52 protein-coding genes (2 of these 52 cut by a window edge) are annotated in these 56,968 nt (G+C 66.3%); 17 read left to right on the top strand and 35 right to left on the bottom strand.

Features of this window, described 5'->3' with window-relative positions:
* The 6 genes from ACVWWN_RS40115 to ACVWWN_RS40090 form a co-directional block, all read right to left on the bottom strand.
* Window positions 1-50: the 5' end (the start) of a GreA/GreB family elongation factor gene (locus tag ACVWWN_RS40115; protein WP_457148848.1), read on the bottom strand. The gene continues 514 nt to the left of window position 1, outside the view; the window shows 50 of its 564 coding nt (coding positions 1-50); its start codon is at window positions 48-50; its stop codon lies beyond the left edge, outside the window.
* A 129-nt stretch (window positions 51-179) separates the two neighbouring features.
* On the bottom strand, window positions 180-1,445 hold the full coding sequence (locus tag ACVWWN_RS40110; RefSeq protein ID WP_457148847.1) for an NAD(P)/FAD-dependent oxidoreductase: 1,266 nt from the start codon (window positions 1,443-1,445) through the stop codon (window positions 180-182).
* A gap of 347 nt (window positions 1,446-1,792) precedes the next feature.
* Window positions 1,793-2,269: a DUF5994 family protein gene (locus ACVWWN_RS40105; protein WP_457148846.1), complete on the bottom strand. Its 477-nt coding sequence runs from the start codon at window positions 2,267-2,269 to the stop codon at window positions 1,793-1,795.
* A 53-nt stretch (window positions 2,270-2,322) separates the two neighbouring features.
* Window positions 2,323-2,973, bottom strand: coding sequence for an Rv1733c family protein (locus ACVWWN_RS40100; RefSeq protein ID WP_457148845.1), 651 nt, complete (start codon window positions 2,971-2,973; stop codon window positions 2,323-2,325).
* A 778-nt stretch (window positions 2,974-3,751) separates the two neighbouring features.
* Entirely contained in the window at window positions 3,752-5,281 is a 1,530-nt protein-coding gene (locus ACVWWN_RS40095) for a PucR family transcriptional regulator (RefSeq protein WP_457148844.1), read from the bottom strand.
* A gap of 410 nt (window positions 5,282-5,691) precedes the next feature.
* Window positions 5,692-6,549, bottom strand: coding sequence for a DeoR/GlpR family DNA-binding transcription regulator (locus ACVWWN_RS40090; RefSeq protein WP_457148843.1), 858 nt, complete (start codon window positions 6,547-6,549; stop codon window positions 5,692-5,694).
* A 212-nt stretch (window positions 6,550-6,761) separates the two neighbouring features.
* On the opposite strand from ACVWWN_RS40090, the gene ACVWWN_RS40085 reads away from it, so the two are divergent.
* Genes ACVWWN_RS40085 through ACVWWN_RS40060 form a run of 6 tightly spaced genes read left to right on the top strand, consistent with a single transcriptional unit; the run spans window position 6,762 to window position 13,073 of the window.
* Complete coding sequence (locus ACVWWN_RS40085; RefSeq protein ID WP_457148842.1) at window positions 6,762-7,811, top strand: substrate-binding domain-containing protein; 1,050 nt, start codon at window positions 6,762-6,764, stop codon at window positions 7,809-7,811.
* Window positions 7,812-7,816: 5 nt separating this feature from the next.
* Entirely contained in the window at window positions 7,817-9,331 is a 1,515-nt protein-coding gene (locus ACVWWN_RS40080; protein WP_457148841.1) for a sugar ABC transporter ATP-binding protein, read from the top strand.
* Complete coding sequence (locus ACVWWN_RS40075) at window positions 9,328-10,398, top strand: ABC transporter permease (protein ID WP_457148840.1); 1,071 nt, start codon at window positions 9,328-9,330, stop codon at window positions 10,396-10,398. The genes ACVWWN_RS40080 and ACVWWN_RS40075 overlap by 4 nt, the downstream gene beginning before the upstream one ends.
* Window positions 10,395-11,459: an ABC transporter permease gene (locus tag ACVWWN_RS40070; RefSeq protein WP_457148839.1), complete on the top strand. Its 1,065-nt coding sequence runs from the start codon at window positions 10,395-10,397 to the stop codon at window positions 11,457-11,459. The genes ACVWWN_RS40075 and ACVWWN_RS40070 overlap by 4 nt, the downstream gene beginning before the upstream one ends.
* Window positions 11,456-12,457: a dihydroxyacetone kinase subunit DhaK gene (locus ACVWWN_RS40065; protein WP_457148838.1), complete on the top strand. Its 1,002-nt coding sequence runs from the start codon at window positions 11,456-11,458 to the stop codon at window positions 12,455-12,457. The genes ACVWWN_RS40070 and ACVWWN_RS40065 overlap by 4 nt, the downstream gene beginning before the upstream one ends.
* A gap of 4 nt (window positions 12,458-12,461) precedes the next feature.
* Window positions 12,462-13,073 carry a dihydroxyacetone kinase subunit L gene (locus tag ACVWWN_RS40060; RefSeq protein ID WP_457148837.1) on the top strand — a complete coding sequence of 204 codons (612 nt, stop codon included), beginning with the start codon at window positions 12,462-12,464 and terminating at the stop codon, window positions 13,071-13,073.
* Here ACVWWN_RS40060 and ACVWWN_RS40055 read toward each other — a convergent pair whose 3' ends face one another.
* Window positions 13,074-14,042 (bottom strand): acyl-CoA thioesterase, encoded by a 969-nt coding sequence (locus tag ACVWWN_RS40055; protein WP_457148836.1) that lies wholly within the window; start codon window positions 14,040-14,042, stop codon window positions 13,074-13,076.
* Between the two features lie 456 nt (window positions 14,043-14,498).
* Here ACVWWN_RS40055 and ACVWWN_RS40050 point away from each other — a divergent pair, with 456 nt between their 5' ends.
* The 3 genes from ACVWWN_RS40050 to ACVWWN_RS40040 all read left to right on the top strand — a co-directional run bounded on the left by ACVWWN_RS40050 (window position 14,499) and on the right by ACVWWN_RS40040 (window position 16,349).
* Window positions 14,499-15,020, top strand: a complete 522-nt coding sequence (locus tag ACVWWN_RS40050; protein ID WP_457148835.1) for a hypothetical protein — start codon at window positions 14,499-14,501, stop codon at window positions 15,018-15,020.
* Window positions 15,021-15,196: 176 nt separating this feature from the next.
* Window positions 15,197-15,496 carry a DUF1097 domain-containing protein gene (locus ACVWWN_RS40045; RefSeq protein WP_457148834.1) on the top strand — a complete coding sequence of 100 codons (300 nt, stop codon included), beginning with the start codon at window positions 15,197-15,199 and terminating at the stop codon, window positions 15,494-15,496.
* Between the two features lie 64 nt (window positions 15,497-15,560).
* Entirely contained in the window at window positions 15,561-16,349 is a 789-nt protein-coding gene (locus tag ACVWWN_RS40040) for a methyltransferase domain-containing protein (RefSeq protein WP_457148833.1), read from the top strand.
* Window positions 16,350-16,360: 11 nt separating this feature from the next.
* On the opposite strand, the gene ACVWWN_RS40035 is transcribed toward ACVWWN_RS40040, so the two are convergent.
* The 6 genes from ACVWWN_RS40035 to ACVWWN_RS40010 all read right to left on the bottom strand — a co-directional run bounded on the left by ACVWWN_RS40035 (window position 16,361) and on the right by ACVWWN_RS40010 (window position 23,630).
* Complete coding sequence (locus ACVWWN_RS40035; protein ID WP_457148832.1) at window positions 16,361-18,040, bottom strand: L-lactate permease; 1,680 nt, start codon at window positions 18,038-18,040, stop codon at window positions 16,361-16,363.
* Between the two features lie 167 nt (window positions 18,041-18,207).
* Window positions 18,208-18,954, bottom strand: a complete 747-nt coding sequence (locus ACVWWN_RS40030; protein ID WP_457148831.1) for a FadR/GntR family transcriptional regulator — start codon at window positions 18,952-18,954, stop codon at window positions 18,208-18,210.
* Between the two features lie 95 nt (window positions 18,955-19,049).
* On the bottom strand, window positions 19,050-20,768 hold the full coding sequence (locus ACVWWN_RS40025; protein WP_457148830.1) for a methylmalonyl-CoA mutase family protein: 1,719 nt from the start codon (window positions 20,766-20,768) through the stop codon (window positions 19,050-19,052).
* Window positions 20,765-21,760, bottom strand: a complete 996-nt coding sequence (gene meaB / locus ACVWWN_RS40020) for a methylmalonyl Co-A mutase-associated GTPase MeaB (protein ID WP_457148829.1) — start codon at window positions 21,758-21,760, stop codon at window positions 20,765-20,767. Before meaB ends, ACVWWN_RS40025 begins: the two co-directional genes overlap by 4 nt.
* Window positions 21,757-23,208 carry a phenylacetate--CoA ligase family protein gene (locus ACVWWN_RS40015; RefSeq protein ID WP_457148828.1) on the bottom strand — a complete coding sequence of 484 codons (1,452 nt, stop codon included), beginning with the start codon at window positions 23,206-23,208 and terminating at the stop codon, window positions 21,757-21,759. Before ACVWWN_RS40015 ends, meaB begins: the two co-directional genes overlap by 4 nt.
* The gene (locus ACVWWN_RS40010; RefSeq protein WP_457148827.1) at window positions 23,208-23,630 is read right to left on the bottom strand and encodes a cobalamin B12-binding domain-containing protein; all 423 of its coding nucleotides are present in this window, start codon (window positions 23,628-23,630) and stop codon (window positions 23,208-23,210) included. The genes ACVWWN_RS40015 and ACVWWN_RS40010 overlap by 1 nt, the downstream gene beginning before the upstream one ends.
* Before the next feature lie 210 nt (window positions 23,631-23,840).
* On the opposite strand from ACVWWN_RS40010, the gene nicT reads away from it, so the two are divergent.
* On the top strand, window positions 23,841-24,968 hold the full coding sequence (gene nicT, locus ACVWWN_RS40005) for a Nickel transporter NicT (RefSeq protein ID WP_457148826.1): 1,128 nt from the start codon (window positions 23,841-23,843) through the stop codon (window positions 24,966-24,968).
* Window positions 24,969-24,989: 21 nt separating this feature from the next.
* Window positions 24,990-25,874: a LysR family transcriptional regulator ArgP gene (locus ACVWWN_RS40000; RefSeq protein WP_457149460.1), complete on the top strand. Its 885-nt coding sequence runs from the start codon at window positions 24,990-24,992 to the stop codon at window positions 25,872-25,874.
* A gap of 3 nt (window positions 25,875-25,877) precedes the next feature.
* Here ACVWWN_RS40000 and ACVWWN_RS39995 read toward each other — a convergent pair whose 3' ends face one another.
* On the bottom strand, window positions 25,878-27,251 hold the full coding sequence (locus ACVWWN_RS39995; protein ID WP_457148825.1) for an MFS transporter: 1,374 nt from the start codon (window positions 27,249-27,251) through the stop codon (window positions 25,878-25,880).
* A 132-nt stretch (window positions 27,252-27,383) separates the two neighbouring features.
* On the opposite strand from ACVWWN_RS39995, the gene ACVWWN_RS39990 reads away from it, so the two are divergent.
* On the top strand, window positions 27,384-27,785 hold the full coding sequence (locus tag ACVWWN_RS39990; RefSeq protein WP_457148824.1) for a hypothetical protein: 402 nt from the start codon (window positions 27,384-27,386) through the stop codon (window positions 27,783-27,785).
* A gap of 11 nt (window positions 27,786-27,796) precedes the next feature.
* Here the strand turns inward: ACVWWN_RS39990 and ACVWWN_RS39985 are convergent, their stop codons facing one another.
* From ACVWWN_RS39985 to ACVWWN_RS39935, 11 genes are all read right to left on the bottom strand, one after another.
* Window positions 27,797-28,954 (bottom strand): hypothetical protein, encoded by a 1,158-nt coding sequence (locus ACVWWN_RS39985; protein ID WP_457148823.1) that lies wholly within the window; start codon window positions 28,952-28,954, stop codon window positions 27,797-27,799.
* The gene (locus tag ACVWWN_RS39980) at window positions 28,951-29,877 is read right to left on the bottom strand and encodes a hypothetical protein (protein WP_457148822.1); all 927 of its coding nucleotides are present in this window, start codon (window positions 29,875-29,877) and stop codon (window positions 28,951-28,953) included. The genes ACVWWN_RS39985 and ACVWWN_RS39980 overlap by 4 nt, the downstream gene beginning before the upstream one ends.
* Window positions 29,877-31,814: a hypothetical protein gene (locus tag ACVWWN_RS39975; RefSeq protein WP_457148821.1), complete on the bottom strand. Its 1,938-nt coding sequence runs from the start codon at window positions 31,812-31,814 to the stop codon at window positions 29,877-29,879. The genes ACVWWN_RS39980 and ACVWWN_RS39975 overlap by 1 nt, the downstream gene beginning before the upstream one ends.
* Before the next feature lie 2 nt (window positions 31,815-31,816).
* Window positions 31,817-34,456 (bottom strand): hypothetical protein, encoded by a 2,640-nt coding sequence (locus tag ACVWWN_RS39970; protein WP_457148820.1) that lies wholly within the window; start codon window positions 34,454-34,456, stop codon window positions 31,817-31,819.
* Window positions 34,457-34,458: 2 nt separating this feature from the next.
* Entirely contained in the window at window positions 34,459-37,989 is a 3,531-nt protein-coding gene (locus ACVWWN_RS39965) for a tubulin-like doman-containing protein (protein ID WP_457148819.1), read from the bottom strand.
* On the bottom strand, window positions 37,989-40,703 hold the full coding sequence (locus ACVWWN_RS39960; protein WP_457148818.1) for a vWA domain-containing protein: 2,715 nt from the start codon (window positions 40,701-40,703) through the stop codon (window positions 37,989-37,991). Before ACVWWN_RS39960 ends, ACVWWN_RS39965 begins: the two co-directional genes overlap by 1 nt.
* A complete protein-coding gene (locus ACVWWN_RS39955) occupies window positions 40,670-41,185 on the bottom strand; it encodes a hypothetical protein (protein WP_457148817.1) in 516 nt (171 codons plus the stop codon). Before ACVWWN_RS39955 ends, ACVWWN_RS39960 begins: the two co-directional genes overlap by 34 nt.
* Before the next feature lies 1 nt (window position 41,186).
* Complete coding sequence (locus ACVWWN_RS39950) at window positions 41,187-41,873, bottom strand: DUF4190 domain-containing protein (RefSeq protein WP_457148816.1); 687 nt, start codon at window positions 41,871-41,873, stop codon at window positions 41,187-41,189.
* Window positions 41,874-41,912: 39 nt separating this feature from the next.
* On the bottom strand, window positions 41,913-42,578 hold the full coding sequence (locus tag ACVWWN_RS39945) for a DUF4190 domain-containing protein (RefSeq protein ID WP_457148815.1): 666 nt from the start codon (window positions 42,576-42,578) through the stop codon (window positions 41,913-41,915).
* 483 nt (window positions 42,579-43,061) lie between these two features.
* Window positions 43,062-44,186, bottom strand: coding sequence for a HAMP domain-containing sensor histidine kinase (locus tag ACVWWN_RS39940; RefSeq protein ID WP_457148814.1), 1,125 nt, complete (start codon window positions 44,184-44,186; stop codon window positions 43,062-43,064).
* On the bottom strand, window positions 44,183-44,920 hold the full coding sequence (locus ACVWWN_RS39935) for a response regulator transcription factor (RefSeq protein WP_457148813.1): 738 nt from the start codon (window positions 44,918-44,920) through the stop codon (window positions 44,183-44,185). Before ACVWWN_RS39935 ends, ACVWWN_RS39940 begins: the two co-directional genes overlap by 4 nt.
* A 227-nt stretch (window positions 44,921-45,147) precedes the next feature.
* On the opposite strand from ACVWWN_RS39935, the gene ACVWWN_RS39930 reads away from it, so the two are divergent.
* Entirely contained in the window at window positions 45,148-45,576 is a 429-nt protein-coding gene (locus ACVWWN_RS39930) for a DUF417 family protein (protein WP_457149459.1), read from the top strand.
* Between the two features lie 21 nt (window positions 45,577-45,597).
* On the opposite strand, the gene ACVWWN_RS39925 is transcribed toward ACVWWN_RS39930, so the two are convergent.
* From ACVWWN_RS39925 to ACVWWN_RS39915, 3 genes are all read right to left on the bottom strand, one after another.
* Complete coding sequence (locus tag ACVWWN_RS39925; RefSeq protein ID WP_457148812.1) at window positions 45,598-46,806, bottom strand: branched-chain amino acid ABC transporter substrate-binding protein; 1,209 nt, start codon at window positions 46,804-46,806, stop codon at window positions 45,598-45,600.
* Between the two features lie 617 nt (window positions 46,807-47,423).
* Window positions 47,424-48,146 carry a hypothetical protein gene (locus ACVWWN_RS39920; protein WP_457148811.1) on the bottom strand — a complete coding sequence of 241 codons (723 nt, stop codon included), beginning with the start codon at window positions 48,144-48,146 and terminating at the stop codon, window positions 47,424-47,426.
* 62 nt (window positions 48,147-48,208) lie between these two features.
* Complete coding sequence (locus tag ACVWWN_RS39915) at window positions 48,209-48,436, bottom strand: hypothetical protein (protein ID WP_457148810.1); 228 nt, start codon at window positions 48,434-48,436, stop codon at window positions 48,209-48,211.
* Window positions 48,437-48,521: 85 nt separating this feature from the next.
* On the opposite strand from ACVWWN_RS39915, the gene ACVWWN_RS39910 reads away from it, so the two are divergent.
* Window positions 48,522-49,040 carry a hypothetical protein gene (locus ACVWWN_RS39910; RefSeq protein ID WP_457148809.1) on the top strand — a complete coding sequence of 173 codons (519 nt, stop codon included), beginning with the start codon at window positions 48,522-48,524 and terminating at the stop codon, window positions 49,038-49,040.
* A gap of 5 nt (window positions 49,041-49,045) precedes the next feature.
* Here ACVWWN_RS39910 and ACVWWN_RS39905 read toward each other — a convergent pair whose 3' ends face one another.
* The gene (locus ACVWWN_RS39905; RefSeq protein WP_457148808.1) at window positions 49,046-50,461 is read right to left on the bottom strand and encodes an NCS2 family permease; all 1,416 of its coding nucleotides are present in this window, start codon (window positions 50,459-50,461) and stop codon (window positions 49,046-49,048) included.
* 70 nt (window positions 50,462-50,531) lie between these two features.
* On the opposite strand from ACVWWN_RS39905, the gene ACVWWN_RS39900 reads away from it, so the two are divergent.
* Window positions 50,532-50,885 carry a hypothetical protein gene (locus ACVWWN_RS39900; RefSeq protein WP_457148807.1) on the top strand — a complete coding sequence of 118 codons (354 nt, stop codon included), beginning with the start codon at window positions 50,532-50,534 and terminating at the stop codon, window positions 50,883-50,885.
* 51 nt (window positions 50,886-50,936) lie between these two features.
* On the opposite strand, the gene ACVWWN_RS39895 is transcribed toward ACVWWN_RS39900, so the two are convergent.
* From ACVWWN_RS39895 to ACVWWN_RS39885, 3 genes are all read right to left on the bottom strand, one after another.
* On the bottom strand, window positions 50,937-51,605 hold the full coding sequence (locus tag ACVWWN_RS39895) for a GAP family protein (RefSeq protein WP_457148806.1): 669 nt from the start codon (window positions 51,603-51,605) through the stop codon (window positions 50,937-50,939).
* Window positions 51,606-51,752: 147 nt separating this feature from the next.
* Window positions 51,753-52,166, bottom strand: coding sequence for an STAS domain-containing protein (locus ACVWWN_RS39890; protein WP_457148805.1), 414 nt, complete (start codon window positions 52,164-52,166; stop codon window positions 51,753-51,755).
* Between the two features lie 124 nt (window positions 52,167-52,290).
* Window positions 52,291-53,526: a DNA polymerase domain-containing protein gene (locus ACVWWN_RS39885; RefSeq protein WP_457148804.1), complete on the bottom strand. Its 1,236-nt coding sequence runs from the start codon at window positions 53,524-53,526 to the stop codon at window positions 52,291-52,293.
* Window positions 53,527-53,581: 55 nt separating this feature from the next.
* On the opposite strand from ACVWWN_RS39885, the gene fadD2 reads away from it, so the two are divergent.
* A complete protein-coding gene (gene fadD2 / locus ACVWWN_RS39880) occupies window positions 53,582-55,270 on the top strand; it encodes a long-chain-fatty-acid--CoA ligase FadD2 (RefSeq protein ID WP_457148803.1) in 1,689 nt (562 codons plus the stop codon).
* A gap of 115 nt (window positions 55,271-55,385) precedes the next feature.
* Window positions 55,386-56,165 (top strand): SDR family NAD(P)-dependent oxidoreductase, encoded by a 780-nt coding sequence (locus tag ACVWWN_RS39875; RefSeq protein ID WP_457148802.1) that lies wholly within the window; start codon window positions 55,386-55,388, stop codon window positions 56,163-56,165.
* On the opposite strand, the gene ACVWWN_RS39870 is transcribed toward ACVWWN_RS39875, so the two are convergent.
* The 3 genes from ACVWWN_RS39870 to ACVWWN_RS39860 form a co-directional block, all read right to left on the bottom strand.
* The gene (locus tag ACVWWN_RS39870; RefSeq protein ID WP_457148801.1) at window positions 56,162-56,482 is read right to left on the bottom strand and encodes a hypothetical protein; all 321 of its coding nucleotides are present in this window, start codon (window positions 56,480-56,482) and stop codon (window positions 56,162-56,164) included. The two genes, ACVWWN_RS39875 and ACVWWN_RS39870, sit on opposite strands and share 4 nt — an antisense overlap.
* A 9-nt stretch (window positions 56,483-56,491) precedes the next feature.
* Complete coding sequence (locus tag ACVWWN_RS39865; protein ID WP_457148800.1) at window positions 56,492-56,773, bottom strand: hypothetical protein; 282 nt, start codon at window positions 56,771-56,773, stop codon at window positions 56,492-56,494.
* A 68-nt stretch (window positions 56,774-56,841) separates the two neighbouring features.
* Window positions 56,842-56,968: the 3' portion of an acyl-CoA dehydrogenase gene (locus ACVWWN_RS39860; protein ID WP_457148799.1), read on the bottom strand. 2,066 nt of this gene lie beyond the right edge of the window; only the last 127 of its 2,193 coding nucleotides appear in the window; the start codon falls outside the window, past its right edge; its stop codon occupies window positions 56,842-56,844.

Genomic DNA, 56,968 nt, shown 5'->3' with positions numbered 1-56,968 from the left:
AGCCGACTGTGGGCCTTCCGGGTCATCCAAAGGCCTACGGTGGTAGTCATGTCGGTGCTGTCCTTTCCGTTGAGGTAGGGGTTGTCGTCAGGGGCGGGCCGAGACAAGCGCCGCCCCTGACGACTCGGGGGCCCATGATGGGCGTGGTTGGTGGCGGTGTGGGCCGCCGGGGGGCGGCTCTAGCGGCCGGTTCGGCGTAGCGGGTCGAATTCGCGTAGGGCTTCGGGTTGCTTGCCGGTGGTGATCTGTTCGGAAAGCAGCCGGCCGGTCACCGGGCCGTGCGCCAGTCCCCACATGCCGTGGCCGCCGGCGAGGTAGACGCCGCGCGACATCTCCCCGATGAGGGCCCGCCCGTCGGGGGTGACCGGGCGCGGGCCCACCCAGATGTCGCTGCGTTGGGCCCAATGCACTCCGTCCAGCAGGGGGGTGGCCGAGGCGATGATGGCGCCCACCCGTTCTGGTACCGCCGGTTCGTCGGGGTCGCGGAACTCCATGGTGCCCGACACCCGCAATCCTGCCGGGTGGGGCGTGCACGCCACCCGCGCGTCGGGCAGGTAGATCGGGCCGGGTATCGGGCGGTCCACGGGCACGGTGAACGAGTAGCCGCGGCCGGCCCGCACCGGCACCCGGACCCGCCCGCCGGCCAGTCGGGATAACCATGCGCCGGTGGCGATCACCGCGGCGTCGGTGGTCAACGGCCTGCCGCTGCGCAGATGCACCGTGACTGCGCTGCCGGAGCTGACCACGCGGCGAACTTCCACCGTGCGGATCGTGGCTCCGCGGTCGGCGACCGCACGGCCCAGGGCGTGGACGAATCGGTCCGGGTCGACGAAGCGCTGACCGTTGATGTTGAGCGCGGCGGTGATCACCGGTGATGCCAGGGGTACGTGTTCACGTAGCGCCGCCCCGGCCAGTGCAGTGACAGACATTGTCTGTCCGGCGGTTTCGAGCGCGCGAAGCTCACGCATCATCTGTTCGGCTTCTTCAGTGGTGCGAAACACCGCAGTGATCGGGGCGTCGGTCACCGGCGCGTCGACTCCATTGGCGACGAGCACGTCGTAGGCCTCGATCGCTTCCGCGTTGAGCGGCACATTGGCCCGTACCGCCCGCCGCCACGAAGAACGCCGGCAGTTGGCGGCGAACTGGAGCAAGAAGCCGGCCAGCCCGGAGTCGGCCTTCAACGGAATATGTAGGGGTGCGGCCGGATCCAGGAGTGAGCGCAGCCCGTAGCGCAGCACGCCCGGCGAGTTCAGCGGAATGGTCAGCGCCGGTGAGATCCATCCGGCGTTGCCCCACGAGGCGCCGGCGGCGACGCCGGTGCGGTCGACCACGGTGACATCGACTCCGCGTTCCTGCAGGAACCACGCCGTGGACAACCCGACGATGCCGGCACCGACCACGATCACCGACCGGGGTCCGCCGTCAATGCGCTCGACGCCACCCATCACAAACCCTCCACATCTGAACTTTCTTCTCGTCTCCCACGCGCGGATCCTTTGCCGAAATTCGACAAGCAGTAGAGGCCAGGTTGTGCCGATCCGACAATGCTGTAGGCCCGCCATTTTCTTGACGCGTCGGCTACCAGGTGCGAAGCAAGCGGGCTGTCTCGCTGCGCGCGAATGTGCAAACCGAGTCGGATGTACGTGGCTATGACTACATCCACCGCGCGTTGTTCCTCGGTCGCACCGGCACACCGGGCTGCACGTTGCCAGGCGAACGGAAATGCCGCGCGTTCGCGGCGTTGATGCCCTGCGGCGTGCCGTCTCGGCGTCGGGCCCACCGCGGTAGGCCGTCACGATGCAGGACGGTCCGGCTGCGCCGGCCGCATCGCGATCGCCAGCAGTTCTTCGGCGGTCGACACGTCGTCGGGGTCGGCTGCCGCCATCACCGCGGCGTGCGCGGCGGCCGAATCGGTGTCGGGGGGGACCACCAGCAGCACGAGCGTTCCGAACTTCTTGCCGCTGACGGTCAGTGTGCTGGGCGAGGTATTGCTGGGCTCAAGGATCACGCTGTGGCCGCGAAACTCCATCCGCGATGACGCTGAGCCCCAGCTGTTCTCGTCGTAGATGACCCGCTCGACGGTCCCCGACCGCGACGACAAAGCCGCCAGCAGCAGCCGAAGTTCGATGTACAGCTGGTCGGATAGCGGCCACCAGCCGCCCTGCACAAAGCCTGCAGAACGGTGCGCGGGCTTCAACCGCAATCGGGGATGTGCGATCGTCCACCGACGAGCCTGGGTGGTCTCGAAGGACACCGGTGGTGCGGACATGAGGGGACTCCCGTAGTGGTGAATGAGTTGGCTGGTTGAGGATGGGCGGCGGTTTAGGCCTGGCTGGGTTTGTGCCCGTCGCGGCCGACCAGGGTGTCGAGGGCGTGTTGCCATCCAATGGCGCGGATACGGTCACACACTGTCCGGGTACCAGCCAACAGGATGGTCACAGCAGCTGTGACGCCTGCCCACATGAAGAGCGCGGCCGTCACCGCATCCACCCCGGCCCGGGTGGTCGAAGTCGGTTCGTCGGTCGCCGCGCCGTTGTCGTCGACCCAGATGGCGAGCTCGTCGCCGGCCTTGGTCGTCGATTGCGCCGTGACCGCGCCGGTGTGTTCTTCTCCGGCAGCTGACCATCGGGCCGCCATTGTGACAGTGGTTTGTGAGATGTCCTGCGCCGCAGTGCCGTCGGTGACTGTTGCGGTGACGAGCTGACGAGTGTGATGCTGCTCGGCGTAGACGTCGCGTCGTGAATCGTGAACGGCGGTGCCGACCGCGGCGGCGACTGGGACGGCCAGCAGCAGCACCATAACGGCCACCGCCATTGCCAGCGCCTCGATCCGATCGGGGCCACGTAGCAGAGGATTACGGCGAAACAGCCCGAAGATGGGCCAAGGTGGTAGGCGCACCGTAAAGGTTTCCGGTAGTTCGTCAGCCGTCGCGTGGGTGCCGATCGGCCGATCGTGCGGCCGCGGAGCCTTCATTGAGATCCCTTCAATCAAGTCGCTTTGCAAACTGACGGGTGAGCAGTCGGCGCGGAGGACGGGCTGACCGCCGACACACCGCGTGGACTCCCGGCTTCGGCTGGGCGGCGACGGCCCAGCAAGGCTGGCGCGGGCTGCGACGATTGATCGCGGTAGCGCTGTCCGTCGTCCATCAAGGCCTCCACCTCTCACACCATCTGGGTTCAACTTCCAGGGTGGGGGAGATTGCGTGTCCGGGCTTGCTCACGGCGAACAACGACGCCGCTTCACTTTGTCGCGTCTCGACAGCACACGACTGTTCGTCGGTGTTGGTGGCCGCGGGCCTGGTCATCACTGCCAGTGGATGAAGTGGTCGGATTTCGGTGGGTTGCGATGACGAAGACCGGTTGTTGTTGCCGATGATGTCGTAGTTGCCAACCGTGGAGCAGCGGATCGCCGTATGGGTTGTGTGTGGGGCTGGACCACCGCCGCCTATTCGGGATCTAGTGGACCGGTGGGTCCGGCAACTCATCTCCTTGCGCAGCGTGTTCGTCGATCCGCCGCGCTGCAAAGTGATCGGGGGCCGGGGTGCAAATGCGGTCGTGCTGCCATCGTGTGAAGCGGATACGGTCACAAACTGCCCAGGTGACAGTGAACAAGGTCGCAGCGATGAGATCATCACCCCCTCCACAGCCCGACCATCGGTTAGCTCCATCGTGGCGCGCATGGCTGCTGCAGGGCTTGCCCCAGTTAGACAACGGCGCGCTGGTGCCTTGTCGGGTTGCCACAGCGCGCATCGTTAGTCGGGTTCGGTGGAGGCGAGTTCGATCATCATGGCTAGCCGCTTTTTGGCATCGTCGAGTTGCAGGCTGGTGATCTCGGCCATCTTGCGAAGTCGGTAGCGCACGGTGTTTTCGTGGACTCCCAGACGGGTGCCCGCTTCGGCGGCGTCGCCCTGGGCCTCTAGCCAAGCGCGGAGCGTCGGCACGTAGTCGGTTGTGTGGTCGCGGTCATGGCGGCGCAGCTCGGCCACCGGTCCCCGGTTCGGAGATCGACCTGAGCGCGCCGCGGTGCGCAGTCGCTGCAGCAGGATCTCATCCCAGGACTTGTCGTAAGCCGGAGGCATGGCGCCGCGGGGCCACATCTCGTGGAGCGCCAGACATTCGTCGGCCTCGTGGCGGGCCGCGCCGAGGTCGGCCACCTCGGCGGGCCCGCTGACGCCGGCCAATACCGTCATTCGTTCGGGAAGTGCTGCCTGCAGAGCGGTAACCCACTTCCTCGCCGTCGCGGATTGCTCGCCGGGCAGCAAGGTGTAGACGGTGTTGCCGGCCAGCGCGCTGCGCCCGGGCCGTGACCAGCCGAAACCGGTGGTGGCACGCTCGAACGCCAACAGCAGGGCGGCGTCTCGTTCGGCGCCGATGAACGCCTGCACCGCGATCACCCGCAACAGGGTGTGGGGCAGGCCGAGCCGGCTGGCCGCAGTGGCGGCATCGGCCGTGCCCTCCAGCAACCTGATCACGAGTTCGGATTCGACCTGGCGCTCGAGGTCCGCGCTCGCGCGGGAACGCAACAGGTGCAGCGCGACCGTGCGGGCCCCGTCGGCCAACGCGGTGAGCGCGGACCCATCCAACGGCGCCGTACACTCCACCCACACCGATCCCATGAGTTCTCGTCCCGAGCGCACCGCCACCACCATGCGTCCGGTCATCCCCTGATCAGAGTCCCGGGTGACGAACATGGGCTCATCGGAGGCCGCTATATGCGTGTACACCCCACGGTCGTCGAAGAATGCACGCAATTGCTCGGGTGCCTGTCGCTCGACAATGGTCGCCACCCGTGCCGGATCGGCGTCCTGCTGTCGACGGGAATACGCCAGCACCCGCGAAAGGCGGTCCTCGATGATGACCGCTCCGCCGGTGGCCTCCGCCAAACTGTCGGCCAAGGCGAACATATCCGTTGGGCCGCGCCCAGAATCGGTTTCACGGCCTTCCAAGACCAATCCGTAGGCGACCGCGGCCAACTCGCTCCATGTCATCGCCGGGTCGACCACCATCACCGCGACACCCGCGGCCGCACCAGAGAACATGGTGTCGTCATCGTCGCCACCCCGGATCATCACCACGACTGCGCGGGCCGACGCCGCCCAGCGCACCGCCTCTTCGACCGAGCGCGCACCGATGCCCAACAACACGTCTCCGACGACGGTGCGACCCTCGGTGAGCTCATGCATGACGACGCTGCGCAACTCGGTGGACCGCGGAATCGGGCAGAACCGCAACCGCACGCCGTAGCTTCCCAACACATTGACCAGGCGGTCTATCGTGACCACGAGCCGCTCCCGATGCCGAACCGATCAACCAGCCTATCCAGCAGCCCACCGAACGGTCGTCGAATCACAAGCCCGTCGAATTGCCGTGGTCGCGGGGATCTCCGTCGTCGTTCCGGTGGGCTTTCCCGGTGGCGGCGTGCAGCAGACCGGGCCCGCGACGGTGGCCGCTGTGTCGAGGTAGACCGTGGCCATTAGGGGATTGCCTAACGATGAACAGGTTTGGCGACGGTGAGCAGCACGACGCAGTCGTCGACGGCGTGTAGTCGTGATCGCCCCGCGCCGCAAGGACCGGCTGATGAATGCTCATGGGACTTTTCCTTGATTTCGTCGGGATCGTCATCCCGACAGCAAAGCGGCGCCAAGGACGATCAGACCAGCGGGGTCTCGAACAGCGCGACGAACCAAACGTGTCAGCTTCGGGCTACGACGGAACCGTTTGCATCGGAAGGTGATTGATTGCGACGCCCACCCCGCTGCGGACGCACCGATTTGCGATGACTCGCGAGGCCGCCGTTGCGCCCCGATTGCGCCGCGCCCACCGCTACCCGGATGACCGGCACCGGAAGCGCGGCGGCGCGGATGGGATCCAGCATCGAGTCGGTGATGCCGGCCGTGAAGTCTTCGAAGCCGAAGACTTTGAAGAGCGCCTCACGACCGAACTTGGAGCTGTCCGCGACGAAGAACGCCTCGTTGGCGATGGACCGCATCTTGCGTTTGAGCTCGATCTCATAGCTGGACGCCGAGTAGATCCCGTCGTCCATGACGGTGCCCGCACCGAAAATGGCGACATTGACGCGGAGATTCTCCACCTGTTGCACGGAGGTGGGCCCCCACATGCCAAAGCCGGACGGCAGCAACTCGCCGCCGACGAACACCAGGTTGATGGACGGCTTGGTCGCGATTTCCAGCCCGACGCGAAGATCGTGGGTCACGACCGTCAACCGTGAATGGCGGAGGTGGCGGGCGACCTCCAGAGTCGTCTCGCCGGTGTCGAGCATGATCGTCTGCCCTTCATGCACCCGTTCGGCCATCGCGGCACCGATCGCCGCCTTTTCGGCCTGATGCCGGGCGCCGCCACCCGCCGATGAGTGACGGGGATCAACAGGCACCGCCCCACCGTGCGTGCGCTCGACGATGCCTTCGGCCTCGAGCTTGTCCAGATCGCGCCGAATCGTCGAGGCATCGACACCGAACGCCTGTGCCAGGGCGCTCACACTCTGAAATCCGCGGTCCTGCAGATGATTGACGATGTCTGTACGACGTGACATGGACCGAGCCTTCTCCCGACTAGCCGACCTTCGGCGCAGGCCGGAAATTATGATAGCAAACTCGCATGCGCGTTTACACGCATATTTCGCACACTAATGCATGGTTTCGTGCAGGAGAATGCTTGACTGTGGGGTGGGTCACGTCTACTGTCACGCAAGTCGGGCTGGCGCGTAGGCCCACAAACACGCAGGGCCTCACAAGGGAGTGATGAATGCAGTTCAGGCGGGCGGCGCTTTTTGGCGCGGTGGGGTTGAGCATGACGCTGATCGCGGCCTGCGGCTCGGTCGGCGGAGGAGCCGGCGGCAGCAGCAACGCCCCTGCGGGCGGAACCACCCAGGATCCCAAGGACATGACGATGGTCAACGTCGTCAAGATCAAGGGCATCGCCTGGTTCGACCGGATGGCTATCGGCGATGAGAACTTCGCGAAGCGCACCGGCGTCGACACCCGCCAGGAAGGCGCCGACGACACCAGCCCAGAAAAGCAGATCCAGATCATCCAGGATCTGATTCCTCAGCACCCCACCGCCATCACCGTGGTGCCGAACTCGCCGGAGGCACTCCAGAACGTTCTCGGCCAGGCGCGCGCCCAGGGCATCAAGGTCGTTTCCCACGAGGCCACCGGTATCCAGAACGCCGACATCGACATCGAGGCCTTCGACAACGCCGCCTACGGCAAGCAGATCATGCAGAATCTCGCGCAATGCATGGGTCAGCAGGGCAAATACGTTCAGTTCGTCGGGGGCCTGACCGCCAAGACCCACATGCAGTGGGTCGGCGCCGCCCACGACATGCAGGTCGCCCAGTTCCCGGGCATGACCCGCGTCGAGGATCCGATCGAGAGCACCGACAACGAGCAGGCCGCCTACGAGAAGGCCAAGGAAGTGCTGGCGAAGTACCCGGACATCAAGGGCTTCCAGGGGTCGGCGGGCAACGACGTGCCGGGCATCGCGCGTGCCGTGCAGGAGGCCGGCCTGCAGGACAAGATCTGCGTGATGGGCACGTCGATCCCGTCGGCGGCGTCGAAGTATCTCGCCGACGGCTCGATCGACAAGATCTTCTTCTGGGACCCGGCGCTGGCCGGCGAGGCCCAATTGCAGATCGCCATGATGCTCGCGCAGGGCAAGACCATCGAGGCCGGCACCAATCTGAACATCCCCGGCTATGAGAAGCTGACCAAGCTCGACGGCTACGACAACGTCTACGTCGGCGATGCGGCACTGGAAGCCGACGCCAAGACCATGTCCCAGTACAACTTCTGAGTTCTATGACGGCGCCCAGCGCACCGGACACAGACACGCCGGTGCTCCAGGTACGTGACATCGTGAAGACGTACGGCGGCGTCACCGCCCTGGACGGCGTCTCCTTCGAGCTCTATCCGGGCGAAGTGCACTGCCTCGCAGGCGAAAACGGGTGCGGCAAGTCCACCCTCATCAAAATCATCTCCGGCGCTGAGCGGCCGGACTCGGGTGAGATCATCGTCGACGACGTCGCACATCGTGCGATGAACGCCACGGCAGCGATCACCAGCGGCATACAGGTGATCTACCAGGACTTCTCGCTGTTCGGAAACCTCACCGTCGCCGAGAACATCGCCCTCACCAGCGCCGTCGCCGAACGCCGCAGGCTCTATTCGCCTGCAGGCGCGCAGAAAACGGCGCGGCGGATCGTCGACGAACTGCGCCTGAACCTCGACCTCGACGCCGACGTCGCGGCGCTTCCCGTCGCCGACCGGCAGCTCACCGCCATCTGCCGTGCCGTCGTACATGAAGCCCGCGTCATCATCATGGACGAGCCCACCACCGCACTCACCCACAGCGAGGTCGACCGCCTCTTCGCCCTCGTCGAGACGCTGCGGTCCCGCGGCGTCGGGCTGGTCTTCGTCTCCCACAAGCTCGACGAGGTGCTGCGTGTCGCGCAACGGGTCACGATCCTGCGATCCGGTCGCAAGGTGGTCACCGGGCCTACGTCCGACTTCACCCGGCAGTCGATCAGTGAATCCATGACCGGTCGCGAGATCAGTGAAGACCGTGTCGTCAGCGACCTTCCGGCGGACGCGCCCGTGGTACTCGACGTCGCGGGGCTGACCCGCCCGGGCGCCTTCGACGACGTCAGCTTCTCCGTTCGCCAGGGCGAAATTCTCGGCGTGACAGGCCTACTCGGCTCGGGCCGCACCGAAATCGCCGAGGCCCTGTTCGGCGTCCGTCCCGCGCAGAGCGGCACGGTCACACTGGACGGAAAGCCGGTGAAACTGCAGTCCATCCAGGACGCGATCTCCGCCGGCATCGGCTACGTTCCCGAGGACCGCCTGACGCAGGGCCTGTTCATGGACCGCGCCATCGGCGACAACATCATCGCCGGATCACTCGACCGGTACCGGACACGCTGGGGCACCCTGGACAACGGCAAGACGCGCAAGACCATTCGCACGTTGTTCGACCGCCTGCGCATCAAGGCGCCCCGCGTCGCGGCCCCGGTCCGCTCCCTCTCGGGTGGCAACGCACAACGCGTCGTGCTGGCCAAATGGCTCGCCATCCGGCCCCGGGTACTCATCCTCAACGGACCCACGGTCGGAGTCGACGTCGGCTCGAAGGAAGACATCCTCGAGATCCTGCGCGACGAGGCCGCCGACGGCCGTTCCATCATCATCATCTCCGATGACGTCCCCGAACTGGTCGCGGCCTGCCACCGGGTGCTCGTGGTCCGGCAGGGCCGGATCAGCCACACGCTGGAGAGCGACGACATCAACGTCGACCTCATCCTGGAGAGGATGGCGGCGTGAACAGCCCAGTGAAAGGTAATGAGCCACATCACTTTTCGCTACCCAGTCTCCGGGGCCCGAACAACGAGGGCATCCTCGCGCTGATCCTGCTGGGTCTGATCGTCGTGATGTCGCTGCTCAACCCGGTCTTCTTCTCGGTCTCGACGCTGTTCGCGATCGTTCGCAGCTCGATCGTGCCGCTGATCTTCGCGCTCGGCGTGCTGCTGGTCATCATCTCCGGCGGCATCGACGTCTCTTTCGCCGCGATCGCCATCTTCGCCGGCTACACGACGGTGACGGCATTCTCGTCGGGCGCCTTCGGCACCGGACTGGTCGGGGCGGTGTTGCTCGCCCTGGCGATCGGTGCGGTGCTTGGCCTCATCAACGGCGTCGTCATCGCGCGGTTCCGGCTGCCGACGTTGATCGTGACACTCGGAACGCAGGGGATTTTCAAGGGCGCCCTGCTCACCTTCGTCGGCTCGCGCTTCATCGCCGATCTGCCGAACGCCATCGCCGGTTTGTCGACCACCAACCTGATCTCGGTGGCAACGGCGAGTGGCCGCGCCTACCTGCACGTGATGGTCATTCCGGCCGTCCTGTTGTGCTGCGCGACGGCGTGGATGTTGCACCGCACCATGTTCGGGCGATCGATCTACGCGATCGGCGGCGACGCCGAGGCGGCGCGCCGCGCCGGCTTCCACGTGGTCCGGACACAGATCCTGCTCTACGTCCTGGTCGGCATGACCGCCGCGCTCGGCGGACTGATCTACATCGTCATGGGCCGCAGCGCCAGCCCGCAGGACCTCGTCGGCACCGAACTGGACATCATCGCCGCGGTGGTGCTGGGCGGCGCGTCGATCTTCGGCGGGCGTGGTTCGGTCCTCGGCACGATCCTGGGTGTGCTGCTCGTCCAGGTCATCGGGAACAGCCTGATCCTGGCCGGCGTCCCGAGCGCGTGGCAGCGCGCCGCCGTCGGGACCCTGCTCATCATCGGTGTCGGGGTGCAGGCGGTATCGGCCAAGCGGCGGCGCAAACGCCAGCCGAGCGCCGACGGCCCGGACCTGACGCAGGAGGCCATGACCGTATGACCGGTCTCCGGCAGCTCAACGACGACTTGGGCGCGCGCACATCCGAAATCATCGAACGGCTGCACGTCAGCCGCGGCACCGGCCGCATGCTGGTACTGCTGGTGGTGGCATTTGTGTTCTTCGCGGCGCTGCGGCCCAACATCTTTCTCAGCACGCTGAATTTGCAGAACCTCGCGCTCGCCGCCCCGGAGGTCGGCGTCCTCGCCATCGCGATGATGCTCGCGATGCTGACCGGCGGCATCGACCTGTCGCTGGTCAACATCGCCAACCTGTCGGCGATCACCATGTCGACGTTGTACACGGCGATCCACGGCTCGAACCCCGCGCTCGCCGAACAACTGGTACCCGTCCTCGTGCTCGCCGGGCTGGCCATGGGGCTGGTCGGCGGGGCGATCAACGCCGTGCTCGTCGCCTACGTCGGAATCACCCCGATCCTGGCGACCTTGGGCACCATGCAGATCTACAACGGGATCGCGGTCGTGTGGACCGGGGGACGCACGCTCTACGGCTCGCCCGCCACGCTCACCGGCCTCGGCCAGGCCACGGTGGCCGGAATCCCCATCCTCTTCCTGGTATTCATCCTGGCGGCTGTACTCGTCGCGCTGCTGATCAACCGCACCCCGATCGGCCTGAAGATCCAGCTTGAGGGCTCCAACCCGACGGCGGCCGTGTACTCGGGCATCCGCAGCCGCTCGGTCTTGACCAGCACCTACCTCGTCACCGGACTGCTCGGCGGGCTGGCCGGCGTGCTGTTCATCGCCCGCAATCCCTCCGCGTCGGCCGACTACGGAGCGTCCTATGTGCTGCTCGTCATCGTCATCGCCGTGCTCGGCGGAACAAACCCCACCGGTGGATTCGCGACGGTGCTGGGCGTCGTATTGGCCACTCTCACACTGCAGATCGTTGCCAGCGGCTTCACTGCGCTGCGGCTCTCCGCCTACCAGTACGCCATCGCCCAAGGGGTGATCCTGATCCTGGTCATGATCGCCGACCAGGTCACCTGGCGCCGTCGACGGCAACGAAAACCCAATCGCGTACCAGCATCAGAGGGAAAGACATGAAGAAGATCCTGAACAAGCCGGACAACTTCGTCGACGAGATGGTCGAGGGCATCCTGCTCGCGCACCCGGACCAGCTCAAGACGCCTGGTGAGGACCTGCGCATCATGGTGCGCGCCGACGCGCCCGTCTCCGGGAAGGTCGGAATCATCACCGGTGGCGGTTCCGGACACCTTCCGCTCTTCAAAGGCTACGTGGGCAAAGGGTTGTGCGACGGCGTGGCAATCGGCAATGTGTTCAGCTCGCCGAGCTCGCAGCAGTGTTTCGAGGCGACCGTCGCGGTGAACGGTGGCGCCGGAGTGCTCTACCTGTACGGCAACTACGGGGGTGACGTCTTCAACTTCGATCTCGCCGCCGACCTGGCCGAGCTCGAGGACATTCCGACCCGCACCGTGCTGGGCCGCGACGACGTCGCCAGCCAGCCCAAGGACCGCAAGACCGACCGCCGCGGAGTGGCGGGAATCTTCTTCGCGTACAAGGCCGCCGGGGCCGCGGCCGAGCGGGGCGACGACCTGGAGCGGGTCGCGGCGGTGGCCGAGGACGTGGTAGAGCACACCGCGACGATGGGCATCGGGCTGTCCCCGACCATCCTGCCGACCACCGGAGCCGCGAGCTTCGAACTGGCAGACGGCGAGATGGAGATCGGTATCGGAATCCACGGCGAGCCGGGAATCCACCGCGGTGAACTGGATTCCGCAGACGCCATCGCCGACCGGATCGTCACCGCGTTGGTCGATGACCTCGAACTGGAGTCCGGGGACCGGGTGGCCGCGCTTGTCAACGGGCTGGGAGCCACCCCCCCGGAGGAGCTCTACATCGTTTACCGGCGCGTCCACCAGGTGCTCACCGGCCGCGGTGTCGAGATCGCCAGGAGCTATGTCGGCGAGTACGCCACCAGTCTCGAAATGGCCGGTGCGTCAATCTCTTTGCTTGCACTCAACGACGAGCGACTGGCCCTGCTGAACGCGCCCGCGTCGTCTCCGTTCTTCCGGGAGGTCTGAGCCGGTGAACGCCGAGGAACTGAAGGAACGCATCCGGGGCAGCCTCACCGAATTGGTCAAATTCGCCGACGAGCTTCGTGACCTCGACCAAGCCCTGGGGGACGGGGACCTCGGAATCACCGTCACTCTCGGCGCGGAGGCGGTCATCGACGCAGTGTCGGCGCTGCCCGACTCCGCCACTCCCGCGCAGATTGCGCGCGAATGCGCCAAGGCGTTCGCGAACGCCAACCCGTCGACGATGGCCGCCCTGGTCGCCGGTGGCCTGCTCGCCGGCTCGAAGACCTGGACCGACGTCACCGACATCACCGTCACCGATGCGGCGAGCTTCATCCGCGCCGCCGGTGACAACATCGCACAACGCGGCAAGACCCAACTCGGAGACAAGACGATCCTCGATGCGATCATGCCCGCCGCCGACGCTCTCGACGCCGCGTCGGACGGCACCTCGGGATTGGAGACCGCGATCACCGGGGCCGAACGGGCCGTCATCGACACCACCGGATTACAGTCCCGTCGCGGCCGGGCGTCCTGGCTGCAGGAGCGCAGCATCGGACTGCAGGACCCCGGCGCCACGGCGTTTCTGCGCTTCCTCGAGTCGTGGCGTGCTGCGACCTGATCAGTTGGGTTCCATGAACTGTCGTAATTGAAGCAACTGCCGGGCGCTCTGATCGAGTCGATGGTCTTCGTCCGAATGGGGTTTCCAGAGGGGAACAGCCCTGGCGGCGCCTCGCGCATCGAGCGAAACGACGACCGCCACCGCACATGCCGCAACCTGGGGTTCGCCGACGCCGATGTCGTCGGCGGTGATGTGGATTCGGCAGTGAACGCTGCGCGGTCCGGTGTGCATGATCCGGGCGGTGACCCCGATGACGTCGCCGACACCGACGGGACGGTAGAAGCGAACCCCGGCGAGGTAGGACGCGATGGTGGGTACGGAGGTCCAGTCGGCTCCACATTCGTACGCGGATTCGTCGATCCACCGCATGACCCGGCCGCCGTGAACTCTGCCGCGAGAATCAGCGTCGCCGGACCCGGCGATGAAGCGCACCGTGGCGGGCGTTGGCGGGTGGCTTTCTGCGGCCATCACCCGTTCGATGCGTTTGCACACCGGTATCCGGAGCCGCGCATGGTGATGTCGTTGCATTTGCAGCATGGTGACCGGAGCCCATCGCGGGACATCGACGGGCCGTCCGATGTCGTCTATTGCGACAAAGATGATGGGGCACTGCGCGGTTTGGCCGTTGTCTCCTGCCGGGCCGCTGCTGTCGACGGTGACCAGAAGGTGAATGCTGGTGTGTCCGGTGTGGACCACACTGGCGGTCAGCTGGACGAAATCGCCGACCCCGATGGGCCGGTGCAGATGCAGGTTGCCGACGTAGGTGGTGACGCAGTCGCAACCGCTCCACTGTGCGGCGGCGGCGTGGGCGGCATCGTCGATCCATTCGAGTAGTCGGCCACCGCCGACGTAGCCGACGGTGCCGACGTCGGCAGGTGCGACGTGGAAGCGGCGGATCAGCTGGTTTCGGCCGATGGTCGATGAATCTCGGCGAGATCCTTCGTAGGTTGCCGATTGTGTCGACTGCATCTGAAGGACCTCCTCTCCTGTGTAGGTCACCTCATGGTGGAGAGCACCCTCGGCCAACGGAAGAGAAGCGGTTCGATCGCGGCATTTCCTTGCACGATCCGCAGACTTGCGTAACTGCGCGCGGGCGAAACTGCGGGTTGTGTAAGGAAACGGCCCGGCCACCCGAGTCTCCTTGTCTGCCCCGCGGCGCCCTCGCAGGATGAACGGCATCGACCGGGGAGGTTGTCATGCAGATGACGTGGCGCGACTTTCTGTTCGTGCAGCCCAAAAAGTTCGGAGCACTGAACGCGATTCCGATGACGTCTGGGCGGCCGGTGCACCGGAGTCCGGGGACTCAGGAGATCACCACACCGTCGCATGGATTGTCATCGCGTCAGCGGACGAAAGCTACGGCGGATGCGGAGCTTGCGGCGGCCGCGGCGGTTAGCGAAACCCGTCGCCGGGAGGAGGCCGAAAATGATCGCAATGCATTGCCGACGTGGCACCGGCTTCGAACGGTCAAGCGCGGTGGCAGAACTCGAACTCCCGCCGGCCGTTTTCAAGACGTGTCCGTGGCAGCCTCGTGAACTCATCGAGATGGGGCTGCGGCAGTGGCTCCGCTGCTGTGCCGCGGCGCTACGGGACGACCGGATGATCGGGATGCCGTCACATGCGGTGGACGAGTCGTGGCACGGCCTGATCCTTTGCACCGCGCGGTATCAGACATTTTGCGCCAGGGCCTATGGAAAGTTCATGCACCACCACCCTGTCGGAGGTGCACCCGCCGGCAGCCCGGCGGCCACCGAGCCGATGGAAGAACAGCTCCGCAGAACCGTTGTCGCGTGGTCGCTGGTCGCGATGCCGGGCGAACAGTGCGTGCTGTGGGATCTCGACCGTCGCGCCGGGGTGGACGAGCCATGGGGCGTCGGCCAGGCCCGGATCGAGGCCATCCAGGCTGATATCACCGGATTGCTCTCGAACGCGGGAGTCCCGCGCTGAGCGGATGTCCTGTTTTGCGCACAATTTGTCCTGGTCTGCTGCCAGCCGCAAGTGTGGTGTTACTCCGGGGAAACACGCAAGGCCGATCGTGGGACGCAGGTGGCGACATGTGATATCGCCTGCGCGGCAATCCGTTTCGTCGGAGCAAGAGCGGGGAGGTGTGAAGGTGTGATCGGTTGGATGCAAGATCGGCCCCGACGATCAGTATCGGGGTACTTGGTGGGGTCGCGGTCGCGTTCACCGCGGCCGTGGTGACTGTTCCGATCTGGGTGGTGTTCCTGGCGTGGGCGTCGTTCTTCTTTGTCGGTGGTGGGCCGATGGGTTGGGTCCGGTCGGTGGCATCCAATCTGGTCGGCGTGGTCATCGCCTCGGCGAGTTTGGGTGCCTCCTTCGGACTGGTATCGGAGTACCTGGCGGAGTTCTTCACCCGCGGCGCGGGGGTCGAACCCGATACGAAAGGGACAGCGCCAGTGTGAGACTGCAGAAGCTGGCGATTTCACAGACGCGAATGAATATCGCTGTGTCATGGTTGTAGGTGTTATGGCAATCTTGGAATTTGACGAGGCAGGGGCTGCCCGGATCGACAAGTCGTATGCGAAGCGAGACGTCGTGGCGCAGCGGGCGTTCGTGATGGAGTTGTTGGCGCTGCAGCCGGGCGAGCGTGTGCTCGACATCGGATCCGGACCCGGTTACCTGATTTCCGAGATGGGTGCGGCCGTCGGACCTGGCGGCGCGGTGCACGGCCTGGATGCCAGTGCGGCCATGAACTCGATCGCCGGCCGACGCTGCGCCGACAAAGCCTGGGTGCAGATTGACGAGGGCGATGCGCTCGAACTGCCCTACGCCGACGGCACCTTCGATGTCGCCGTCTCGACCCAGGTCTACGAGTACGTGGCGGACATGCCGCGTGCACTGGGCGAAGTGCACCGTGTGTTGCGGCCGGGTGGACGGATCCTTGTCCTCGACACCGACTGGGACTCGTTGGTGTGGCACACCGCCGACCGGGACTTGCACCGACGTGTCGCCGCAGCCTGGGACGAACACCTCGTGCATCCGCACCTACCGAAAGTGCTTGCCGGACTGATGCGCAGCGCCGGATTCACCGTGACCGCTCAACGGGTGCACGTGCTCTTCAATACCGAACTGGACGACGATGCGTTCAGCGCCAACACGATGCATGGGATCGCCGAGTACGTGCCAGGACGCCACGGCCTGACCGAGGCTGACGCCGCAGCCTGGCTGGCGGACCTGAAAGCCCGCAGCGACGCTGGTGAGTACTTCTTCAGCCTGAACCGCTACGTGGTGATCGCCACCGCTCAGCCGGCGTAGCTCGGTTTCGCTTACGGCACCATCCAGTCCAGCACGGGCGTGGACTGCAGCCACGCGATGAGGCACATCATCGGCAGCAGGATGGCGGTGGCCCACAACACCTTTCGGAACAATTCGCCCTCGCGGCCGGACAAACCGACCGCGGCCGCACCCACCGCGAGGTTCTGGGGGCTGATCATCTTGCCCAGCACGCCACCGCTGGTGTTCGCGGAGGCGAGCAGCACGTCGCTCATGCCGGTTTGGTGCGCGGCGGTGACCTGCAACACGCCGAAGAGCGAATTGGACGACGTATCCGAACCTGTCACTGCCGTGCCGAACCAGCCCAAGATCGGCGACAGAACCGCAAACCAGGCACCGGCGCCGGCCAGGAAGACCCCCATCGTGACGGTCTGCCCGGAGGCGTTCATCACGTAGGCCATCGCCAGCACACTGGCGACGGTGACGGCGGCGAATCGCACTTGAACCAGCGTGGCTCCGTAGGTGCGTGCGGCGACGGGAAGTGAGAGGTTCAGGAGCAGGGCCGTCAGGATGCCGGCGATCAGCAGCACGGTCCCGCCGTTGATCAGCCAATCGAATTTGTACGTGGCGAGGGTCAGCGGCTTGCCGTCCGCACTCGTCACATGCAACCCGGGCCACTTGATCATCATCGTGGTCTTGTTGAGAACGTCCTTGACCGGCGGGATCGAGATGGTGCTGAAGAGCGCGATGATGATGATGTACGGGGAGAACGCACGCAGTCGTTGCGATGCGGTGTCCTGACGGGCATCGAGTTCCTGGGCCAGCATGGTCGACCCGGCCCTCGACGTGCCCGGCCCGGCCGGTGTCGCCGCCGAACCGCCACTGTCGTCAACGGTGTCGGCAGGTGCCTGCCCGCTCGTCCGCCATTTCGGTACGACGATCAGGAAACCCAGGATCGCGAGCGTGGCGACCAGTCCGGCCGCGATGTCGGCAAGCTCGACCGGGCCGAAGTTGGCCATCAGGAACTGGGTGCAGGCGAAGCTCAGGCCGCCGACCATGGCCACGGGCCAGACCTCACGCAATCCGCGGCGGCCGTCGAGGATGACGAGCAGAAGGAACGGCACGACGATCGCCAGCAACGGAACCTGTCGGCCGGTCATCTGGCTGAGGTCACGGATGGGCAATCCGCTGACGGCCGACAGGGTGATGATCGGAAGGGCGACGGCGCCGTAGGCGACCGGGGCGGTGTTCGCGACCAGGGCAGCGGTCGCGGCCTTGAGCGGGCTCAGGCCGATGGCAACGAGAAGCACGGAGCAGATGGCCACCGGCGCGCCGAATCCGGCCAGCGCCTCCAGGACGGCGCCGAAGCAGAACGCGATGATCAGTCCCTGGATCCGCTGGTCGGTGCTGACCGCCACGAACGACCGCTTGATCACGTCGAACGCGCCGGATTTCACCGTCATGTTGTGGATCCAGATCGCGTTCACGACGATCCACATCGCTGGGAACAGGCCGAACGCCGCGCCCTCCAGGGCCGAGAGTCCGGCTTGGTCGGCGGGCATCCGGTACACGACCAGGGCCACCGCCAAGGCCAGCGCCAATCCGATCACCGAGGCCATCCAGGCCTTCAGCTTCAGGCCGCCCAGCAGGACAAACAGCACCAGAAGCGGCAAGGCCGCGAGCAGAGCGGAGAGCCACACGCTGCCGACCGGCGCCACTTGCTGTTGGTACATAGCGGTCTCCATGACGGTCGGGTCGGACGGATCTTACTATGGTCCTACCACAACTGTGGTTAACGCCACAAGACGGACCGACAAGTTGGGTGCGCCACAGACGGCACGAGCGTCACGCCGCGTCGATGTCGACGCCGAGCGTCACGCTGGGTGACAGCAGGGAAGGGTCAGCCGGCCCATTTCAGGTCGCTGAACCCGAGCGCACGGTAGAAGCCGGTGATGTGTCTGGTCACCAGCTCGGCGGCTCGGTCACCGTCACCTGCGGCGATTGCGTCGACGATGGCGGCGTGCTCGTCGGTCAGCGTCCGCATCGTGCTGACGGGGTCCTCGAGGCTCTCGAACGCGGTCACCATGGCCTGGCGCAGCGCCTCCCGCAGAGCCGCCATCAGCACGGCCGCCAGGGCGTTGTCGGATGCTCGCACGATCCGGACGTGGAACGCGGCGTCGAGGTCGTTGTAGGCCGCGGTGGTGTGGACGCCGCGCATCCCGTCCACAAGTGAGCGCAGGTCGGCGATGTCTTCACTGCCGGCGGTGCCGGCCGCTTTGCGCGCCGCCAAGCGTTCGATCAACAGCCGGACCTCGACCAGATCGTCCTGGGTGAAGGACGCCAGCTGCAGGTGGATCCGCAGCACCATGGCCATCCCGGCGATGCTGTCCTTGACGATCATGGAGCCCGATGACGGCCCGGAGCCGGTGCCCGCCTCGACGACCCCGATCGCCTCGAGAATGCGTAGGGCTTCACGGACCGCGCCACGGCTGACCCCGAGCGCTTCGGCAAATTGCCGTTCGGGGGGCAGGCGATCGCCCGCCTTGAGGCTCCCCGCTATCAGGCGGCTCTCGATCTCTGCGACGACCTGCTCATGCGTGCGCATGCGCGGTAGTGGCTTCCACTCGGGCTGAGTTGGCTCCGACACGCTCGCACCTCTCTTCCCGCGAAGATCCTGAGGTCCTCGATGGTACTGACCACTGCCTGGTTTACCCGGCCAATGGTCGGTACAGCGACGCGGCGTCAGAACACCGGCGTCTCTTGATAGCTACCGAACACCTCCCGTAGAGCACCGGTGATCTCACCCATCGACAGATGCGCACGCACCGCCTCGATGGTCGCGGGCATCAGATTGGCGTTCTCGTCGCGGGCCACGGCCAGGAGTTTGTCGAGCGCGGCCTGTGCGCGCTGCGGATCCCGTCCCGAGCGCACCTGCTTGAGCCGTCGGATCTGGCGCGCCTCGGACTCCGGGTCGAGTTTGTGTACCTCGATCTTCTGATCCTCTTGAGCGTCGACGTACTTGTTGACGCCGATCACCGGCCGGTCCCCACTCGCCTTGCGCCTGGCGTACTCGTAGGCGGTATCCGAGATCTCCTTTTGGAAGAAGCCCTGCTCGATTGCCGCGACGACGCCACCCATCGCCTCGACCTTGTCGATGTAGGCCTGGATACCCTTCTCGATCTCGTCGGTCAGGGCCTCGACGTAGTAGGAACCGCCCAGCGGGTCGATCACGTTGGGGACGTTGGTCTCGTCGGCGATGACCTGCTGCGTGCGCAGCGCAAGCTTCATCGCCATCTCACTCGGGATGGTGTAGGCCTCATCGAGTCCGTTCGTATGGATCGACTGCGCACCACCCAGGACGGCCGAGAGCGCCTGCAGCGCAGTGCGGACGATGTTCACCATCGGCTGCGGCTTGGTGAGTGTCGCCGCTGCGGTCTGAGCGTGGAAGCGCAACCGCATGGAGTTCGCCTTCTTCGCCCCGAAGTGCTCCTTCATCATCTTGGCGTAGTAGCGCCGCACGGCCCGGAACTTGGCCACCTCCTCGAAGAGGTCCGCCTGGGAGACGAAGAAGAACGAAAGTCGCGAGGCGAACGTGTCGACATCGATGCCCGCCGCGACCACGTCCTCGACGTAGGCCTTGGTGATCGCCATCGTGAAGGCGACCTCCTGGACGGCGTTGGCGCCCGCCTCGCTGATGTGGTAGCCGCTGATGTTGACCGGGTTGTAGCGGGCCATGTGCTCGGCGCCGTAGGCGATGCAGTCCCGGACGATGCGCATGCTCGGCCGGACGGGGAAGATCCATTCTTTCTGTGCGACATACTCTTTCAGAATGTCGTTCTGGATGGTGCCGGACAGCTTGTTCAGGTCGTAACCGCGGTCCTCGGCGACGGCGATGTACATGGCGAGCAGGATCCACGCCGACGGGTTGATCGTCATCGACACCGAGATATTCTCCAGGTCGATGTTGTCGAACAGGGCCGCCATGTCGGGCAGTACATCGACCGCCACCCCTTCACGACCGACCTCGCCCAGGCTCATTGCATCGTCACTGTCGAGTCCCATGAGCGTGGGCATGTCGAAGTCCACCGAAAGTCCGGTCTGCCCTTGGGCGATCAGGTACTGGAACCGTTTGTTGGTCTCCTCGGCCTGCCCGAAACCGGCGATCTGTCGCATGGTCCACTTCCGACCCCGGTACATCGTCGGGTACGGGCCGCGGGTGTAGGGATAGCGGCCGGGAAGGCCGATCTCGTCCCAGCTCTCGGGAAGATCCTGAGGACCGTAGACCCGTTTCACCGGCATTCCGGAGCCGGTGAGGTAGCTCTCCTTCGACTCTGGGGCGCGGCTGATGAACTCGGCGAGCTCACGGTGCTCCCACTCGTCGAGGTCGGCTTCGGCGCGTTTGGCCAACGCGTCGGAGGCGAGGCGCAGTTCCTCCGGCGTCACCGTGTTGTCGTCGGTCATGGTCTTCCTTCTCCATCGATTTCGGTCGGGTCCACGGCCATGGCTGTCAACAGCCGAGCGGCGGCGTGACGGGGTTCCTCCTCACGGGCGATCAGCGCTTCGACGGCAGCGTCGAAGCCATGCTGGCCGGACCGGAGCCGGTCTGCCATGAGTGCCTCTGCGGCCCAACGGATCCGGGTTGCCGCGTTGCGCCGCTCCACCTCGCGAAGGGCACCGTGGTCCGTCATCCAGCTTCGGTGCTTCGCCGTCTCGTCAAGGAGGTCCGAAACTCCCTCGCCGGTGGTGGCCGTGGCCTTCAGAATGGGCACATTCCATTGACCCGCCTTCCGATGGGCCAGTCGAAGCGATTCGCGCAGTTCCTTGACGGTGAGGTCGGCGCCCGGGCGGTCGGCCTTGTTCACCAGGTGGATGTCGGCGATCTCGATGAGTCCCGCCTTGATCGCCTGGATATCGTCACCGAGACCGGGAACGCTGACGACCAGCACGGTGTGCGCAACACTGATCACGTCGACCTCGGCTTGGCCGACGCCGACGGTCTCGAGGATGACGACATCGAAACCGGCGGCGTCGAGCAGGACGATGCCGTCGAGCACCGCGCGCGACAGACCGCCGGTGGCGCCACGAGACGCCATCGAACGAATGTAAATATCTTTTCTGCCTGCGAGTTCGGTCATGCGGATGCGGTCGCCGAGAATCGCGCCGCCGGAGTAGGCGCTGGACGGATCGACCGCCAGAATCGCCACCTTGGCACCACGAGCGACGTACTCCTTCGCGATCTGGGTGACCAGGGTGCTCTTGCCGCTGCCGGCGGGTCCCGTGATGCCCAGGACGTGGGCGCGGCCGCTGTCCTTCCAGATCTCCGCGAGCAGCTCCGCCGCTGCGTCCGAACGACTCTCGACCAGCGACAGACCGCGCGCGAGGGAGACCTGTGAGCCCGCGCGGATCCGATCGGCGAGCGCGACGACCGGAGTTGCGGTAGCTGCGTTGCTCATGATGGCGAGGCCCGCCGGAACGACTCGAAGAGTTTGCGGTCATCGATTACCCGACGTGCCTTGAATTCGGTGCGGTCGAACGTGGCCGGCGGCATCGTCACGACCTTGGCGCCGACTCCGAGCACCGTGCGCAGGTCCTCGCTCATCCGTTTGACCCACACGTCTTCTGCCACGGTCGTCCGCTGGGGGTCGAACTCGACCTGCACGTGCAATTCGTCCATCGCGGCATCGCGCGTGATCACGATGCGGTGTTCGCCGCCATAGCCTTCGGTGCTCATCACCACGTCGTCGATCGCATTCGGATGGACGTTCTCGCCGCGGATCTGGAACATGTCGTCGATCCGGCCGTAGATGCCCTTCGGCAGGAAGGGATAGGTTCGCCCGCGCGCCGGGTCGGGGGCCTCCCAGCTGGTGAGATCGTTGGACAGCAGGCGGATCATCGGCTGCGACGTGCGCTCCAGGGTCGTGTAGACCGGGGTGCCCTCGCCACCGAAGGGGACGCGCCGCATGGTCTGCGGATCGCAGACTTCGGTGTAAACCAGGTCCTGCCAAGCGAATACGCCGGGTTCATTACTGCTGGCGCCAAGATGCATCCACGGCGCGACTTCGCCCATGCTGCCCGAGTCGTAGACCTCGGCGCCGAACGCGTCGATGATGCGCTGCCGGATCGCTGGCACGCTGGCACCGGGCTCGCCGGAGAAGAACATCTTGCGCAGCCCCAGGCCTCGGGGATCGATGTCGTGCGCGACGGCCACCTCGGCGAGTCGCAGCGCGTAGGAGGGCGTGCCGTAGAACACCGTCGTCGACATCTGACGCATCCATTGCAGCGTCCGGAGACTCTGCCCGGCGAACCCGGCGCCGAACGGGAACACCGCGGCGCCAAGCCGTTCGGCGCCGATGTAGGCGCCCCATGATCCCCAGTACTGCGTCAGCGGTGAACCGACGAGGACCACGTCGTGCGGGCGGATCCCCATGCCCCACATGACCCGGGCATGCGCATTGGCGACCGCTGCCCAGTCGCGCTGGCTGATCCCGAATGCGGTCGGGCGCCCCGTCGTGCCCGACGTGCCCTTGATGTGGGTGACGTCGATGGGGTCGATGCACAGGTAGCTGCCGTAGGGCTCGTGCTCGGCCTGGTCCGCGCGAAGCTCTTCTTTCCTGACCACCGGAACCGCCTCGAAAACTTCGAGTGAGGTGATGTCGCCGGGTGTGAGACCGGCCTCGGACCACTTCCGGCGGTAGAACGGCGAGCGCTCCCACGCGTAACTCATCAGCTGCCGGATGCGCTCCAGGATTGCCTCGTCGCGCTGTGCGGGATACATCGTCTCCCGCACGGGGAACCAGTACGGCTGCTCCGGCGCCGGGCGGAAGTCCGGGTCGTAGCGCGGGGGCCAGCTCCACGACTCCATGCAGAGGCCTTCCCCGTCGCTTCGCTCGCCAGGAGCCATCAGGAACTCGCCTCCAGCGGGGCGCAGGCCTTGACGGTCTCGACGATCGTCTCCGGGGTGGTGTCCTGGCCGAGGACGGCGGCGACCCCCATCTTCTGAAGTTCGACCTCGTCCTCGTCGGGCATCACGCCGCCGGCCACGATCGTGAAGCGCGGCCGCTCCTCCATCTCATCGAGGATCTCGAAGATCTTGGTGAAGATCGGCATGTGTGCACCGGACAGCAGGCTCACGCCGAGGACGTCGACATCTTCCTGGGTGGCTGCCTCGATGACCTGGTCGGGGCTCCGGTGCAGGCCGGTGTAGATGACCTCCATCCCGGCGTCACGCAGGGTACGGGCGACCACCTTGACCCCGCGGTCGTGGCCGTCGAGCCCGATCTTGGCGAGCATGACTCGGATGGGTAGCGACGACGGCTCTGCCATGAGGGTACCTGACTCTGGGACGACCAAACTGTGGTTCTACCATAGAACCGCCACGTGACCCGCGCAACATTCCGACTGAGAGCACGCGGCGCTAGTCCCTCGCGCTCCCAGCGCTGTCCCAGCGGAGGCGGCTAGCGTCCGGGCGGTCTGTGGTGAACCGTGCGGAATCCGCCAGGACGGGGGCGCGAGATCTCCGAGGAGGGCGTAGTCATGGCGAGGCGAGGACAGGCTTCCACCACCGCCGGCGCGTTCGGCCGCCTGACCGGGGCTTGGAACCGCCGCGACTGGGCAGAGTTCGCGACTCTCGGTGCCGCGATCGCGCTGCTGCATGCGGTGGGCTTCGGAGCGTTGTTCATCCTCGTCGCCCCGAACCACTATCACATCGGCGCACACGTGTTCGGCGTGGGACTCGGAGTGACTGCCTACACCTTCGGGCTGCGGCACGCCTTCGACGCCGACCACATCGCCGCGATCGACAACACCACCCGAAAACTGGCCGCCGACGGCAAGAGGCCGAAATCGATCGGCTTCTGGTTCGCCATCGGCCATTCGACAATGGTCCTGGTACTGGCGGTCCTGGTCGTCGCCGCGGCGCGGGCGGCCAGCGTCATGGTCGACGACGACTCGCCCGTGCGGCACAGCCTTGGCATCACAGGCACGCTTGCGTCGGGCGGATTCCTCTATCTGATCGCTGTCATCAATGTCATTGCCCTGCTGGGCGTTTGGCGCGCCCTGCGGGCGATGCGCCTGGGCGCCTTTGATGAACGGGCGCTCAAAGGCCACCTCGACGGCCATGGCTTACTGACGCGCATCCTGCGACCGATCATGAAGCGGATCACCCGCCCTGAGCAGATGTTCGGGGTCGGGCTGATGTTCGGTCTCGGCTTCGATACCGCCAGCGAGGTCGCCCTTCTCATGCTCGCCGGCACCGGAGCGGTCGCCGGTCTGCCGTGGTACGCGGTGCTCACCCTGCCGGTGCTGTTCGGCGCCGGCATGAGCGTGATGGACACCGTCGACGGCCTTTTCATGACGATCGCCTACGACTGGGCGTTCGCCAACCCGGTCCGCAAGATCTTCTACAACCTGACCATCACGGGATTGTCGGTCGCGGTAGCGCTCATCATCGGGACCATCGAGTTGGTGACGGTGGTGCACGACGATCTGGGCTGGGCCGACCCCGTCACCGACTGGATAAGCGCGGTCAACCTCAACAACTTCGGCTTCGTGATCGTCGCGCTGTTCGTCCTGACATGGGCCTGTGCGATCGCCTACTGGCGACTCAGTCACGCCGAGGAGCGCTGGTTCGCCACCACTCCGGCGAGAGATCAGCTCACCTGATTCTTCCGCGGCCGGATTAGCATCACTAATGTGCAGATCGACGGTCAGCAACTCGCCGCGTTCGCCGCGGTGATCGAGCGGGGCTCGTTCGACGCGGCGGCGGCATGCTTGCACGTCACACCGTCCGCGGTCAGCCAGCGCATCAAGGCCCTGGAGCAGCGCGTCGGTCGGGTCCTGGTGGTGCGGGACAAACCCTGTACGGCAACGGCGGCGGGAGTGCCGCTGCTGCGGCTGGCCGCGCAGACCGCACTGCTCGAGGCCGAGGCGCTCACCGATATGGGGGCCGGCGACGGGTCGCTGCCCCGGATCGCGTTGGCGGTCAACGCCGATTCCATGTCGACGTGGTTCACCGGGGTGTTCGCTGTGTTGGACGATGTGCTGTTCGACGTCCGGATCGAGGATCAGGACCATTCGGCGCGGCTACTGCGCGAGGGGGTGGTGATGGGCGCGGTCACCACCGAACGCACCCCGGTGCCGGGTTGCCGGGCCCGGCCGCTGGGCGTCATGCGGTATGTGCCGATCGGCAGCGCGGAATACGTCGCGCGGTACTTTCCGGACGGCTTCACTGGGCAGGCGGTCGAGCAGGCGCCGTCGATGGCGTGGAATCGCGACGACGCCTTGCAGGACATGTTGGTGCGGAAAGTTTTTCGTCGGTCCATCGCCAGGCGGGTCCACTATGTGGCGACGGCGGAGGGGTTCGGCGCCGGGGTGCGCGCCGGTCACGGGTGGGGCATGTTTCCCGAGAGTCTGGCTGCGCCCGCGCTGGCCGACGGTTCCGTCGTCCGGGTCTGCGATGCGCACCTCGACGTGCCGCTGTTCTGGCAATGCTGGAAGCTGGACAGCCCGATCGTCGAACGCGTCACGGATGCGATCCGTTTGGCGGCCGCGGACCTGGCGCGCCGATGATTCTCACGAAATGTGTTGAACCTCTTCCAGGATGAGGCCTGTGCTGCGCGGGCCGAGTAAACCGACGTCGATGCAGAGCAACACGATGAGCACCGCCGAACCGGAGAACACGGCCACTGGACCGAAGGCCGCGAGCGCAGGCACCGCCACGAATGGCAGCACGGTCGAGGTGGCGCGCGACAGTGAGTACGCGATGCCGCTGGCCGTGGTTCGGATCGCCGTCGGGAAGATCTCGGCCTGGTAGATGTGAAACGCATTGGAGAAGACGTTGGAGACGGCGGTCAGCAGGAACCCGGCGACAACGATCAGCACGACGTTGTCCGCCGCCGCGAACACGATGCCGCACAAGGCGATTCCCAGCGCCGAGCCGATGATGAGGAACTTGCGCTCGAACCGTTCCACCATCGGGATCGAGACGAGCGAACCGATCGGGTAGCCGGCGAAGGTCAGGGCCGCATAGCCAAGCGATTCGGTGACCTCAAAACCCTTGTGCACCAGAACAAGCGGTGCAAGTGTGCCGAAGCCGTAGTAGGCGATCGTCTGGAGGACCTGAAAGATCACCAGCATCACGCTGCGCGGACGATAGTCCCGGAAGGCAATCCGCAACACCTCGGCAACACTGGGCGCCTCATCGCTCGAATCGGCCGGACTGGCGCGGATTTCCGGCACCGGGGTGTCCGGAGCCGCCTTGGCCACCACCGATGCGACGACCTCGCGAGCCTCGGCGGCGCGACCCCGGCTTTCCAGCCAGCGCGGTGACTCGGGCAGCAGCATCCGCACGGCCAGCACGAACACCGCGCCCAGCCCGCCGAACACCAACAGCCACCGCCACCCGTCGATGCCGAGCATCTGGTGACGCGCGACCAGTTTGCCGCCGAGCAGCGCGGCAAGCGGCACCCCGATGAATCCGATCGTGTACGCGCACGCCGTCATCCGGCCGCGTACCCGGGCCGGGACGAACTCGGCGAGGTAGGTGTCGACGAGCACCAGCTCCGCGCCGAGCCCGATGCCGGCCAGGAAGCGCAGGATCAGGAACGTTTCCACATTCGGTGAGAAGGCGGCGGCCAGCGAGAACAGCGAGTACACCAGCAGGTTGATGATGAATATCCGGCGCCGCCCCAGCCGGTCGGCGGCGATCGAGAGCAGGTTGGCGCCGACGAACATGCCGGCGAAACCGGCCGAGATCACCATCGCCTTACCGACGTTTCCCAGTCCGAACTCGCCGGCCAGCACCGGCGCCAGCACGCCGCCGAGGAACACCTCGTAGAGGTCGAAGAACGAGCCGAGACCCACCAGCACGACCAGTCGCCAGTGCCAGCGGTTGACCGGAAGCGATTCCAGCACAGTCGACGCGCTCACCGGTGCTACATCTACCATGATGCCTCCTTGCCTCGCATGCGTCGCCGTGCTCCCGACGGGCCAGGGTAGCGCTGCTGACTGACTGGTTGTGCCACTGCCGGCACAGGAACACAATGGAGGTCAGCGGCTCGGCACGGAGGAGGGCAACCGATGCTGCTCGTCATCGTGATCGGCATTGCCGCCATCGCATTCCTGGCACTGGTCATCGCCATCACCTCCGGCAGCCTGGCCTTCGCGTGGTGCACCATCGGGGTCAGCACCGCGGGACTGCTGCTTCTGCTCGTCAACGAGATGCGCCGGCAGAAGACCGATGACGCCGAACACGATGGCGACGAGCCGCAGTCACGGCCGGCGCCCGATGATGAGTCCACCGATGAGTCCCTCGATGAGGAGCCCAGCGTGGCAGCGGAGTTCGTGCGCAACGAGCAGGCGCTGCATCCGGACATCTGGCCGCCCGAACATCCCGTGCGCGACATCACGCGCCGCGGCGATCAGAGTGCACCGCGACCTGTGCACGAGGGAGAGGCGCCGCGTCCCGATATTTGGCCGTGATCGCTGACAGGTCACAACACCCCACACCGTGAAGTGATCCACCGCAACGGGTCGGTGCAGCGGAATGGTGTGATACCCCTCGAATTCAGCCTCGCACCGGCGTGTGGTTGCCCCAGCGCCGAGACGACGAAGTATCGATGCATGGATTGCGCTGCGGTGGAATGACTTTCGATCGCGGTGACGATGGATCCCCCGTGCAGCCGAAGCAACAGGCTGCGCACCTCCTCGTGCAACAGCTCGCCGTCGACGTCGTCGTAGTACCGGGCTGCCGAGTTGTCACGGAGGTAGGCCGCACCCGCGTTGGACATGATCTGCCCCCACTCCGACCCCTCCACATCGCCCAATGCCCGCAGCGCATCGAACTTGGACAGGATGATCGCCAGTTGGGGCCGCCCGTCCCCGATGGCGAGCAGCACGTTCGTCAGCAGCGGCCGGGGATCACCGGTGCTGAAGGACTGGGTGGGCAACAGGTCGTGAAGTTGATCCCGTATCCCGTTGACCCGCAAGGGATCGAACATGAAGAAGATCGCATCGGCATTGGCGAAGTAGCGGAACCGCGGAGCCTGCATGTCACCGTATTCGAGGTCCTCGCCTGCGACGTCACGGATGACCAGGAACCTTCGTACTCCGTCGCGAAGCCCGAGCGTGAAAATGAGTGGCTCGCGCTGGTGAGGTGCTTGTGCCAGCAGCGTGGGCGTCGGTGGGATCAGACCACGCAACTCGTACAGTGGCTGTTCGTAATTCAGCAGGTACGAGTCGGCGCTGGCGCGCGTGGCCGGCTCCATCGAGACGCCGAGACCTTCGCACAGCAACTGCATCTGCTTGATCAACACGGCGAGGAAGGTGCTCTTTCCGGTGGCCGGCGTCCCGGCCATGGCGATGCAGAGGGCATGCCCGTTCCGCCACCCGTCCGGTAGCGCGGCGTGACAGACCGGGCAGATCTCGACCACCGGTGCCTCCAATGCCGCCGCGGCATCGGATGCCGAGAGAAGCGGGCCGCGGTAACCCGGCGGGCGGGTAACGCTGTAGATCGGGCCCGACTCCGTCACGACACCGGCGAATGCGGAGGCTACCGGATCGCTGTAGCGCTCGCTGCCGGCGAACGGCGAGACCGACCAGGCGTAGTCGTCGTCGGTCAGTACCGAGAAGCACCTCGGGCATTTGCTCATCGCAGTGCCCGGACCAACGAGGCCGTGATCCGGTCCAGCGTGGACGAGTCGGCGAGCAGCTCGACGTCGCTCTGTAAACCAGACCGTGGTGGCGGCATCCGCACGCACCGTGAGTCCGTGTGCGCGTCGTCGGAGAATGTGATGACCGCGAACCGCTGCAGCGTATTTCGGGTAGGGAAGTCGGTGCAGATGATGATGCGGCCGCCAGCATCCGGAAGGCGCGACCATCGAGCACCCGCGCTCCACCGGGGTACCGCGTGCCTGACCTCTGCGGCCAACTGGGCGGCCACGCCACAGCCCACCTCGACGGCGTCCTCGCCGATCAGCACGGCGGACACATCGTTGATCCCGACGGCCGCCGCGACACCGACGACGATATCGACGGCGGCGGCGGCCCCGCCGCTGGCAAAAATCGGCAGCATCGAAGCCGATGTGTCCAGCGCCACCAGGACCGGGCCGTGCACCGTCCGGCTGTGGTGGTCCAGGGTTTTCCGTGCCGATATGCGCGCCGCGGACGCCAACGGGCTCAGCGGGCTGTCCATACCTGCCGCCGCGGAGATTTCCACGATGCCGTCCCGCGCGGTCAGCCGAGCCAGCTCCACATTCGAATCCCCGCTGACATCAACGGGATCGAAGAGCACCTGGACAGGGTCGAGGTCGCCCGCAGCGTCATGGCCGATGGCCAGACTCACCTGGGTTCCCCGAGCGAAGGGCTCACCGCCGGCGGGAACGACGGTGATCGACACCCGTTCGCTCACCCGGTTCAGCACCGCCAGCTGCGAATTCGGCTGCATCGTCTCCTGGCCGCCGCTCGCATGGACCACCAGCGACGCGCCGCGCACGGAACCGCTGATCGATACGGTCAGTGCCTGGTTCGGTATCACCACAGACCTGTTGCGCGGGCCCAACACATAGATCGGCATCAGGCCGGCCCTCCCGTCAATCGCAACGCCGACACCGGCGGGTCGAGCAAGGCCAGTCGGCGCAGCCGGCGCTGGTCGCCGAGGTTGGCGAACAGCCGGATCCATCCGGTGCGGAACCGGACATCGGCAACCCACACCTCGCCACTTCCTTCGGTGCCGATCGACGAGTATCGGATCTCCTTCGCCGGAGGTCCGGCGAATTCGCCCCGGTCGTTGAGCGGTGCCACGTCCACCGGTCGACCATCGTTGACGCTCAGAGGCATCCGGTCGGGATTGTGTACCAGTACGAACGGTGGGGAGCCGGTCACGTCGACCTCGGCCCGCACCGTCAGTGCCGCGGTCACGGGCCAGCCGGCGGGGTCGCGGCCGATCTGCACCCAGTACCACAGCCGTAGCAGACCGTCGTAGGTGATGCTGCTGATTTCGCCGAGCACCCGCCGACCCGCCGAGAAGGCGACCGGCGCAAGGTGCAACGAGCAGCCGCCCGCGGGCAACTCGGTGGTGAACTGCATGCCGCCGTAGCGCTGGTAGTCCTCCAGCGTGATTTCGTACGAGCGTCCGGTCAGTCCGGAGCGGGGATCGTGTCCCTTCGCGGCGAGGTAGACGATGACGGCCGCCGCGCCGTCGGGCCAGCCGAATGTCAGCACCTGTTTGTTGCAGAACTCGATGAGTTCGACGTCGCGAATCGGTGCGGTGCGCACAGTCGAGGCCGTTGTGCCGAGTCGGGCCTTCCCGGCTATCACCGTCACCGGGGTGAAGTAGGCGCGGCTCCAGTCGCGCGGCCACGGCACGCCGGCCATCACCGCCTGTGGCCGGCCCTGGTCGTCGAGCCGCTGCGAGATGGGATGCGTCAGTTGCATTTCGCCGTGCAGCCCGGCCTGCTCCACCGCCGGGTGCGGGATGTCGCCCACCTCCACCCGAGGCGCAGACGGGGTGCGGAAGACGAACACCCGTCCCGCGGGCGGGGGCGTCCACGTCAGATCGATGGTGACCGGTTCGCTGTCGTGCACGGTCAACGACAGGTCGTCCACGGGAGCCAGCACCGCCGTGACCGCCACGTCTGCCTGCACCGCCTCCGATAGCCGGCCGACCCCGTCGACCAGCACCTCGCAGCGGGCCCGGTACACATAGCGTCGGCCGCCTTGAGCATCGGAATCGACGAAGCCGCCGAGGTTCTCGTCATCGGCCAGGATGCGGTAGTGCGGTCCGCCGAGCGACGATTCCTCGATCGGCACGCGTTCGACGTGTACCGCCCGCACACCCGGGAAGACCGTCCATCGGCCGATGACGCGTCCGGAGTCGTCCCGCACCGCCATCCCGCGCACGGCGGCCACGACGAGACCCGCGGCATGCAACCGCGGTTGCGCGGCGAGGGCCTGCGTGCGTGAAGTGCCTGCGTTGACCCACACCTGGTAATGGCGCACCGCGCCGGCCGCGTCGCGCTCGTCGAACGCTTCAGCGGACGTCGTGGAGGCCACCAGGTGCGCCCGGTCGGGAGAGTACGGCGGGTCGTCCTCGCTGCTGACGATCCGATAAACGACATACGGGGCGTCGTAGCTGGGCCACGAGAGTGCTATCGCGCCACTGTGTTCGCGGCGCAGCCCGAGCGGTTGTGGTTCGCCGTCCTGCCCGGTGGGGATGAACGGGGTGAATTCGGCTGACGGGAAATCTATTTGGTCGGCATGCCGCGGTGCGCCCACACCGGGCGCCGCGGAAAGCACCCGGGCCATCTCGTCGGCGTGCTCACTCACCGGGTCGGGCAACATCATCCGGATCTGCTCGGCATCGGTACGCCCGGACCGCAACACCATCCTCAGGTGGGCTTCCTTGAAGGTGTGGGCCGACACCGCACCGGAGGCGATCAGTCGTTGACGCCACAGCAGCAGCTCTGGCAGGCGCGGATCGCTGTCATCGTCGATCGGGCTGGGCTCGGACATTGCTAGAAGACCAGATCGCCTGAGCCGGGCGGCAATTCGTTGTCGCTTGGTGCGGCCGGCTGCGGTGGAGCGAATACGGCGAAGTCGTATGCGGGCAGACCCTCACCGGCCTGGATCACCACCGCGCGGTAACCCAACCCGCGCCGCGCCACCATCCCCTGATCGATGGCCACCGCCGAACTGCTGGTCGTCTGTGCGGCATGAGTGAACAACGAAGCATCGAACGGCGCCGCTGCGCCGACACGGTGTTCGGTCATCCCTTCGCCGAACTGCGCGGCAGGCACTCGTCTGCCGTCCGGCAGCGTCAGGGTGTCGATCAGGCTGTCACCGACACCGATGGCCGGATCGTCGAACATCTGCTGCACGCGGCGCCACAGGAGGTCGGCCCCGGTCGTGGTCAGCTGTCCCGCGGCGAGTGCGCCCGACCAGCGGTCCAGCGCCGAGCCGCTGCCGGCGCCGGGCATCGCCAGCACGTTGGCCGGCTCGGTGCGCGCGTCCACGGCCGACGCTGCCAGCAGCTGCTCCCACGGCCGGGTCAGCCAACCGAGTCGGTACAGCCGCTGTTGGATGCGGTGCAGTGCGGTATCTCCGTGGTCGGATCCGGCCGGGGCGACCGCGACCTGCGTCGAGCGGGGCAGTCCCTGAATCAGCACGGCGCGTGCCTCTCCGGTCGGCGCCACCGTCCCGAACGGTGCGGGCAGGAACGCACCGACCGCGCGGCACCACGACAGCAGCTGCCCGTAAGCCATCGAGAGGCGGCTCAGATCCTCCAGCGCCGACCGCAGGTTGGTCTGCATCGCCTCGAGTTGGCTCAGCGCGGTCTTTCGTGAGTTCATCTCGGCGAACATGTCGCGCTGGGCCACCACGAACATGGCCGCTGCCACCAACAGATATGTGGCGAGCAGGACACCGCCGCAGGTCAGCGCGAATGACCAGGTCGACCATCCGATCGCGGCTGCACCGGTCAGCGCGGCCAACGCGACGAAGAGCGCCCAGCCGAATGTTCTGAGCATCAAGCCGATTGCTTGCTGCCGCCGGCGAAGCCGCTCGTCGATCGACTCGCTGACCGACGCCGCGCGGATCTGCTCGACCAAGGTGGTGACCTCCACGCGCGCCCGTCCCATGAAGTCGGCGAGGATCGCCGCCACCTGCCAGGCGTAGCTCGTGGAGACCTGCTCCTGCCAACGCTCCAGTTCAGCGGCGGCATGGCGGGCCTCTACTCCGGCGGCCTGGTCGGTGTAGGCACGTGTCAGCCGATCCCGTAGGTCCGCGACCGCCAATACGTCGACGGGCTCCACCGAATCCGTGCCGATCACCGCGGCCAGGGACGCGGGAATCGCGCAGAACCTGTCCGCCACGCCGGGCACCACATCGGCGCAGCTACGGACCACCCCGACGCCGGCGCCGACGTTGACCGGTTCGAGCTCGGTTCCACGCCGGCCACCGTCGCCCAATGTCAGTGCGCCGTTGACGAAATCGGTCCACAGCGAACTCAAGTCACGCCGGGGCCGGTGCTCACCGTCGACCCGTCCCAGCAACGCAGTGCTCATGGCATCGGCGCTGCGGCCGAGCTCCTGCCAGCCGGTGACCTGGGGATCGGCGACCACGGCAAACGCCGAGCCGGAGCGGCCGAACATCGTGCTCTGCACGGTCGCGGCAAGCGCGGAGGACACCGACCCCAGCATCGCCGCCATCCAGGCCGACGGTGCGCGGCGCAGCGCGACGCCGAGGAACTTCAAGAACATCTTCACCGCGGCCCAGATCGAAATCGCTTGTGCAGCTGGACTGTCCAGCGACAGGCGGGGACCCCGCAAGACATTGCGATGCTTGGTCCACAGCGCCCGAGCCATTTTCTGCGCGGCCAGCGCGGCGTCTTCGAGGTACACCACATGCACCGGGCCGCCGTTCGGCAAGGGCAGATGACCGGTCGTGGAGAACAGTTGCCCGCGCAGCTGGTCCTCGACGTCGGCGGTGTCGAGCTGACGGTAGAAACCGCGCACCGCGCGCAGGGTCTGGCCGGGCACGATCTCCACCGTGTCGAACGGGGTGGTGTCGATGCCCGCCCACATTCCGGCCACGCCGCAGATGGCCGGCGCGACATGGCGGGCGAGATCGAGCGGATCGGTCAGCGGGTCGATGATCACCGAACCCAGGTCGGGGGACGGCGCGTCCTCCGGGGCGATCAGCAGGTTGTGCCAGCCCTCCAGCACCGGCACCTGATCCTGGTGTGCCGCCCCGGCCTCGCCCGAGCCCGTCAACAACAGTCGCAGCAGGGTGACGTCAGCGCCCACCGAAGCGCTTCGCACCACCCGCTCCACCGTCTGCTCGGCCACCAGTGGCACGCGGTTGTCAGCGTCGTCCCGCGTTGCCTGTACCGGCACCAGCACGGCGAGCCGCACTCGCCGGTAGCGCTGACCGGTCAGCAGGCGCTGTAGTGAGAACTGCTCGGATGTGCCTTCCCGCACCAGTATTGCGGGTACCGAGCGGTGGCCCACCGCGGCGGCGTCGATCCATGCGAACGCGGACAGCAGGCCCGCCGCGCTGTAGTCGGCGAGCACCGCGAGAATCTCCTCGGTGGAGGCTCGAGGTGCGAGCAGCACCGTCAGCGTCGATGGGATCGGTGGGGAAGCCGGCGCGGTCATCGTCAGAACATCACTCCCCGCGACAGCACGACCTCGTCGTCCGCACCCGGTGCCTCGTCGTCATGGCCGAGCGTCGCGATCTGATCGAGTGTCTTGATCAGGGTCTCGGTGGCCCAGAACACGTCGGGGGCCATATCGCGGAAGATCGGGGTCTTGGCCGCCTTGGCGCGGGCGGAAATCGTCGTGAACGTGCCGTTCGGATCCGCGCCGGGCGATCCGGCAGGCAGGTACTGGGCGGCGGTGTCCCGGACCCGGCCGAGCCATTCCGTGGCGGCGGCGATCCGGTCGGCCGGCGTCGAGGCGGCTGCCACCGGCATCAGCCGGGACACCACACCATGCCCGGACGATCCCGTCGTGACGAATTCACGCAGCAGGGGCACCGCCGACAACTGCAGGATGCCGCTTGCCGGGTCTTGTGAGTTTGCGTCGAACAGCTCACGCAACACCTGGTAGGGCCGCAGCGAGGACATCAACGGCGGCTCATGTGACTGGGCGATGGCCAGCAGAATCGACTCCAGCACGGCGGGCAGCCAGTCGTAGCTGGCCTTGTACTCCGACGGCGGGGTCAGCAACGGGTTGGGAAACGTCAGCCATTGAGCCGCGGCACCGTCGAATATGCGCACCGGCTCGGTGTACGGGGCTGGGGGGATCTGGACGCGACCGATGATCTGTCCGACGAACCAGCCTGCGGTCATGGTGCGTCGTTCGGCATCGGTCATCGGCAGCGACGCCGGCAGCGGCCGCGAGCGCCGGAAGCGCCAGAATCCCGTCCGGCCCTGGCTTGCCATCGACGCCCACTCCTGCGCGGCGGGAACCAGCACCGAGTCGAAGGCCAGCGGCGAGTAGTTCGGGTAGGAGCCGAAGATATCGACGCGGATCACCCCGTCCTCGTCGGAGAGCGAGCGCGCGAAATTCTCCTTGGTGGCCCTGTCGATCCGTGGGTTGGACCCCAGCGCTTCCTCGAGCGCCGCGGCCACCGGCTGCCCGGCGAACGGGATGTCGGAGAATTTGTACCGGTACTCCACCTGCTGTCCCGGATGCACCCGCTGCATCGCCTGGTCGCTGACGCTGGCCAGCGGACGTGCGAGCGACAACGCCTCGGCGAACTTAATCGCGATGTCATGCCGGCGCGCGGCCAACTCGGACTCGGATGCGCCTACGCCGGAAACGAAGTCGCGCAGCGAGACCTTGCAGAACTCGTAGAACGATTCGCTCGGCCGGTCGACGTACAGCCGGGCCCGCGCCAGCAGCTCCCCGGGGCGGGTGTGCACGTCGAATTGCGCCATCGACGGGACCCGGGTGCGCCCGCTCTCGGGATCGGTACCCAACGCGCGGGTGTTCCATGTCGCGGTGCTTTCCAGCAGTCCCCCGGGGGCGGAGACGCCGCCGGTGGTCCGCCACTCGCCGGCGACGACGGCGGTGGTGGCCTGGTCCACTGCGGAGGCGAAGGGTATCAACCCCTGCGAGCCGACCACCGCTTTGACCAGATCCGACTCGTAACGCGCCTTGAAAGCCGACGAATTGATCAGCAGCACTTCGTTGTTGGCTTCGGCGAACCGGCCGGGCACCAATTCGTCGGCATCCGCAGGCCACGCCGTGTACTGGTCGGTGGCCAACCGTGCCAATCCGACGTCCGTCGGCGGGTCGGTGCTGGCCTGCTCGAGGATCACCAACGCTTCCCCGAGCCCGTCGCGCAACGGCGCCAGCAGTTCGGCACCCATCACCCGCATCACGTCGGCGATTCGCGCCGACGCGTTGGCGAAGAGTTGGCGGCGCACACCGGCGTGGAAGCCTTCGAGCGCCGTCGCCAGCACCTGATCGGTGTTGGACAGCACGCCGCGCAGACCTCCCAGCGCGGTTTCGATGTGTGCGGGCAGCGCGACGATATCGGCGGGGCCCATGGTTCCGAGCTGCGTCAGCGAACCGGCCAGCAGGTCGTCGATGCGGCGGCGCACCCGGTCGACCAGTGCCCGCGCGTACGGCAGCCCGAGGGTGGCGACAGCGTCGATCACCGCCCCCGAGAGCCGCTCGGCGAAGTCGCGGTGCCAGCTGAACGCCATGGCGTAGGCGGCCTCGGTGCAGGCGGTCGCCAGCGCCTCGCGGCGGTTGGCGATCGCCTGACGGAACATCGGCACCCATTGCTCGGCGCTCATTCCCTCGGGATGGGGCAGATAGCCGCGCAGCTGCCGATCGACGAGCCCGTTCACGGTCGAGCCGACGACATCGGGTGAGAATGCGGTGTTGGCGACCCAGGTGCCGAGGATGTTGATTCGGCTCTCCTCGTCGCCGACCGCGGACGGCAGGCCGACGGTGCTGCAGATCGCGTCCCATTGGCTGGAGAGCAGCGCCTCGAGCTGCTCGTTGCCGGAGGCGGGGTTGCCGGGCTGCAGGTGACCGTGCAGCAGCTTGTCCGCGGCGCTTCGGGCCAGCCGCTGCGCGGCGTACTCGGCGTAGCGGTCGCGACCCATCGACAGGCTGGAGAACCCGTAAGTGCCCCACGGCAGCGGATCCCACACCGAGATGCCCCAGCCGAGCAGGTCCTTGTCACCGACCGGCGAGGCGGTGTTACCCAGGTCATAGGAAACGAACTGGTCGCTGGCGGTCCCGCTCATCATCAGCCCGGCCAGCCCACGGCCGAGCCCGCGATACACCGCGAACTGCGAGCCGTCGCCGAACTGGGTGCGGTCGGCGCCGATGTAACGGCCCACCGGGAACACCCGCGCGAACGGGATCGGCTCACCCGCACCGTGCTGCTGGCCGAGTGCGCGGAGGATCCGAACATCGTGATCGCGCGCCGCGCCCGACTGCGACGCGACGATCTCGCCGAGCATGGCAAGCGCGTTGGCCCGCACGCCGATTCGTGCGCTCTGCGGCAGCGATTCGAAGATGTCGGGGGTGACCATGAAGACGCCCATCAGCTTCACGTCGAGCCCCGACACCATGGTCAGCAGCCGGCACACATCGAGCGCCATGGACGCTCCCGCACCGCCGGCCATCGACGACACCACCAGCACGAGGGGCGGCTGATTGGGATCGAACCGCCCCATGCCGGGCACCTCGAGCGAGGCCATCTGCGAAATGGTCTCCACCCGGAACAGCTGATCCCACGCCGCCTGCAGCTTGGCGCGGATCTCACCGGCCTTGCTCAGCGTGATCATCCGGCCGATCGCCCGGTACTGTCCGGCGCCGGCGGAAATCGGGTTGGTCACCTGATCGGGCTGACGCGGTGCCCACGTCGCGAGCGTGTCCAGTGCGGTGTCGGCGGCGAGCCGGGCAGACAGCGCACCGTCGAGAATCGCGTAACTGCTCCCACGCGGGCCGCACCCGATGTACGTACCGCCCTGGGCGGGCACGTTCGCCAGCCCGTCCGGACCTGGATCTGCCGCGCTGGGCACGTCGATATGGACGAACTGCCAACCGGCGATCAGTTTGTCGACACCCGCGGCGTGCAGTTCAGAGCGCAGCTGGTCCATGATGTAGGACAGCGTCGCGCCGCCCGAACCGCCGCAGCCCACTATCAAGAATCGACGCATCAGGCTCCTCCAGTAAACGGATCGAAAGGATCGGATTGTGTTGTCACCGAAACCGTTTCACCGAACGGCGATGAACGTGTGGTGGCGTCGTGGAAAGGCGCGACGCCGGCGTCGACAGCTCTGAGCCGCAGCGCGGCCAGGAGATCAGGCACCCGGCGGGCCACGTCATCGTAGATGCGCGCGCGGGCCGCGTTGTCGGTGCGCCCGCCGATCAGCAGCAGCACCTCTGCGGAGCCGGCCGGACCTTCTGGGGCGTGCAAGAGCACCCAGGTATTGTGCACCGCCAGTGGGAGAACCGCTTGCAAGCCGCTGCGGTCGGTGCCGGGCAGCCGCGAGCCGACAGTGGCGCCGATGCTCACGCGGCCGTCGGCCACGACGCGCACATGGCCACTGCCGAACGGGCTCCGGCCGGTGGCCGCGGTCAACGTGGCGCCGAGCACGGTCAGCCTTCGGGTGGCGCGGGCCAGGCCGGGCACCGGCTGTACCAGATCGGTCTCGGCCATGGCAAACGGTGCGCCGTCCCGCAGCACGGTATCGCCGTTCACCTCCACCTGAATGCGTTCGGCCAGTAGGGGTGTGGGAGGGATCCGGCTGACCCGCCACTTCGCGGCGTACAGCAGCGTCAGCGGGATACCCGGCCCGAGCAGAAGGGCGGCGATGAGCACCACCACAAAGTTGGTGGTGCTCAGCGGATGGGTCAGGGAGGCGAAGAACGGCACGTCGACCACCTGTGGGCCATCGGGGTTCTGCAGGGCGGCGACGTGTAACGCAACGCTGCCGTCGAGCCCTCCGTGACCGTCGTGGTCGGTGCGCAGCGTGATCGGCAGATTCACCGTCTGCCCGGCGGGCACCTTCAGGCAGTTGTCGGGTCCGCTGGCCGGGGCGTTGATGTGCGGGGCGCCGATACCATCGGGTGCCGCAACGACTTTGGCGGCATCGGAGGGGGACAGCCACGCGCAGCCCGGGCCGGTGATCGGCAGTGACGCCGTGGCCCCCTTGACGCCCTCGACCGTGCCGAAGTCGATCCGGGTACCGGGGGTGGGCAGGCCCACCTTGGGCAGGATCTGGATCGGCACGTCGACGTCCTGCGGTGACAGCGTCGTGCCCGGTGCGATCTGTTCGCCGTTGCGGCCGGTGGCCGGCGCGGTGGTGATGACCAGTGACATGCGCAGCACGGCGTGTCCCGGCTTGACGTCGGTCAGATCCGCGTCGACGGGCTTGGTGATGCCGGTCTTGGGCACCGACTCGATCAGCGGGATCGGCGCAGCGCCGTCGGGAACCAGCGCCGCCGACAGCGTCGCGGTGCCCGCCAGATCGGTCGGTGCCAACGGGTGGCCCTGCCCGTCGGCCAGTCCGAACGTGAGGCCCTTGACCACTTGCGCGCTGTGCCAGGAGATCTTGGCCGCGCCGGCGAGTGCGGGGTAGATGTCGGTGGTGATGTGGATGTTGACCCGGGACACCGCATCGGGATGTCGGCCGGTGGTGTCGACGTAGACGACCGCCCACTCGCCCGCCCATTCGGGCCCGCCGGAGTTACGGATCGAGATGGATTGCGCGGAGTCCGACTGCCATTGGTACTGCACCGGCGTACCGGCAATCTGGGTGTCGACCCTGCCCGGCTTGCTCGGCAGTTCCACCGTCTGTCCCGATGGGGAGATCAGGTACGGCACGATGCCGGGCATGCCGCCGGAACCGAGGATGCTCACCGACTTGATGGAGCGGTCGAGCACGAAGTCGTGGCGCGCCTCTTGGCACACCTGCAAGTGGCACACCGGCCCCTGCTGCGAGACACCGGGATCCGGGTTGAGCGCGTCGAACGCGAACAACATGCCGTCGAGGCCGGACACCGGGAAGAAGTCCCCGGGCACCGGATCGGTGATGCCGCCGCACGACGTGCCGCCCACGCCCTTGCCGGTCGCGATCGCCGACATCGTGTCGAAATCGCCAGGATCGGTGCTGCCGCGCAGACCCACCGCCAGCATCACGATGCCGCGTGAGCGGACCTGATCCGCGAGTCCGCCGGGCCGGCAGATCGACTCCTGCGCCTTGTGTACCGTTTCATCGATACCGCCCGCGCTGTCGAGGCTGACTCCGGGGGCGTACGGCTTGACCAGCGGTCGCGCCGTGAAATCGATCTTGCCGTCCGAGAACCACGCGATCGCCTGGCAGCGATTGGCGCCGTCGGGGCCGCCTCCCCTGGTCGCCAGCGTCTGGCGCGCACCATCGAGCGCGAGCCAGTAATCGGTGTCGATTCCCGTGTCGCGCGATGCCTGCGGGGCCATTTGGTCGCCGATCGAGTCCGCCGTAGCGGTTGTCAGCTTCGTCCAATCTTGATGTAGCGCATACGTGTCGGAGAATCCGGCAACCGCGACATCGAGATCGGCGCCGACCCGGTCAGCGTATTTGCCGAGCGTCTGGACGAGATATTTCGCCGCCGACAACCGCGCCGCCTTGGCATCCGTCGACTGCAAGCTGCTGGACTCGTCGAAGAGGACCAGCAGGTCGCCACTCTTCTGCGCCGCCAGACAACCCCCGTAGCGCGTGGCACCGCCCGCGTCTGCGTCGGCGTGGGCGACGGGCCAGCCCAGCGCCGCCAGGCCGACGGCAAGCACTGCCGTCAGGATCCACCGGCACAGCGCAGCGATACCGGGCCGCGTGAACGACAGGGCGCTCATCGCGCCTACCACCTCCCCGCCCAAAGCGCGAGATGCCATGCAGCAATGGCAATTCCGGCCATGCATACCGCGACCACCGTCCAGTACGCGGCCTTGGTCCAGCTCGGGGCCGAATACACGGCACTGGTGCGACGACTGGTGTCGACAACGGTGTAGACGGCCAGGATTCCGATCGCGAAGGGGCCGGCCAGCAACCACCCGACGGAGGCGGCCGCCGGCGCACCGCCCCACCCGCCGGCCACCGCCGCACCGGCCCCGGCCAGCGTGATCGCCAGACCGAACAACGCCAACGGAGGTCGCGCCACCGTGAGATTCCCGCCCGGCGAGGCCGCCGCGGCCGTGGTCGCGCCGAATACCTCGAGAGGCTTTGCCGGGCCTGGTGGTGAATCGGCGGCGAACGGATCAAAGCCGGAATTCAGTTTGGAATCGAGATGAGGTGAAGGCAGCGTGGTGTGTCCCGCAGGTGAGGTCGGCACCCCGCGCGGCGGGCCGAAGTCGCTGAAATCAAACGGATCGACCATGTCAGAACTCGTTGAGGCAGAGTGCGAACGAATGATCGGGTGGCGCTGCGACATAGGTGGACTGGCAGTTCATGTCGGTCGTGACGCGACCCACGACCGTGTACACGCCCTGGCGGTGCTCGCACGGGACCCCGAACAGGTCGAGCGCATCGTCGCCGAGATCGCGCTTCTGTATCTCGGCGCAGGTGCCGACGGTCACCTGCGCGAGGTCGAGTTTTACCCGGCGTGTGATCGGCGGCGGCGCCACCGATGTCACCACCACCGGTGGGAGTACCTGCGGCAGCGCCGGCGCTGCCGGTATGGTGCCCGTGTTCGGCACCGACTGGGGCCGTTGAGACGGACTCACGACAGCCCACACGATCAAAGCGGCGATCAGCGCCACGGTCAGCACGTAGCCGATGATCAAGCCCCAGATCGCGGCCGTGCGTCCCGGTTCGCCCGATCGGCGGATCTGCACCAGCGCCCAGTGACCCAGAATCACACCGACGGGTGGCAGCACGACGGCGAAGACAGGAGCCAGCACGGCGAGCGTGTTGTGGGACTGTTTCGGTGGTGGGTACGGAGTTTCACCGGAAGGAGTGAATGGCCACAGCGCCGCAGGCGGCATGTGAACGGTGCCGGACGGCCCGCTCGGCGGAGTCGACGCATGCACCGGCGGCTGGCGGAAAGGATCTCCTGCGACGGTCATCGCACGAACCTCTTCAGTGCGCGGCCACCGGACATGGCGTCAACCCCTGAACTTCGTGATGCAGGCGAAGACGGTGTTCGTCCTGTTGGCCAGGTACTCGTCGGTGCAGGGGTTTGTCGATGACGACACCATGTCGACGCGAAACACACCATCGCGACCCTCGCAGTTCACTGGATAAATTTTGATCAACTGGCTATCAGCGTTATTCGGGTCAGGCTGGGTTTGCTGGATCTCGACGCAATCGCCGGCCCGGAGATCTTCGACGTTCACCGTCCGCCGGACGGGCGGCGCAGGGGTGACAACGGTCGTTTGCACATCCGCGGTCGGCGGCGGCGGCGCCGCGGCGGTGGTCACGGGTTGCGCCGGGGATGATGACTGACCGGTGCGGGCCGTGATCGCCCACAAGACCAATCCGACGATCGCGAACAGGAGGAACACATAAGACAACGTCAGGCCGACGAGCGCACGGTCGCGGCCCTGCCGTCTGCCGACCTTGATCTGCGAAAGCGCCAAGTGGCCGAGCACCACACCCACCGGCGCGAACACGAACGCGAACACGATCGACAATGTGGCCAGTGTCTTGGCGTCCGTCCCGGACGGGCGAGGTGGCTCCGGCGGCCGCGGGTCCGGGCCGGGTAACGCCCCCGTGAAGCCGGCGCCGCCGAACGGATCCACTGGCCCGCTGTGGGTTCCGTTGTAGGTCATGACCGCTTCCTCCGCCAGACGTCGGGCGCGTACTGGGCGACTGGCGTGTCGAAAATGGCGAGGACACACGGAATGGAAACGGTGCCGAGCTGACCGCACTGTGTTAGAAAGGAACGGCCGGAAACTGTCGCGGTGTGAAGCAGGCACCGACGCACATGCCTCTCCACAAGGCCGATGGTCCTCAGCGCCTTCCGGGGAAAAGTCGCCATGCCGTTAACCAACGTACGGCGGAGGCAAAACTATTCACTTCCGATCGGACGCTTTTGACCGCCCCGCCGAGGCGGCGCACTCCATTCGCATCCGGTAGTTGCCTGGTGAAGTATCACGATCGAGGTTTGGCCGCGACGTGCTCGTCCTGCCGGCCCCACCGGGACGTCGCCGCCAGCAATGGGCGCGTCGGGCGCGGCTGTTCGCGGGCAAACTCCGTCGTCACCGGGTGCCGACCCACCGTCTGGCGGCGGTGCCGGCCCGAGGCGCTGCCCGCTATCCTGCTTCGGGCAAACTCATTTCAGAAGGCGCTGCCCGCCGCAACGGCAGGGTGATGGTGAACGTGCACCCGGTTCCGGGTCCCTCGCTGTGTACGTCGATGTGGCCGTCGTGCGCCTCCACGAGCGCTTTGGCGATGGCCAGCCCGATACCGGCGCCCCCATGCCGGCGATCGCGGGCGCCGTCCACCCGGTAGAAGCGGTCGAACAGCCGCGGCAGATGTTCGGGCGCCACCCCGTCGCCGTCGTCCGACATCGTGATCACCAATCCGTCGTGAACGGTCGTGGCGGCCACCCCGACCGTCCCGCCCCGTCCCGAATGACGCAGTGCATTGTCGAGCAGATTGCCGAGCACCTGGCCGAGTCGCTGCGGATCGGCCCACACCTGGGGCAGGCCATTCGCGACGCGCGCCGTCAATGTCACGCCCTTCGTGTTGTACCGGGGAGTGAACGCCGAAACGGCGGTGGATATCAGGGTTTCGGCCGACACCCACTGAGCATCGACGGATGCCGCGCGGCCCTCTGCGACAGACAGTGCGTTGACATCGACGCTGAAGCGGGTGAGCCGGCGCGTCTGGTCACGCAGCGTGCTGATCGTCTCCTCGTCGAGACGCTGCACGCCGTCCTCCAATGCCTCCATGTAGGCGTCGAGCACCGCGACCGGCGTCCTGATCTCATGTGCGAGGTCGGCGAGCATCTGGCGGCGGGTGTCGTCGACCACCCCGAGTTGCCGGGCCATCGTGTTGAAGGCCGCGGCGACAGCGTCGAATTCCTTCCCGAGGTGCGGCGGTGGAACGCGAATGTCGTAGTGTCCGTTGGCAACCGCGGATGCCGCATCGGACAGAGCCGTGGCGGATCGGTGTACCCGGCGGCTGAGGTACCAACTCAGGGTCAGTGCCGCCAACGCGGACACGGCCAACGCGATTCCGACGGACATCGCGGTCGCGTCCCGGAATGCGTGTTCGTAGGGATCGTTGCCGCCCGGGGGGACCGCCTCGTCCATGAGCCTGCGGAACATCGGCGGTCCCACGATGGCGGCCACCACACTCGTCGTCGCGATACCTGCGATGACGACGACCGAATTGGCGACCAGCAGCTGCCCGCGGATGCCGCGCGCCATCATCCTGTGCCCATCCGGTATCCGACGCCGCGCACAGTGGTGACATAGCGCGGCGTAGCGGGGTTGTCGCCCAGCTTTCGGCGCAAGTGCCCGATGTGCACATCGACGACGTTGTCGGCGCCGACCCATGAGTCGCCCCATATGGTTTCGAGCAGGTGTCGCCTGGTGAGCACCGTACCCGGGCGCGCGGACAGGGCCGCGAGCACATCGAACTCGGTGCGGGTCAACATGATCGGTGTCTCATCCAGGTGAACCTCCCGGCTGTCGACGTTGATGCGGAGCGCGCCGAAGACGCGGGGAGGAATGACAATCTCGCCGGAATTCACGCCGGATGTCGTTGCGCGACGGGGCCTCCGCAACATCGCACGGATGCGGGCCACCAGTTCGCGGGGACTGAACGGCTTGGTGACGTAGTCGTCGGCGCCCACGGACAGGCCGACGATGGTGTCCAATTCGGTGTCGCGCGCGGTCAACATGATGATGTAGGCGTCCGAGAAGGCCCGGAGTTGCCTGCACACCTCGATCCCGTTGACACCGGGCAGGCCGATGTCGAGGATGACCACGTCGGGATCGGCCTCGCGCGCCATGGCAAGGGCATCGCGGCCGTCATGGGCGAGGTGAACTTCGAACATCTCCCGTTTCAGATAGCTCGCGACCACGTCGGCCAGCGGCACCTCGTCGTCCACCACCAGCGCCCGCAACTCCTGGACCGCGGGCGGTGCGGCGGCGTTGTCCATGTACCCATAGTGCCCGCCGATCCGCGCCGCGTCGAAGCATTGCCCGTGGTAGGCCCGTTTTCTTTATCGAATCTTCAAGGATCAATCAATGGATGTCCGTAATGCAAGGCCAGACTGGCGCTGCACCAGTGTCTTTGGCCAGAACGGTCCAGGGAAAGAGAGGCATACGCATGGCTGTATCCGAGGTCACGGCCGCCAACGTGTACGGGAAGGCTGCCTTCCTGCTGATGGAGGCGGGCCGGCAGGTGACTCGCTATGGTCTGGTCACCGTCTTGGCCTGGATCGGCTTCGGCAAGTACGTCAAGATGGAAGCACGTGTGCTCATCGAGCACAGTCCGCTGATGAGCTGGATCTACGACTACCTCAGTGTCACCACCGTCGCGCGAGGGTTGGGCACGATGGAAATCGTTGCCGCGCTTCTGATTGCGCTACGTCCGCGGTGGCCACGAGTTTCGGCGGTCGGCAGCGCGCTGGCCGTTGCCCTGTTCCTCGGCACATTGAGCTTCTTGTTCACCTCGCCCGGTGTCGTGACGACCCACGCCTGGGGGCTGCCCGTCCTTTCTGCGCAGCCGGGCCAGTTTCTGCTCAAGGACCTGGTTCTCATCGGCGTGGCCATCTGGACGCTCGGCGACTCACTCGCCGGTGCCAGGCACTGACGAGTGAGTCGCCGGTGCGATCTACTGGACCTTGTACATCCAGATCAAGGAGGTGGTCAACTCGCCGTCCGGGTTCCACTGGTAGTGGCGCCCGACACCCTGTCCGTTGTAGTTGCGGACATAGTCCAGCAGCCCCTGGCGGGTGGTGATACCGGAGTCGATCCCCTTGACGAAGATCGTGGCCAAATCGTAGGCCTCGGTGCTGTACGTGCCGGGCTCCTGGCCGAACTTCTTGGTGTACTCGTCGAGGAATGATCCCGCGGCGGGGCCGCAAGGGCACGACAGCAAGGCGTCCTTTGCCGCCGCACCGGCCTGCTTGACGTACTCGGGATCTTTTGAGCCGTCGGCGGAAGCGAAGGTCGCAGTGACTCCGGCGTCCCGGAGTTGCTGAGTGAACAACGCTGCCTCGGTGTAATAGCCGGCGTAGAAGACGGCGTCGGCTCCCGCGCCCTTGATCTGGGTGACCGCCGCGGAGAAGTCCTTGTCTCCCTTCTTCACCGAGATACGGCACGCCGCGTCTTCAGCCGCACCAAGCGCAGCATGCATCGACTGTGCGAAGCCGACGCCGAAGTCGGAGCTGTCGTCGACGACACATACCTTCTTGTCGCCGAGCGCGTTCTTGAGATACGCCGCATCGGAGGGAGCCTGCACGCCGTCATTGGCCAGGCCGCGGAAGAACGTCTTCCAGCCGTTCTGGCTGAGGGTGACGTTCGTCGCCCCCGGGGTGGCCGCGACCACTCCGGCCTGGTTGAAGATGTCGCCGGTGGCCTTGGTCTCCCCGGAGAAGGTCGGACCGACGACACCGAGAATGCTCGCGTCATCGACGATCTGCGGTGCGACTTCGGTTGCCTTCTGTGGATCGTTCTCGGTGTCGAAGGATTTCAGTTGCACCTGGCAGCCAGGGTTGGCGGCGTTGTGCTTGTCGACCGCCAACTGCACGCCGTTCTTCACGTTGGCGCCCAGCGCGGCCTCCGGGCCACTGACCGAGGTGGCCACGGCGATCGACACCGGCGGGCAGTTGGCCTTCCCGTCCCCGGCCGGGTCGGCAGGCGCGGCACCCGTGGCGGTCGGCACTTTCGCCCCGTTCTGATCGATCTGCTCCTGCGCGACAATCTTCAGATTGTTTTGCTGAGCTTGGGGTTGCGGCTGCTGATTACACCCTGCTGCGGTGAACACAACGCCACCCATCAAACCAAATACCACTACATGTCGTGCCACGCTTACGCGCACACTGCACCTCCGCGTCCTCTGTCGAATGCCTGCCCAATGCAGACCGAGAATCCCCCATATCACCCCTGGTGGTTCCGTTCGTGGCCGCTTCACCGCGACGGCCCTCCTCAGCGGGCCATCTGATTATTTCCCGGTGTTCGTCAATGTCATTCCGGCTACCGGTAATTGACCGATGCTGTTGCCTGCAACATTGACTATTGCGCCGTCGAATGTCGCCAGTGGCGTCACACTGGGAGATGTCGAAGCGTTCTTCTGTCAAAGCGGATTGCTTCGTTGTTGCGGGTGAACCGGCTGAATCGGGCGAGGGATTACCACGACGTCGACATTCGTCCTGCGTCACGGTGAATCGATGTCGGAGCCGTTAGCCGTTGCCCTGCAAGAGGGGATGGCTGCTGATGAGGTGCTGGCGCAGCGTATGTACGCGCACGTCTCGCCTCAGACATCCGCCCGCTCGATCGAGCCGATCGAGCCCAACATGTTCCATTCGCTGGGCGTACCGCGTAGCTACCCGATGGGAACTCACGACCCGATGCCGCGGGACGCAAAATCATCATCGCAGGGCCAATCATCCCCGTGGACAGCATTATTGAGGGCGGGCGAGACGCTTGACAATTGACCTAGCCGCGGGGAAGCAACGAGATCTTCTGCCAGATCTTGTTGGACAGTTCGGTTGTCAACGTCTCGATGTAGGAGATGGTTTCGAGCACCACGCCGTCGGCGCTGTGCTCGGCGCAGGGGGCGGCCGTCTTGGCCGTCAGGCTGAGCATTTCCGAGCAATGGTTGAGGTAGTGGTAAAGCTGGTCGGCGTCCAGGCCGTGGCGGACGCTCTGCTCGGTCGGGGTGTAGGACGTGCCGGCCTGCTCCGGGTCCTTGGAGAGTTGATGCATGTCGATCACGTGAGCCAGCGTGCGAAGCCGGTGAAGCAACCGCAGCAGCACCCGGCGTTCCAACCATTCGGGAAATGCCCAGAGGAACACCACCGCGATCGCAGCGAACACCAGATCGTTCATGCTGCTCTCGACGAGGGGAAACCAGTCGGCGGTGTGTGCGAGCCCGTCGATGAAGGCCGAGCGCAGGCTGAACGCCAGCGCGGCCACGGTCGCTGCGACGATCGTGATGCTCACAGTGCGGGCGGCCACGATCCGGCGCCGAAGCCGATCACGCGAAAGGTTCGCCTCCTTGTGCACCAGGCCGACCAGGCGACCGAGATCGCGCGCCGCCTTCGTCAGCCCCCGCTCGCCGAACCGGGCATGGATGCGACGTTCGAGCTGCGCCACGGTCGCACCGACATGGCCGGCCGCCAGTTGGATGACGTCTCCGGCCGGGCTGGTCACCGTCACCCCACGAAGGTAGGGGCACAAAGGCTGCTGGAGCGTGCGGCGCGCCTGACAATATAGCTGATCTAAGTGCTTTGCCTGGGGCAGTAGAACGAGTTCCAATCAGTGCCGCGGCGTGCGCACAGGCGGCGATGACGTCGGTTGACCAGATCCGCCACGCAATCGCGGACCAAATCGGGGATCTCGGCGGCGATCATCACGACCTCGGCAGTGTGGCGATGTCCGCGGCCCGGCCTACGCCGGTGGTCCTGGACGATGGCGGAGATGTCCAGCGGTTGGTCCGTCTGGAGCATCGGTTCGGTTTCAGAAACCTAACAATGTTGCGTAGCCATGAGTCGATGCGCGCGTAAATACGGCAGGCATGGTCTGGTGGAATCGATGACTTCTTCGCGAATGACCGCCTGCCGCCTGACCGTCGCCGGGGCGGCGGTCTCCACATTGCTCGCCATCGGCTTGCCCCTAGCCACCGCCGCGCCGGCCACCGATGATCACGGTTTCGTCGACTCGACTGCACGCTGCACCGCACCGGATGTGGCTGTCGCCTTCGGTGACACTGCGACCTCGCGCGTCGCCATCTGCAAGTCTGCCGGTGGTCTGTACGAATACCGCGGTGTGCGGGTGACCGACGGCGCGAAGCTCGTCGTCGACGCCAAGCAGTCCGGTGACGGCGCATACACGGCCGAGAACAATGGAGTCACCTACACGGTGACCTCGAGCGCGTTGGTCGTCAGCGCAGGCAGTCGGGTGATCCGCGACGAACCGATGGTGAATTTCCACGGCCAGACCACGTCGCCGACGCCGAAGCAGGCAGCGCCGACCGCAGCCGCCACACCCACCAAGACGACGCCGCCCACTCCGTTGCCGCCTCCACTGCCCGCCGAGGTCGGCGGAAGCTAACCGGCTCACACGCCGATGAGCGACTCGATCCAGCTGCGCGCGAAATAGAACACGAAGCCGACGGCGACGATCCAGAGAAGCGGCCGGATCTCGCGGGCCTTGCCGGCCGCCGACCGAAGGACGACCCACGAGATGAAGCCGATACCGATTCCATTGGCGATCGAGTAGGAGAACGGCATCGTCGCCACGGTCAGCACGACGGGCAACGCGATCGAGAAGTCGGAGAGCTCGATGTGACGCAGGTGGGAAGCCATCATCGCGCCCACGATCACCAAAGCGGCCGCCGCGACCTCGGTCGGGACGATGGAGGCCAACGGCGAGACGAACATCGCCGCCAGAAACAACACGCCCGTCACGATGTTCGCAAGCCCGGTCCGGGCACCCTCCTCGATACCGGCGCCGGATTCGATGAACACCGTGTTGGACGACGCCGATGTCGCACCGCCGACGACCGCGCCGGCGCCCTCCACGATCAGCGCCGAACGCAACCGTGGAAACGTCCCCCGTGCGTCGGCGAGGCCCGCCTCACGGGACAAACCCGTGAAAGTGCCCATCGCGTCGAAGAAGTTGGCGAAGACCAGCGTTAACAAGAGCATGGTGGCCGCGAGCACGCCGATGCGGGCGAAGCTACCGCCCAGACTGAAGTCGCCGAGTAGTGACAGATCGGGAAGCGCGAACGGCGAGCCCGACAGCGTCGGCACCGAGAGGGACCAGCCGCCGGAATGCTCGGTCGCGGATCCGAGATGCCAGATCGCCTCGATGACGATCGCGACGACGGTGCCCGCCACCAATCCGATGAGGATGCCGCCGCGCACGCGCCGGGCAACCAGGATGCCGGTCAGGAACAACGTCAGCACGAAAACGGCGGTCGGCACGGTGGTGATCGAGCCGAGGCCGCCGGCGCCCAGTCCGACCGGCGGTGACGGGCGCCCCGTCGAGCTGATGAAGCCGGCGTCGACGAGCCCGATGAAGAGGATGAACAGCCCGATGCCCGCGGTGATCGCCAGTTTGAGCTCCATCGGCACCGCGTCGAAGACAAGCCTCCGCAGACCTGTGACAGCCAGGACCACGATGATCAGGCCGTTGATGACGACCAGGCCCATCGCCTCGGGCCAGGAGAGCGAAGCGACCATGGTGGTGGCGAGAAATGAATTGATGCCGAGGCCGGCCGCGAATGCGAACGGGAGCCGAGCCACGATGCCGAACAGGATCGTCATACATCCCGCGGCCAGCGAGGTCATCGCCGAGACCTGTGCGAACTCGAGCGTGGTCCCGACGACGTCCTCGGGGCTCGACAGGATGATCGGGTTCAGCACGATGATGTAGGCCATCGCGATGAATGTGACTACGCCGCCGCGGATCTCGGCGGCGACCGTGGACTTTCGTGCCGAAAGCTCGAAGAAGCGATCGAGGCGATTCATGCCTCGACCCTAGGGGTGTAGTCGGCAAATCGCGCTCGAAGTCGAGCCCGGGGGAGGAGAATCCCACAACATGGCCACGCCGTTGGACCCATGGACGCCCGGATGGGGAGGTCCGGTGCTCGGCAGGAGACAGGCTCGGCGGCTGAGCCGGCGCTTCGCCGACGTCGGGGTCGGAATTCCGCCCGCCCGGCTCCGGGAGATGTCGGCGGGCGCGCCCGCCGCGGACGACGAGCTGACCGATGTCGGTTTTGCGCTGGCCGCCACCGGTATTCGGCGCCAGCAGCGTCACGCGAGGTTCGAACACGGACGGCGCTGCGCCATCCGATGGCTAATCGTGCTCGGCATGGTGCTCCTGGTGCTGAACGTGCTCCTGTCCGTGGCCTATGTGATGCTCAGTCTGGCGCAGCAGGCCGCGTCCTATTGAAGCCGTGCTTCAATTGCGAGTTCAGCGAAAAGAATTGGCACGCAACAATGGTCAGTACAGAGCAGCGATACCGCTGTACACCAGCGCCACGCCGACGACGAGGAGGATGACGGCGGTCAACACCGCATGCTGCCGCTGCAGCAGCCAGTCCCTCACCCGCTCGAGCCGACGATCGACCCGGTGGCCCGCCACGAAGTAGGCCAGTATCGGGACTGCGACCGTCGAACCCGCGATGACGGTGTAGTGGGCGATGGCCAGCCACGTACCCGGTACCCCGAGCTTGGCCGTGCCGATCATCAACCCGGCCGCCGCGGTCACGACGAGCACCCTGGGCCGCACCAGCGTGAGCCCCACCCCGATGGCTGTGGCGGCAGTGGGGGTGATGCGACTGATCCGGCGCAGCCAGGCCGGCTCGTGGATCGGGTACGAGCGCGTCAGCCATCGCCGCACGCCGAACCCTGTCAGGACGACTCCGATCCCGATGCGCGGCCAGCCCGTCCATGACGGTCCGGAATCGTCCAGCCGGGGCACTTGGACGAAGATCGTCGTGACGGCCGCCAGCCCGAGGAGCCAGCCGGCCAGAAACGCCAGTCCGGTCGGCTTCGGCCGCTCGCTGTGCAGCACGAGCAGGACAGCCGGGATGATCGACACCAGTGACAGCGAGACCACCAGGGCGAGCGGAATCAGCTCGCTGAGGACACTTCCCCAACTGCCCGGCATCTAGCGCCGATACGGCATCGGCACACGGGCGACCAACGGGTTGTCAGCGTGGCAGCGCCAGCTGCGCCTGCGCGGCCTTCTGCCGCCGATGATGAAGGAGGTAGGTCAGCCATCGAACGTCTAGCAACACTGTGATCGCCCTCCTTTCTAAGCGGACTTCGTGAGAAGCGGTAGCAGTCGGCGACGCTCGGTCAGTGCTTCGGCGAAATGGTTCAGCGCCTCGGGAACCGATTCGGTGACCGGAACCTGAAGTTGGTCGTCGAAAACCCGCAGCGCCCAGTTGACCGGTGTGCTGGCGATCAGCGACCACTCGACACCGGCGGCGACACACCGCTCGTCGACCGAATAGAGCAATGAAACGCTTTCTGGTGAAAAAGAATTCACGCCACTCAGATCGAGGATGACGGGCTTCTCCGCCAGGATGAACCGCTTGGTGTGAGCACTGATGCGATCGACGTTCTCGCCGTCGACGTCACCGGTGATCGACACAACCGTCGCGAGCTGTCGGCAGTGAGCCCGAACCTGGGCGCCATCGCAGTCGAATGTCGGATTGCCGTACATGTGCGCCTCCTTCGCTCGTCCGTTGAGGTTCAAGTTAATGAACCAATTTAAGGCTGCTGGGTGTAACGGCTAATACTTTGGTAAGAACCGACTTTGCCGACTCAGCAAACCGGGCCGAATGTGGTCACTTATCGCGAAGCCACTGCGGGCCCGTGTAGTTCTGCCACGGGTTGTAATCGGCGAGCAACGGCTCCTGTGCAGGCCGCTGATCCTCGGGTACGTGCTGCAGATTCAGCCGGACCCGGTACCAGATCGAGCTGGGACCACGCATGCCGTCCACGAGAATGTCGACGGGTGCCAGCTTTTCGGCTACTGACGGGTATCTTTCGCGCCACGTGTCGAGCGCGGCCATCGCCTCGTCTTTGGTCTTGGTGCGTGCGACCTCGATCAGCGGCATGACCGACTGGCGTCTACCCGTTCCCTTCTTCGCTCCCCGCGGGGCCTTCTCGGCGGGACCCAACCGGTCCGCCAGGTCGAGCAATTGGTCTAAATTGCCGACCGCATCATCCATACCCTCCCAGGGGTCACCGTAATCGGCGAAGCGCTTGGGCACCGTGGCGATCGTGAAGTTCTCGGGCCGGCAGCCGGCGACCTCGTCCCAGAAGAGCGGTGTAGAGACCCGCGCATCCGGAGTTGCGCGAACGGAGTACGCCGACGCCACGGTACGGTCCTTCGCGTTCTGGTTGAAATCCACGAAGACGCCTTCGCGTTCCTCCTTCCACCATCTCGCTGTCGCCTGCGCCGGTGCGCGTCGTTCGACCTCGCGCGCCACCGCTTCGGCGGCCAGCCGGACGAACTTGAACGGCCACCGGGGCTGTATACGCGCATAGATGTGGAAGCCGCGGGATCCCGATGTCTTCGGCCATGCGATGAGCCCGTGGTCCTCGAGAACCTCGCGGGCGACAAAGGCGACGTCGAGGATCTGGCGCCACGTGACCCCGGGCATCGGGTCGAGGTCCACGCGGAGCTCATCGGGATGGTCGAGGTCGTCGGCGCGCACCGGGTGCGGATTCAGGTCGACGCACCCGAGGTTGACCGCCCACACCAGCCCGGCGGCCTCGTGGAGCACGGCCTCCTTGGCCGAGGTTCCGGAGGCGTACTTCAACTCGGCCACATCGATGAAGTGGGGCCGCTTCTCGGGCGCCCGCTTCTGGAAGATCGCCTCCTCAGCGATGCCCTTCACGAACCGCTTGAGGATCATCGGCCGGTCGCGCACGCCGCGCAGCGCGCCCTCGGCAACCTCGCCGTAATAGCGCATCAAATCCATCTTGGTCACGCCCAGGTCGGGAAAGACGACCTTGTCGGGGTTGGTGATGGGCACCTGCCGGCCGTCGACCTCGAGGTGAAGCGAAGCGGGCATGTTGTCATGGTAAGTTCCGAGCCGCCGTGCGACGGCCGTCACATAGGGTGGGCTCATGCCCAAGCTGACTGATCTTCCTTTGCAGGCAGTAGCCAAGGTTAACCAGCTCGCCGAACGCGGCTCGGCGGAACTGCACTACGCCCTCAAGATGTTCCAGGCTGGCGCGTTCAAGCTCGAACCGCCGCAGAACGTCGCGGCGATGCTCGCCGATATTCGCCGTTGGGGCGAGTTCGGCATGATCCCGGCACTCAACGCGCGCCGCACGCCCAACGCCACCGCGATCATCGACGACGACGGTGAGGTGACCTTCAAAGAGCTCGACGATGCCGCCCACGAAGTGGCCAACGGCTTGCTCGCGATGGGCATCAAGGGCGGCGACGGCGTCGCAATCCTGGCCCGCAATCACCGCTGGTTTCTGATCGCGCTCTACGGCGCGGCGCGCACCGGTGCCCGCGTCATCCTGCTCAACAGCGAGTTCTCGGGTCCGCAGATCAAAGAGGTCTCCGAGCGCGAGGGCGCGAAGGTGATCATCTACGACGACGAGTACTGCCAGGCGGTCTCGAAGGCCGAACCACCGCTGGGCAAGCTGCGCGCCCTCGGTAGGAACCCGGACAAGGACGAGCCGTCCAGCAGCACCGACGAAACGCTGGAGGAACTGGTCGCCCGCAGCAGCGGTAGGCCGGCACCCAAGACGACCCGGCACTCGTCGATCATCATTCTGACCAGCGGCACCACCGGAACACCGAAGGGTGCGAACCGAAGCACACCGCCCACGCTCGCGCCGATCGGCGGTGTGCTCTCCCACGTCCCGTTCAAATCGGGTGAGGTCACCTCGTTACCCGCTCCGATGTTCCACGCGCTGGGCTTCCTTCATGCCACCATCGCGATGATGCTCGGCACGACCCTGGTGTTGCGCCGCCGATTCAAGCCGGCGACCGTGCTGGCCGATATCGAGGAGCACAAGGTGACCGGCATGGTGGTGGTGCCGGTCATGCTGTCACGCATCCTGGACGCGCTGGACGGGATGGACCGCAAGCCCGATCTGTCGTCGCTGCGGATCGTGTTCGTATCCGGATCGCAGTTGGGTGCCGAGCTGGCGAGTCGCGCGCTGAAGGATCTCGGGCCGGTCATCTACAACCTGTACGGGTCGACCGAGATCGCGTTCGCGACCATCGCGCGGCCGAGGGATCTGTCGATCAACCCTGCGACGGTCGGACCCGTGGTCAAGGGCGTCAGAGTCAAGATCCTCGACGACAACGGCCACGAGCTGCCGCAGGGTGAGGTCGGCCGGATCTTCGTCGGAAATTTCTTTCCGTTCGAGGGCTACACCGGCGGCGGCCACAAGCAGATCATCGACGGTTTGATGTCGTCGGGTGACGTCGGCTATTTCGATGAGCACGGCCTGCTCTACGTCAGCGGGCGCGACGACGAGATGATCGTCTCGGGTGGCGAGAACGTCTTCCCCGCCGAGGTCGAGGACCTGATCAGCGGTCACCCCGAGATCATCGAGGCGACCGCGCTCGGTGTCGAGGACAAAGAGTGGGGTCACCGGCTGCGCGCCTTCGTGGTCAAGGCCGAGGGCGCCAGTGTGGACGAGGACACCATCAAGACGTATGTGCGCGATCACCTGGCCCGCTACAAGGTGCCGCGCGAGGTGGTCTTCCTCGACGAACTGCCGCGCAACCCGACCGGGAAGGTTTTGAAGCGCGAGCTCCGCGACATGGCCGTCGGCGGAGACGACTAGAAGGCGCAAGTCGGCGGAGACGACGAGAAGGCGCAAGTCGGCGGAGACGACCAGAAGGCACAAGTGGAGTAGCCGGACAGGAATACCCGACGTCTCGCGGTGGTAGTACTGCGGCGTGAACATCGATCTGACCGGAAAGACCGCGCTCGTCACCGGCTCGACCCAGGGCATCGGGCTGGCGATCGCCGAAGGATTGGCCAACGCCGGTGCCCGGGTGGCGGTGAACGGCCGCACCCCGTCGCGCGTCGAGGAAGCGGTGGCCAATTTGCAGGGTGACGTGATCGGCGTGGCGGCGGACGTCGCGACCGAGGAGGGGACCGCCGCGCTGCTGCGGGAGCTTCCCGACATCGACATCCTGGTGAACAACCTCGGCATCTTCGGGGCGGTGCCTGCCCGCGAAATCACCGACGAGCAGTGGCGCACCTACTTCGAGGTGAATGTTCTTGCGGCAGCACGGCTTATCCGCAGCTATCTGCCCGGGATGACCGAGCGCGGGTGGGGCAGAGTGCTGCAGATCGCCAGCGACTCGGCGGTTGTGATCCCCGAGGAGATGATCCACTACGGGGTTTCCAAGACGGCGCTGTTGGCGTTGTCCCGCGGTTTCGCCAAGGACGCCAAGGGCAGTGGGGTCACGGTCAACTCGGTCATCGCCGGGCCGACGCACACCGCCGGCGTCGAGGACTTCGTCTACCAATTGGTGGACAAGTCCCTGCCGTGGGACGAGGCGCAGCGAGAATTCATGCGCAAGCACCGGCCGCAATCGCTACTGGAGCGGCTCATCGAGCCCTACGAAATCGCCAATATGGTCGGCTATCTCGCGTCTCCGCTGGCGTCGGCGACGACGGGCGGCGCGCTGCGGGTCGACGGCGGCTACGTGGATTCGATCCTGCCCTAAACGCCCGAAGTGGAAGAGGCCGCCGCCCACGGGATGGACAGGCAGAACAGCATCAGCGTCAGCAGGAACCACCCGGCGCCCTGCCACGGCACCCACGCCCCCTCGGCCTTCCATAGCCGGTAGGTCTGGATAAACGCGCCGATCCCGCCGAGGAACAAAACCGCCGGGACGACCGACGCGACGACCATGGAGTGTTTCGCGGTCAGTGCGTAGACGGCGAACGCGATAGCGGCCACCACGACAACCGCGGCCGTGTATTTGGCTGCCGCGCGGAACGCATCGGGCCGGTCGAACCGCTTTTCGGCGTCATGGGTCATGACGACCGGTCAGGGGCCCCCGTTGATGTACCAGGACAAGCAGCCAGGATGGTTCCGGCAGGCAATGATCGCGTTCGCATCGGGCGCCGCTCCGCGCACCCTCGGGGCCTGCGGTCCGGGAAGCGTGCAGCTCTGAACAAACGGAGCCCAGGGGATGACGCCGTTGTAGCAGGGCCGCGCGGACGCCTGTGGAGCGTTTCCGATGGACAGGGCGACGGGGGTGGCCAGGAAAGCCAGCGCCGCCGCTCCGGTGACGACAATGCGCGCAAGACGCCGTCCGATGAGACTCATATCAATGCCAACGCTTTCGGCTGCCAACTCTTCAGATGGTAGACCTCGAGCTGCGCGCCGGACAGTGATTACGGATCGCGGGGCAACCCCAGCAGTCGCTCGGCGATGATGTTGAGCTGCACCTCCGACGTGCCGCCGTAAATCGTGGTGGCGCGGCTCGCGAGCAGATATTCGGCCCATCTGCCCGGCAGCTGG

It is taken from the genome of Mycobacterium sp. URHB0021, from assembly GCF_054057895.1.
This window is presented reverse-complemented; position numbering and strand designations above follow the sequence as displayed.

Excerpts from the sequence above, each read along its gene's own strand:
- ACVWWN_RS39955 (WP_457148817.1), bottom strand. The coding sequence starts at position 41,185 with ATGGTCGATCCGTTTGATTTCAGCGACTTCGGCCCGCCGCGCGGGGTG.
- ACVWWN_RS40055 (WP_457148836.1), bottom strand. The coding sequence starts at position 14,042 with ATGCAGTCGACACAATCGGCAACCTACGAAGGATCTCGCCGAGATTCA.
- nicT (WP_457148826.1), top strand. The coding sequence starts at position 23,841 with ATGGCGAGGCGAGGACAGGCTTCCACCACCGCCGGCGCGTTCGGCCGC.
- ACVWWN_RS39905 (WP_457148808.1), bottom strand. The coding sequence starts at position 50,461 with ATGAATCGCCTCGATCGCTTCTTCGAGCTTTCGGCACGAAAGTCCACG.
- ACVWWN_RS39895 (WP_457148806.1), bottom strand. The coding sequence starts at position 51,605 with ATGCCGGGCAGTTGGGGAAGTGTCCTCAGCGAGCTGATTCCGCTCGCC.
- ACVWWN_RS39990 (WP_457148824.1), top strand. The coding sequence starts at position 27,384 with ATGCTGCTCGTCATCGTGATCGGCATTGCCGCCATCGCATTCCTGGCA.
- ACVWWN_RS39890 (WP_457148805.1), bottom strand. The coding sequence starts at position 52,166 with ATGTACGGCAATCCGACATTCGACTGCGATGGCGCCCAGGTTCGGGCT.
- ACVWWN_RS40065 (WP_457148838.1), top strand. The coding sequence starts at position 11,456 with ATGAAGAAGATCCTGAACAAGCCGGACAACTTCGTCGACGAGATGGTC.
- ACVWWN_RS40040 (WP_457148833.1), top strand. The coding sequence starts at position 15,561 with ATGGCAATCTTGGAATTTGACGAGGCAGGGGCTGCCCGGATCGACAAG.
- ACVWWN_RS40090 (WP_457148843.1), bottom strand. The coding sequence starts at position 6,549 with ATGTCACGTCGTACAGACATCGTCAATCATCTGCAGGACCGCGGATTT.
- ACVWWN_RS39930 (WP_457149459.1), top strand. The coding sequence starts at position 45,148 with ATGGAGGCGGGCCGGCAGGTGACTCGCTATGGTCTGGTCACCGTCTTG.
- ACVWWN_RS39915 (WP_457148810.1), bottom strand. The coding sequence starts at position 48,436 with ATGCTCCAGACGGACCAACCGCTGGACATCTCCGCCATCGTCCAGGAC.
- ACVWWN_RS40035 (WP_457148832.1), bottom strand. The coding sequence starts at position 18,040 with ATGTACCAACAGCAAGTGGCGCCGGTCGGCAGCGTGTGGCTCTCCGCT.
- ACVWWN_RS39885 (WP_457148804.1), bottom strand. The coding sequence starts at position 53,526 with ATGCCCGCTTCGCTTCACCTCGAGGTCGACGGCCGGCAGGTGCCCATC.
- ACVWWN_RS40085 (WP_457148842.1), top strand. The coding sequence starts at position 6,762 with ATGCAGTTCAGGCGGGCGGCGCTTTTTGGCGCGGTGGGGTTGAGCATG.
- ACVWWN_RS39870 (WP_457148801.1), bottom strand. The coding sequence starts at position 56,482 with ATGACCCATGACGCCGAAAAGCGGTTCGACCGGCCCGATGCGTTCCGC.
- ACVWWN_RS39960 (WP_457148818.1), bottom strand. The coding sequence starts at position 40,703 with ATGGCATCTCGCGCTTTGGGCGGGGAGGTGGTAGGCGCGATGAGCGCC.
- ACVWWN_RS39975 (WP_457148821.1), bottom strand. The coding sequence starts at position 31,814 with ATGTCCGAGCCCAGCCCGATCGACGATGACAGCGATCCGCGCCTGCCA.
- ACVWWN_RS40010 (WP_457148827.1), bottom strand. The coding sequence starts at position 23,630 with ATGGCAGAGCCGTCGTCGCTACCCATCCGAGTCATGCTCGCCAAGATC.
- ACVWWN_RS40080 (WP_457148841.1), top strand. The coding sequence starts at position 7,817 with ATGACGGCGCCCAGCGCACCGGACACAGACACGCCGGTGCTCCAGGTA.
- ACVWWN_RS39980 (WP_457148822.1), bottom strand. The coding sequence starts at position 29,877 with ATGCCGATCTATGTGTTGGGCCCGCGCAACAGGTCTGTGGTGATACCG.
- ACVWWN_RS39910 (WP_457148809.1), top strand. The coding sequence starts at position 48,522 with ATGACTTCTTCGCGAATGACCGCCTGCCGCCTGACCGTCGCCGGGGCG.
- ACVWWN_RS40050 (WP_457148835.1), top strand. The coding sequence starts at position 14,499 with ATGATCGCAATGCATTGCCGACGTGGCACCGGCTTCGAACGGTCAAGC.
- ACVWWN_RS40100 (WP_457148845.1), bottom strand. The coding sequence starts at position 2,973 with ATGAAGGCTCCGCGGCCGCACGATCGGCCGATCGGCACCCACGCGACG.
- ACVWWN_RS39995 (WP_457148825.1), bottom strand. The coding sequence starts at position 27,251 with ATGGTAGATGTAGCACCGGTGAGCGCGTCGACTGTGCTGGAATCGCTT.
- ACVWWN_RS40015 (WP_457148828.1), bottom strand. The coding sequence starts at position 23,208 with ATGGCTCCTGGCGAGCGAAGCGACGGGGAAGGCCTCTGCATGGAGTCG.
- ACVWWN_RS39940 (WP_457148814.1), bottom strand. The coding sequence starts at position 44,186 with ATGATGGCGCGCGGCATCCGCGGGCAGCTGCTGGTCGCCAATTCGGTC.
- ACVWWN_RS39965 (WP_457148819.1), bottom strand. The coding sequence starts at position 37,989 with ATGCGTCGATTCTTGATAGTGGGCTGCGGCGGTTCGGGCGGCGCGACG.
- ACVWWN_RS40070 (WP_457148839.1), top strand. The coding sequence starts at position 10,395 with ATGACCGGTCTCCGGCAGCTCAACGACGACTTGGGCGCGCGCACATCC.
- ACVWWN_RS40110 (WP_457148847.1), bottom strand. The coding sequence starts at position 1,445 with ATGGGTGGCGTCGAGCGCATTGACGGCGGACCCCGGTCGGTGATCGTG.
- ACVWWN_RS40105 (WP_457148846.1), bottom strand. The coding sequence starts at position 2,269 with ATGTCCGCACCACCGGTGTCCTTCGAGACCACCCAGGCTCGTCGGTGG.
- ACVWWN_RS39985 (WP_457148823.1), bottom strand. The coding sequence starts at position 28,954 with ATGAGCAAATGCCCGAGGTGCTTCTCGGTACTGACCGACGACGACTAC.
- ACVWWN_RS39970 (WP_457148820.1), bottom strand. The coding sequence starts at position 34,456 with ATGACCGCGCCGGCTTCCCCACCGATCCCATCGACGCTGACGGTGCTG.
- ACVWWN_RS39950 (WP_457148816.1), bottom strand. The coding sequence starts at position 41,873 with ATGACCGTCGCAGGAGATCCTTTCCGCCAGCCGCCGGTGCATGCGTCG.
- ACVWWN_RS39945 (WP_457148815.1), bottom strand. The coding sequence starts at position 42,578 with ATGACCTACAACGGAACCCACAGCGGGCCAGTGGATCCGTTCGGCGGC.
- ACVWWN_RS39865 (WP_457148800.1), bottom strand. The coding sequence starts at position 56,773 with ATGAGTCTCATCGGACGGCGTCTTGCGCGCATTGTCGTCACCGGAGCG.
- meaB (WP_457148829.1), bottom strand. The coding sequence starts at position 21,760 with ATGAGCAACGCAGCTACCGCAACTCCGGTCGTCGCGCTCGCCGATCGG.
- fadD2 (WP_457148803.1), top strand. The coding sequence starts at position 53,582 with ATGCCCAAGCTGACTGATCTTCCTTTGCAGGCAGTAGCCAAGGTTAAC.
- ACVWWN_RS39900 (WP_457148807.1), top strand. The coding sequence starts at position 50,532 with ATGGCCACGCCGTTGGACCCATGGACGCCCGGATGGGGAGGTCCGGTG.
- ACVWWN_RS39935 (WP_457148813.1), bottom strand. The coding sequence starts at position 44,920 with ATGGACAACGCCGCCGCACCGCCCGCGGTCCAGGAGTTGCGGGCGCTG.
- ACVWWN_RS40025 (WP_457148830.1), bottom strand. The coding sequence starts at position 20,768 with ATGACCGACGACAACACGGTGACGCCGGAGGAACTGCGCCTCGCCTCC.